This is a genomic window from Nonomuraea roseola, from assembly GCF_039535395.1.
Classification (GTDB): domain Bacteria; phylum Actinomycetota; class Actinomycetes; order Streptosporangiales; family Streptosporangiaceae; genus Nonomuraea; species Nonomuraea roseola.
This window is the reverse complement of record NZ_BAAAXC010000015.1, coordinates 2,685,921-2,741,331: the sequence shown is the minus strand read 5'-3', so window position 1 is coordinate 2,741,331 and position 55,411 is coordinate 2,685,921. Positions and strand designations below refer to the sequence as shown.

Annotated in this window: 55 protein-coding genes, 1 tRNA gene and 1 riboswitch (1 of these 57 running past the window's edge); of the genes, 25 read left to right on the top strand and 31 right to left on the bottom strand. The window is 69.4% G+C overall.

Annotated features, from left to right (window positions below):
* Positions 1-439: 439 nt before the first annotated feature.
* The 5 genes from ABFX55_RS36270 to ABFX55_RS36250 form a co-directional block, all read right to left on the bottom strand.
* Entirely contained in the window at positions 440-1,057 is a 618-nt protein-coding gene (locus ABFX55_RS36270; RefSeq protein ID WP_346127401.1) for a hypothetical protein, read from the bottom strand.
* A 125-nt stretch (positions 1,058-1,182) separates the two neighbouring features.
* Positions 1,183-2,079, bottom strand: a complete 897-nt coding sequence (gene sigJ / locus ABFX55_RS36265) for an RNA polymerase sigma factor SigJ (RefSeq protein WP_346127399.1) — start codon at positions 2,077-2,079, stop codon at positions 1,183-1,185.
* A 106-nt stretch (positions 2,080-2,185) separates the two neighbouring features.
* On the bottom strand, positions 2,186-2,734 hold the full coding sequence (locus tag ABFX55_RS36260) for a hypothetical protein (RefSeq protein WP_346127397.1): 549 nt from the start codon (positions 2,732-2,734) through the stop codon (positions 2,186-2,188).
* A 204-nt stretch (positions 2,735-2,938) separates the two neighbouring features.
* Positions 2,939-3,481, bottom strand: a complete 543-nt coding sequence (locus ABFX55_RS36255) for a dihydrofolate reductase family protein (protein WP_346127395.1) — start codon at positions 3,479-3,481, stop codon at positions 2,939-2,941.
* Positions 3,478-4,263, bottom strand: a complete 786-nt coding sequence (locus tag ABFX55_RS36250; protein ID WP_346127393.1) for an alpha/beta fold hydrolase — start codon at positions 4,261-4,263, stop codon at positions 3,478-3,480. The genes ABFX55_RS36255 and ABFX55_RS36250 overlap by 4 nt, the downstream gene beginning before the upstream one ends.
* Before the next feature lie 136 nt (positions 4,264-4,399).
* On the opposite strand from ABFX55_RS36250, the gene ABFX55_RS36245 reads away from it, so the two are divergent.
* The 3 genes from ABFX55_RS36245 (at position 4,400) to ABFX55_RS36235 (ending at position 11,034) form a co-directional block, all read left to right on the top strand.
* A complete protein-coding gene (locus ABFX55_RS36245; RefSeq protein ID WP_346127391.1) occupies positions 4,400-7,126 on the top strand; it encodes an ATP-binding protein in 2,727 nt (908 codons plus the stop codon).
* 290 nt (positions 7,127-7,416) lie between these two features.
* Complete coding sequence (gene fusA, locus ABFX55_RS36240) at positions 7,417-9,480, top strand: elongation factor G (RefSeq protein WP_346127389.1); 2,064 nt, start codon at positions 7,417-7,419, stop codon at positions 9,478-9,480.
* Between the two features lie 390 nt (positions 9,481-9,870).
* A complete protein-coding gene (locus ABFX55_RS36235; protein ID WP_346127387.1) occupies positions 9,871-11,034 on the top strand; it encodes a pentapeptide repeat-containing protein in 1,164 nt (387 codons plus the stop codon).
* A 21-nt stretch (positions 11,035-11,055) separates the two neighbouring features.
* Here ABFX55_RS36235 and ABFX55_RS36230 read toward each other — a convergent pair whose 3' ends face one another.
* Together ABFX55_RS36230 and ABFX55_RS36225 are read right to left on the bottom strand one after the other, a co-directional pair.
* Positions 11,056-11,535, bottom strand: a complete 480-nt coding sequence (locus ABFX55_RS36230; protein ID WP_346127385.1) for a YcxB family protein — start codon at positions 11,533-11,535, stop codon at positions 11,056-11,058.
* A 93-nt stretch (positions 11,536-11,628) separates the two neighbouring features.
* Entirely contained in the window at positions 11,629-12,603 is a 975-nt protein-coding gene (locus tag ABFX55_RS36225; RefSeq protein WP_346127383.1) for a DUF3800 domain-containing protein, read from the bottom strand.
* A 104-nt stretch (positions 12,604-12,707) separates the two neighbouring features.
* Between ABFX55_RS36225 and ABFX55_RS36220 the strand changes: the two genes are divergently transcribed.
* On the top strand, positions 12,708-13,484 hold the full coding sequence (locus ABFX55_RS36220; protein ID WP_346127381.1) for an MBL fold metallo-hydrolase: 777 nt from the start codon (positions 12,708-12,710) through the stop codon (positions 13,482-13,484).
* A gap of 157 nt (positions 13,485-13,641) precedes the next feature.
* On the opposite strand, the gene ABFX55_RS36215 is transcribed toward ABFX55_RS36220, so the two are convergent.
* From ABFX55_RS36215 to ABFX55_RS36205, 3 genes are read right to left on the bottom strand one after another with little or no spacing between them, the layout of a single operon-like run.
* Positions 13,642-14,016 (bottom strand): QcrA and Rieske domain-containing protein, encoded by a 375-nt coding sequence (locus tag ABFX55_RS36215; RefSeq protein WP_346127380.1) that lies wholly within the window; start codon positions 14,014-14,016, stop codon positions 13,642-13,644.
* A gap of 10 nt (positions 14,017-14,026) precedes the next feature.
* A complete protein-coding gene (locus tag ABFX55_RS36210; RefSeq protein ID WP_346127379.1) occupies positions 14,027-15,265 on the bottom strand; it encodes a sensor histidine kinase in 1,239 nt (412 codons plus the stop codon).
* Entirely contained in the window at positions 15,262-15,933 is a 672-nt protein-coding gene (locus ABFX55_RS36205; protein WP_183652961.1) for a response regulator transcription factor, read from the bottom strand. Before ABFX55_RS36205 ends, ABFX55_RS36210 begins: the two co-directional genes overlap by 4 nt.
* A gap of 122 nt (positions 15,934-16,055) precedes the next feature.
* On the opposite strand from ABFX55_RS36205, the gene ABFX55_RS36200 reads away from it, so the two are divergent.
* Positions 16,056-16,493 (top strand): hypothetical protein, encoded by a 438-nt coding sequence (locus ABFX55_RS36200; protein ID WP_346127377.1) that lies wholly within the window; start codon positions 16,056-16,058, stop codon positions 16,491-16,493.
* 34 nt (positions 16,494-16,527) lie between these two features.
* On the opposite strand, the gene ABFX55_RS36195 is transcribed toward ABFX55_RS36200, so the two are convergent.
* Complete coding sequence (locus ABFX55_RS36195; RefSeq protein WP_346127375.1) at positions 16,528-17,580, bottom strand: Rv3169 family protein; 1,053 nt, start codon at positions 17,578-17,580, stop codon at positions 16,528-16,530.
* 70 nt (positions 17,581-17,650) lie between these two features.
* Complete coding sequence (locus ABFX55_RS36190; protein WP_346127373.1) at positions 17,651-18,121, bottom strand: hypothetical protein; 471 nt, start codon at positions 18,119-18,121, stop codon at positions 17,651-17,653.
* Between the two features lie 189 nt (positions 18,122-18,310).
* Here ABFX55_RS36190 and ABFX55_RS36185 point away from each other — a divergent pair, with 189 nt between their 5' ends.
* A complete protein-coding gene (locus ABFX55_RS36185) occupies positions 18,311-18,847 on the top strand; it encodes a peptidylprolyl isomerase (protein ID WP_425567468.1) in 537 nt (178 codons plus the stop codon).
* 247 nt (positions 18,848-19,094) lie between these two features.
* Positions 19,095-19,820, top strand: a complete 726-nt coding sequence (locus ABFX55_RS36180) for a rhomboid family intramembrane serine protease (protein ID WP_346127371.1) — start codon at positions 19,095-19,097, stop codon at positions 19,818-19,820.
* Between the two features lie 34 nt (positions 19,821-19,854).
* Here ABFX55_RS36180 and ABFX55_RS36175 read toward each other — a convergent pair whose 3' ends face one another.
* A complete protein-coding gene (locus tag ABFX55_RS36175; RefSeq protein WP_183652946.1) occupies positions 19,855-20,100 on the bottom strand; it encodes a cell division protein CrgA in 246 nt (81 codons plus the stop codon).
* 131 nt (positions 20,101-20,231) lie between these two features.
* Between ABFX55_RS36175 and ABFX55_RS36170 the strand changes: the two genes are divergently transcribed.
* Both ABFX55_RS36170 and ABFX55_RS36165 read left to right on the top strand, forming a co-directional pair.
* Positions 20,232-20,852 carry a class E sortase gene (locus tag ABFX55_RS36170; RefSeq protein WP_346127369.1) on the top strand — a complete coding sequence of 207 codons (621 nt, stop codon included), beginning with the start codon at positions 20,232-20,234 and terminating at the stop codon, positions 20,850-20,852.
* 156 nt (positions 20,853-21,008) lie between these two features.
* A complete protein-coding gene (locus tag ABFX55_RS36165; protein WP_183652940.1) occupies positions 21,009-21,575 on the top strand; it encodes an anthranilate synthase component II in 567 nt (188 codons plus the stop codon).
* Between the two features lie 385 nt (positions 21,576-21,960).
* On the opposite strand, the gene pknB is transcribed toward ABFX55_RS36165, so the two are convergent.
* The 7 genes from pknB to ABFX55_RS36130 form a co-directional block, all read right to left on the bottom strand.
* Complete coding sequence (gene pknB, locus ABFX55_RS36160) at positions 21,961-23,811, bottom strand: Stk1 family PASTA domain-containing Ser/Thr kinase (protein ID WP_346127367.1); 1,851 nt, start codon at positions 23,809-23,811, stop codon at positions 21,961-21,963.
* A gap of 82 nt (positions 23,812-23,893) precedes the next feature.
* On the bottom strand, positions 23,894-25,363 hold the full coding sequence (locus ABFX55_RS36155; RefSeq protein ID WP_346127365.1) for a serine/threonine-protein kinase: 1,470 nt from the start codon (positions 25,361-25,363) through the stop codon (positions 23,894-23,896).
* Positions 25,360-26,817, bottom strand: a complete 1,458-nt coding sequence (locus ABFX55_RS36150; protein WP_346127363.1) for a peptidoglycan D,D-transpeptidase FtsI family protein — start codon at positions 26,815-26,817, stop codon at positions 25,360-25,362. The genes ABFX55_RS36155 and ABFX55_RS36150 overlap by 4 nt, the downstream gene beginning before the upstream one ends.
* Positions 26,814-28,163, bottom strand: coding sequence for an FtsW/RodA/SpoVE family cell cycle protein (locus tag ABFX55_RS36145; RefSeq protein ID WP_346131361.1), 1,350 nt, complete (start codon positions 28,161-28,163; stop codon positions 26,814-26,816). Before ABFX55_RS36145 ends, ABFX55_RS36150 begins: the two co-directional genes overlap by 4 nt.
* A 30-nt stretch (positions 28,164-28,193) precedes the next feature.
* On the bottom strand, positions 28,194-29,471 hold the full coding sequence (locus ABFX55_RS36140; RefSeq protein WP_346127361.1) for a Stp1/IreP family PP2C-type Ser/Thr phosphatase: 1,278 nt from the start codon (positions 29,469-29,471) through the stop codon (positions 28,194-28,196).
* Entirely contained in the window at positions 29,468-29,938 is a 471-nt protein-coding gene (locus tag ABFX55_RS36135; protein ID WP_183652930.1) for an FHA domain-containing protein FhaB/FipA, read from the bottom strand. Before ABFX55_RS36135 ends, ABFX55_RS36140 begins: the two co-directional genes overlap by 4 nt.
* A gap of 17 nt (positions 29,939-29,955) precedes the next feature.
* Positions 29,956-30,696 (bottom strand): FHA domain-containing protein, encoded by a 741-nt coding sequence (locus tag ABFX55_RS36130; protein ID WP_183652927.1) that lies wholly within the window; start codon positions 30,694-30,696, stop codon positions 29,956-29,958.
* Positions 30,697-30,858: 162 nt separating this feature from the next.
* Here ABFX55_RS36130 and ABFX55_RS36125 point away from each other — a divergent pair.
* From ABFX55_RS36125 to ABFX55_RS36115, 3 genes are all read left to right on the top strand, one after another.
* Positions 30,859-30,941, top strand: a tRNA-Leu gene (locus tag ABFX55_RS36125).
* A gap of 378 nt (positions 30,942-31,319) precedes the next feature.
* Entirely contained in the window at positions 31,320-34,073 is a 2,754-nt protein-coding gene (locus tag ABFX55_RS36120) for a hypothetical protein (protein WP_346127359.1), read from the top strand.
* Positions 34,070-35,989, top strand: coding sequence for a hypothetical protein (locus ABFX55_RS36115; RefSeq protein ID WP_346127358.1), 1,920 nt, complete (start codon positions 34,070-34,072; stop codon positions 35,987-35,989). Before ABFX55_RS36120 ends, ABFX55_RS36115 begins: the two co-directional genes overlap by 4 nt.
* Before the next feature lie 31 nt (positions 35,990-36,020).
* Here the strand turns inward: ABFX55_RS36115 and ABFX55_RS36110 are convergent, their stop codons facing one another.
* Both ABFX55_RS36110 and ABFX55_RS36105 read right to left on the bottom strand, forming a co-directional pair.
* Positions 36,021-37,040, bottom strand: coding sequence for a hemolysin family protein (locus ABFX55_RS36110; protein ID WP_346127356.1), 1,020 nt, complete (start codon positions 37,038-37,040; stop codon positions 36,021-36,023).
* Positions 37,037-38,368, bottom strand: a complete 1,332-nt coding sequence (locus ABFX55_RS36105) for a hemolysin family protein (protein WP_379479028.1) — start codon at positions 38,366-38,368, stop codon at positions 37,037-37,039. Before ABFX55_RS36105 ends, ABFX55_RS36110 begins: the two co-directional genes overlap by 4 nt.
* Before the next feature lie 241 nt (positions 38,369-38,609).
* Here ABFX55_RS36105 and ABFX55_RS36100 point away from each other — a divergent pair, with 241 nt between their 5' ends.
* On the top strand, positions 38,610-39,833 hold the full coding sequence (locus ABFX55_RS36100; RefSeq protein WP_346127352.1) for an LCP family protein: 1,224 nt from the start codon (positions 38,610-38,612) through the stop codon (positions 39,831-39,833).
* Positions 39,834-39,886: 53 nt separating this feature from the next.
* Here the strand turns inward: ABFX55_RS36100 and ABFX55_RS36095 are convergent, their stop codons facing one another.
* Positions 39,887-40,555 carry a GOLPH3/VPS74 family protein gene (locus ABFX55_RS36095; protein WP_346127350.1) on the bottom strand — a complete coding sequence of 223 codons (669 nt, stop codon included), beginning with the start codon at positions 40,553-40,555 and terminating at the stop codon, positions 39,887-39,889.
* Positions 40,556-40,621: 66 nt separating this feature from the next.
* Between ABFX55_RS36095 and ABFX55_RS36090 the strand changes: the two genes are divergently transcribed.
* Genes ABFX55_RS36090 through ABFX55_RS36080 form a run of 3 tightly spaced genes read left to right on the top strand, consistent with a single transcriptional unit; the run spans position 40,622 to position 42,708 of the window.
* Positions 40,622-41,170, top strand: a complete 549-nt coding sequence (locus ABFX55_RS36090; protein ID WP_346127348.1) for a DM13 domain-containing protein — start codon at positions 40,622-40,624, stop codon at positions 41,168-41,170.
* A gap of 10 nt (positions 41,171-41,180) precedes the next feature.
* The gene (locus tag ABFX55_RS36085) at positions 41,181-41,786 is read left to right on the top strand and encodes a TenA family protein (protein ID WP_346127346.1); all 606 of its coding nucleotides are present in this window, start codon (positions 41,181-41,183) and stop codon (positions 41,784-41,786) included.
* Positions 41,787-41,829: 43 nt separating this feature from the next.
* A complete protein-coding gene (locus tag ABFX55_RS36080) occupies positions 41,830-42,708 on the top strand; it encodes an Fpg/Nei family DNA glycosylase (RefSeq protein ID WP_346127344.1) in 879 nt (292 codons plus the stop codon).
* 8 nt (positions 42,709-42,716) lie between these two features.
* On the opposite strand, the gene ABFX55_RS36075 is transcribed toward ABFX55_RS36080, so the two are convergent.
* Positions 42,717-43,040, bottom strand: coding sequence for a rhodanese-like domain-containing protein (locus ABFX55_RS36075; RefSeq protein ID WP_346127342.1), 324 nt, complete (start codon positions 43,038-43,040; stop codon positions 42,717-42,719).
* A 113-nt stretch (positions 43,041-43,153) separates the two neighbouring features.
* Positions 43,154-43,268: riboswitch (TPP riboswitch) on the top strand.
* Here ABFX55_RS36075 and ABFX55_RS36070 point away from each other — a divergent pair.
* Entirely contained in the window at positions 43,258-44,604 is a 1,347-nt protein-coding gene (locus ABFX55_RS36070; RefSeq protein WP_346127341.1) for a purine-cytosine permease family protein, read from the top strand. Its footprint overlaps the riboswitch before it by 11 nt.
* On the opposite strand, the gene ABFX55_RS36065 is transcribed toward ABFX55_RS36070, so the two are convergent.
* Entirely contained in the window at positions 44,601-45,143 is a 543-nt protein-coding gene (locus tag ABFX55_RS36065; protein ID WP_346127340.1) for a methylated-DNA--[protein]-cysteine S-methyltransferase, read from the bottom strand. The two genes, ABFX55_RS36070 and ABFX55_RS36065, sit on opposite strands and share 4 nt — an antisense overlap.
* 54 nt (positions 45,144-45,197) lie before the next feature.
* On the opposite strand from ABFX55_RS36065, the gene ABFX55_RS36060 reads away from it, so the two are divergent.
* Complete coding sequence (locus tag ABFX55_RS36060; RefSeq protein WP_346127339.1) at positions 45,198-47,045, top strand: PAS domain S-box protein; 1,848 nt, start codon at positions 45,198-45,200, stop codon at positions 47,043-47,045.
* A 208-nt stretch (positions 47,046-47,253) separates the two neighbouring features.
* Positions 47,254-47,613 carry an ATP-binding protein gene (locus ABFX55_RS36055; RefSeq protein ID WP_346131359.1) on the top strand — a complete coding sequence of 120 codons (360 nt, stop codon included), beginning with the start codon at positions 47,254-47,256 and terminating at the stop codon, positions 47,611-47,613.
* On the opposite strand, the gene ABFX55_RS36050 is transcribed toward ABFX55_RS36055, so the two are convergent.
* The 3 genes from ABFX55_RS36050 to ABFX55_RS36040 are packed head-to-tail and all read right to left on the bottom strand — an operon-like array spanning position 47,583 to position 48,613.
* Positions 47,583-48,197 carry a YidC/Oxa1 family membrane protein insertase gene (locus ABFX55_RS36050; protein WP_346127338.1) on the bottom strand — a complete coding sequence of 205 codons (615 nt, stop codon included), beginning with the start codon at positions 48,195-48,197 and terminating at the stop codon, positions 47,583-47,585. The two genes, ABFX55_RS36055 and ABFX55_RS36050, sit on opposite strands and share 31 nt — an antisense overlap.
* Before the next feature lie 29 nt (positions 48,198-48,226).
* Positions 48,227-48,448, bottom strand: a complete 222-nt coding sequence (locus ABFX55_RS36045) for a DUF6412 domain-containing protein (protein WP_346127337.1) — start codon at positions 48,446-48,448, stop codon at positions 48,227-48,229.
* Positions 48,449-48,613 (bottom strand): hypothetical protein, encoded by a 165-nt coding sequence (locus ABFX55_RS36040; protein WP_346127336.1) that lies wholly within the window; start codon positions 48,611-48,613, stop codon positions 48,449-48,451.
* A 59-nt stretch (positions 48,614-48,672) separates the two neighbouring features.
* Here ABFX55_RS36040 and ABFX55_RS36035 point away from each other — a divergent pair, with 59 nt between their 5' ends.
* The 3 genes from ABFX55_RS36035 to ABFX55_RS36025 are packed head-to-tail and all read left to right on the top strand — an operon-like array spanning position 48,673 to position 50,814.
* Complete coding sequence (locus tag ABFX55_RS36035) at positions 48,673-49,362, top strand: response regulator transcription factor (RefSeq protein ID WP_346127335.1); 690 nt, start codon at positions 48,673-48,675, stop codon at positions 49,360-49,362.
* Positions 49,359-50,429: a sensor histidine kinase gene (locus tag ABFX55_RS36030; protein WP_346127334.1), complete on the top strand. Its 1,071-nt coding sequence runs from the start codon at positions 49,359-49,361 to the stop codon at positions 50,427-50,429. The genes ABFX55_RS36035 and ABFX55_RS36030 overlap by 4 nt, the downstream gene beginning before the upstream one ends.
* 37 nt (positions 50,430-50,466) lie before the next feature.
* A complete protein-coding gene (locus tag ABFX55_RS36025) occupies positions 50,467-50,814 on the top strand; it encodes a hypothetical protein (protein WP_346127333.1) in 348 nt (115 codons plus the stop codon).
* Positions 50,815-50,824: 10 nt separating this feature from the next.
* Here ABFX55_RS36025 and ABFX55_RS36020 read toward each other — a convergent pair whose 3' ends face one another.
* Complete coding sequence (locus tag ABFX55_RS36020; protein ID WP_346127332.1) at positions 50,825-51,760, bottom strand: DUF4328 domain-containing protein; 936 nt, start codon at positions 51,758-51,760, stop codon at positions 50,825-50,827.
* Between the two features lie 81 nt (positions 51,761-51,841).
* Here ABFX55_RS36020 and ABFX55_RS36015 point away from each other — a divergent pair, with 81 nt between their 5' ends.
* Genes ABFX55_RS36015 through ABFX55_RS36005 form a run of 3 tightly spaced genes read left to right on the top strand, consistent with a single transcriptional unit; the run spans position 51,842 to position 54,410 of the window.
* Positions 51,842-52,735: an NUDIX hydrolase gene (locus ABFX55_RS36015; protein WP_346127331.1), complete on the top strand. Its 894-nt coding sequence runs from the start codon at positions 51,842-51,844 to the stop codon at positions 52,733-52,735.
* A gap of 17 nt (positions 52,736-52,752) precedes the next feature.
* Positions 52,753-53,733: a permease gene (locus ABFX55_RS36010; RefSeq protein ID WP_346127329.1), complete on the top strand. Its 981-nt coding sequence runs from the start codon at positions 52,753-52,755 to the stop codon at positions 53,731-53,733.
* Positions 53,734-53,738: 5 nt separating this feature from the next.
* Positions 53,739-54,410 (top strand): TIGR03943 family putative permease subunit, encoded by a 672-nt coding sequence (locus ABFX55_RS36005; protein ID WP_346131358.1) that lies wholly within the window; start codon positions 53,739-53,741, stop codon positions 54,408-54,410.
* Here the strand turns inward: ABFX55_RS36005 and ABFX55_RS36000 are convergent.
* Together ABFX55_RS36000 and ABFX55_RS35995 are read right to left on the bottom strand one after the other, a co-directional pair.
* Positions 54,393-55,205: a BtrH N-terminal domain-containing protein gene (locus ABFX55_RS36000; RefSeq protein ID WP_346127328.1), complete on the bottom strand. Its 813-nt coding sequence runs from the start codon at positions 55,203-55,205 to the stop codon at positions 54,393-54,395. The two genes, ABFX55_RS36005 and ABFX55_RS36000, sit on opposite strands and share 18 nt — an antisense overlap.
* A gap of 14 nt (positions 55,206-55,219) precedes the next feature.
* Positions 55,220-55,411: the 3' portion of an STAS domain-containing protein gene (locus tag ABFX55_RS35995; protein ID WP_346127327.1), read on the bottom strand. It continues 114 nt past the right edge of the window; 192 of the gene's 306 nt are visible here — the last part of the coding sequence; its start codon lies off the right edge, out of view — the gene reads right to left on this strand; its stop codon occupies positions 55,220-55,222.

The window sequence follows — 55,411 nt, the reverse complement described above, 5'->3', positions numbered from 1 at the left end:
GGCACGTACCCGGGGCGGTCGCAGGCAATAGCAAAGACACATCTAAAGCGCGGCCTACCGGTTCGGCGCCCGAGGTCGACGGCGGTGCCAAGCGATAGAGCCTGCCGGCAAGGCGAGTCCGAGAGCAGCGGTGGGCGTGGGTGGAGTATTTCGGCCCGGTGCGGTAAGTACAGGTGACCGCATACGCCGAGAAACGAGCTGCGCGGCGGGCCGACGCGGGTACCGCTGTCACGCGCGGCGGCCGACACCGAGACGGGACGCCGTTTGTGGGAGGTGCCGGGACGCCTGACCGACGTGCGTTCACGTTCCCGACCCCGGCTTGAGACGATGGGACGAGCCGGGTGAGGGGAGACTGTCGTACCAGGCCCGCCCACAGGAAACCCACGTCGTTCGCCTAGGTTCGGTCTCTATGGCGGAGGCCGCCGTCGTCGGGTGTGATTCAGGCTTTCGATTCGCTGGCCCCGCCCGGGACGATGCCCGACGATGCCGTTCGAGGATCTCCCGCGTACATGGCATCCCACCATCGAATTCCGCCACGGATGAAGTCGGCCAAGGCCATTTCTTCATCGTTCGGATCGAAGATACGGAGTTCGTCGAACCAGAACCGCACATCGAGGTGGTGCAGTTGCCCCTGGCGGGTCTCCTGGAACAACTCCAGTACGTGAGCCCCGGGTGCAGGAGAAAGTTCGATGTCCAGGCTGAGCCGGTGACGCCAGTCGCTCCAGTTCTCTTCGGGCGGGTCGAGGAACTCCCACCCATAGACCGGACAGGCACCGCAATCATGAATGACGACTTCGAGTTCCCGTACAGTCAGGGGCAGGACATCGGCGTCAGGGTCGCTCCACAACCCGCGTCGGTATGAGCCGACTAGGCGACTCAGTCCGCGAAGCTCCAAAGTCACGGTCGAATCGGTGGGCGCGGGGCCGTCTGCAGGAAGCGTGAGAACGTCCATCAACAGAGTCGCCCGTCGGCTACCCTCATCGATCTTCATCTCCAACCAACTCGCCTCGTTCAGGGCGGTGTTGAGGCCGGCTTTCTCCTCGGTGGTGGGCTCCATCTCGCGAGCCTATGGCCGTATAACGATCACGACGATCCTCGGAGGCAGTCGTTCGAGCGGTGCCGACAAACACGTGCTGAGCCGTGGCGTTGCCGCCCCCGGCTTCCTGGGGGCGGCGCGTCGGGTCAGGCGTCGAGGTCGTCGAGAGGGCCGAGGTCGAACTGGTTGAGGCGGTCCGGGTCGGCGATCACGTCGATGGCGGTGACCTTGCCGTCTGTGACGATGAAGCCCATGACGGACAGCGGCCGTCCGCCCGCGGCGACGACCACTCCGGCGGCTCCGTTGATCAGCGCGGGACGCGCGAACGGCGAGAGCCGTCCGAACGTGACCGCCTGTGCGGCCACCGTACGCGCGCCGTGGAAGGTGACGGTGTGGCGGGCGCGCGCCGTACCCCCGTCGGACCGGAGGACGACGTCGGGGTCGAGTACGGCGACGAGCGCGTCGAAGTCGCCGTCGCGGGCGGCGGCGAAGAAGGCGTTGACGACGTCACGCTGGCGGGTGAGGTCGGGGTCGGGAACCGGGGCCTGGCCCTGGACCCTGCGGCGGGCGCGGCTCGCGAGTTGCCTGGTCGCGGCCGGGGTCCGCTCGATCAGCGGGGCGATCTCGTCGAACGGCACGGCGAACATGTCGTGCAGCACGAACGCGAGCCGTTCGGCCGGCGCCAGGGTCTCGAGCACCACGAGCAGCGCCAGCCCGACCGAGTCGGCCAGCAGCGCCTCGTGCTCGGGGTCGACAGCCCCGCCGTCCACGCTGATGATCGGGTCGGGCATGTGGACCTCGAGGGGATCCTCGCGCCGGTTGTCGCGCGAGCGCAACGCGTTCAGGCACAGCCGTCCCACCACGGTGGTCAGCCAGGCGCCGAGGTTCTCCACGTCGCTGGTGTCGGCGCGGCTGAGGCGTAGCCAGGCCTCCTGGACGGCGTCATCGGCCTCGCTCACCGAGCCGAGCATCCGGTAGGCCACCGCTCGCAGGCGGGGCCGATGCTCCTCGAAACGCCTGGCCAGCAACTCGCCGTCGTCCACCGTGTCACATTCCTTCCTCGCGGGTGTCGTAACAGTAGACCCGCGAGAAGCCGTGGATCCGACCGGGGGACCGGCTCCCCTCCTCGTGCGAGCAGACCCGTCGCGATCAGAGGCCGTCCACGAAGCGCCCGGCCCAGCCCGTGAACCCGGCTCCCAGCTCCCTCTGCGCCGCCTCGACCAGATCGTTGGGATCCTCCGCAGGGGTCAGGCCGACGTGCTGATCCAGCCATGCGAGGTACGTCTCGCGAGCCTGGCCGCGCCCGTCGCCCTCCCGGTGATACCCCTCGTACTCGCCGAAGCCGGCCCCTGCCCAGTCGACCCACAGCGGTCGGTCGCAGGCGAGTTGCCGGAACAACTCCCGCAGGCCGCGGGCGGTGACGTGGACGCCGCCCTCGTCCCCGAACACCACGACCGGCAAGGCTGCCAGGTCCGCGCGGTCGTCGACGCGCCAGAGGGCGTAGAGCGAACCGGAGCTGTTGGCGTAGGCGAACGGGAGGAAGGCGTCGAGGAACTCCGGATCGTCCGACCAGCCGTCATGCCGGGGCTCCCCGAATTCGATCAGCTCGAACCCGTCGGCGATGAACTCTCCCCCGAGCCGTTCCTGCAGCTCTGCGAGCTGGTTCAGCTCTGGCACGGGGGAGTGGGAGTCATGCATGGGGCGCTCCATGGGGATCGGGGAACCTCAGGATCACCCGCGAAGGGTACAGATCCCGGGGTGCGAGGAGGAGCCCGAAACCGGCCGCGCGTCCTGCCTGAGCCGACGGTGGGGGTCTTCTCGGCGGCGTGATGGCGATCCCCCTGTTGTGCGCCGCACCTCCTGGGGCCCGATGAAGCCGAGGCCCCAGGAGGACGGGTTCGGTCAGGTCGGCCTGTAGGTCAGGTGCAGGACACCGGTGGGGAAGGTGGTGGAGCGGACGAGCTGGAGGGGTTTCCGCTCGCCGTCATCCTCGAAGAGCCGGTCCCCTGCGCCGAGCACGATGGGGTGGACCAGCAACTCGAGTTCGTCGAGAAGGTCGTGGCGCATCAGTGACCGCACCAGAGTGAGGCTGCCGCTGACCGTGATGTGCTGGCCCGGCTCGGCTTTGAGCGAGGCCAGCTCAACGGGCACCTCGCCGCGGATCAGGGTCGAGTTGTGCCAGTCCAGCGAGGTCAGGGTGGTCGAGGCGACCAACTTGGGCATGGAGTTGATCCGGTCGGCGAACGGCACCTCGCTGCCCCTGGCGGGCCAGGAGGCGGCGAACACCTCGTAGGTCCTGCGTCCCAGCAGGAGGATGTCGGCCTTGTCCAGCTGTCCGGAGACTGCGGTCGCCATCTGCTCGTCGTAGTAGGGGAAGTGCCACTGCTCGGGGGCCTCGACGACGCCGTCCACCGACACGAACAGCTGGGCGACGATCTTGCTCAAGGCGTGGCCTCGGTGAAGAAGGCGGCCAGCACGGGAGCGATGGCCTCGGGGGAGACGTTGTGGGGCTGGCCGGTCAGGCTGGCCCGCCGTGCGTCGGGCAGAGCCTCGGCGACGGCCTGCGCCGCGCTGCTGATCCAGGGGATCGTCTCGCCTTCGATGACGAGGGTGGGCACCGCGACGCCTGCCAGCCGGTCGGCGGGCAGAGAGAAGTCACCGGTGATGGTGGCGTCGTAGATGAGCGTGTGCGCCACAGCCTCCATCGACGACCAGCCGGGGAAGTCGCGCATCGGGGTGACGAACTCGGGCGGCATGCCGACCGCGGCGGTCAGGAACAGCTCGCACATGTCGCCCCTGCGCCCCTCGGCGAGCAGGTCGACGAGCTGCTCGCGGTAGTCGGCGGGCACCGGGGGACGGGTGCCGGGCAGGATGTAGGGCACCTCCCACACCGCCAGCCTGCCGACGGCGAGCCCGCGAGCGGCGGCTTCCAGCGCGATGATGCCGCCGCCGGAGGTGCCGTACAGGTGGGCCACTCCGCCGGCCTCGTTGATGATCGCCTCGATGTCCTCGAACTCGCGGTCCACCGCGTAGGGAGCGGTGTCGCCGCTGTCACCGCGCCCGCGCCGGTCGTAGTTGTAGACGGTGAGATCCTTGGCCAGCAGCTCGGCCAGGGGTGCGTTCGCCGACCGGTCGTTCGGGCCGCCGCCGATGAGGATCACCGCCGGCCCCTGCCCGATCCTGTCGAAGGCGATCGCGGTGCCGTCCTGCGAGATGACCTTGTCCATGAGATTCCCTTCGGGGCTGGTGCCTTTCGGCTGTTGTGATCAGAATGCGCCTGACGGGGTCCTTCCGGCATCCGTGCTCACCACGGATTCACCACTGAGGGGTTCACGGACGCCGCCTCTCGGTGATGATGTCGTGGTGATCGCAAAAGTGTCAGGACGTGAGGCCGAGGTGCTGGCGGCGGTCGGGGCGCGGCTGTCGAACGCGCAGATCGCGAGCAGGCTGCACATCTCCGTCCGCACCGTCGAGAGTCATGTCTCCTCGCTGCTGCGCAAGTACGGCGTGCGCGACCGGCAGGCGCTTGCCGCGCTGGCCGTGCAGGAGGGCAGCCAGGAAGGGCAGCCCCTGGGGCTGCCGGTGGCACTGACCTCGTTCGTCGGGCGCGAGCGGGAGCGTGAGGCCGTTTTGGAGGCGTTCGGCGCCTCCCGGCTGGTGACCCTGCTGGGTCCCGGCGGGGTCGGCAAGACCCGCCTCGCGACGGTCATCCTCTCCTCGCACCCGACGGGCGGGGCGTTCGTGGACCTGGTCCCCGCGCGCGACGACTTCGTCACGCAGGCGGCGGCCATGGTGCTCGGCGTGACGGAGCGCGCAGGACAGCCCTTGGAGGACGCCGTGGTCGAGCGGCTGGGCCACCATCGGACGCTGCTGGTCCTCGACAACTGCGAGCACGTGCTCGACGCGGCGGCCGGGTTCGCCGGTCGGCTCCTGGCCGCCTGCCCCGGCACCCGGATCCTGGTGACCAGCCGCGAACGCCTCGGCGTGCAGGGGGAGCGAACCGTGCCGCTGGCCCCGCTTCCCCTGGACTCCGACGCCGAAGCGCTCTTCCTCGACCGGGCCACCGCGGCCGACCCCGAGTTCGGCGCCGACAGGGCCCTCCTGACGGAGATCTGCTCCCGCCTCGACGGCGTGCCTCTCGCCATCGAACTCGCCGCCGCGCGCAGCGCCTCACTGGGAGCGTCCGGACTGCTGGCCGCCCTCGACGACACACTGCGGCTGCTCACCGGCGGGCGGGTGGCCGACGAGCGGCACCGGTCGCTGCGCGCGGTGATCGGCTGGAGCTACGAACTGCTCGACGAGGAGGAGAAGGCGCTCCTTCGGCGGCTGTCGATGTTCTGCGGCGCCTTCGACCTGGCCGCCGCGACGGCGCTCACCTCCGACGGCCGTCCCGGCGCGGTAACCGACGTGCTCGGACGCCTGGTCGACAAGAGTCTCGTCGTCCACAGGCACGGGAGGGAAAGCAGATGGCAACTCCTGCGGATCGTCAGAGCCTTCGCAGGCGAGCGGTTACGGTCGGACGACGACCACGGTGACGTCAGGCTCCGTCACCTGCGCTGGGCCGCGGACACCGCGAGCGCCATGGAGGAGCGGCTGAGCGCCGCCCGGCGCACCGGAGCCGAGACGGTGAGCGACTGGCGGCGGGAGTTCGACGCGGTCGCCGACGACCTGCGCGCGGCCCTGGCCGCCGCCCCCACAGGGCCGGGAGGACCAGCCCATCGACTGGCCCGTAGTCTCGGCCACCTCGCCTACGGCCGCCGCTTTCTTGCCGAGGCCCAGAGCCACTATCGGCAGGCGGCCGAGCGGGCGCCCACTCCGAGTGAGGCGGCCAGAGACCTGCGCAGCGCGGCGGACTGCTCCCTCGACACCATCTCAGGGCAGCACGTGTTCGACCTGCTCCTGGCCTCCGCCGAGCAGGCACATCGCGCGGGCGAGGGCGACACACGGGCTGTCGCGCTGGCCCGTGCGGTGGAGACGGCCGGCAGGTTCCTCGCCTCCTTCCCCGACGGCATCGCCGCCGAGCGGCTACGCGACCTGCTCGCCGAAGCCGTCAGGGCCGGTGACCCCGGCGACCCCGTCGTGGCGGCGGCGCTCGCCGCGGCCGCCGCCTGGATCGAGCGCCCCGCCGCCTTCGACCCGGACCCGGCCATGGCGGCCACAGCGCTCGCGACCGCGCGGGCGACGGGCGATCCCGTCCTGATCAGCGCGGGCCTGGACGCGGTGGCCACCGCCGCCGTGCGAGCCGGCCGGTACCGCGACGCCCATCGGCTCACGGGGGAACGGCTGGCCCTGCTGTCGGAGATGGACCGCGACGATCCCCGCGCGGCCATCGAGATCGTCGACACCCTGCACGTGGCGTGCACCGACGCGATCGTCGCGGGGGACCTGCCCGCCGCGATCGCCGCCGGCCGACTCATGCTGGCCGACGACCTGGCCGGCGATCACCCTTACATCTCGGCCAGCAGGCTGATCCCCGCCCTCGTTCTCAGCGGCGACCTCGTCGAGGCCGTGGAGTACGGCGGGCGGATGTGGGACGGCTGGGAGCGCGCAGGCCGTCCCGCCGCGGGATGGCTGCTGCCTTCGGTGTCGGCCGTCGCGCTCGCCTACGGCCTGCTCGACGACCGGCGCAGCTACCGTCTCTGGCGGTCCCGAGCCGGTGTGGTGGTCGGCTCGGCGCGGGCAGGGCAGAGCCGTCTGTCCTCCTTCGGCGCTTTCGTCGATGCCAGGGCCGCTGTGCACTCAGGCGACCTGAGCGACGCGGCCGGTCTGGTCGAGCGGGCGTTCGCCGACTTCCCGATGGGACGCTACGAGGCGTACGCGCGGGCGGCGGGGGCCGAGCTCGCCGTGGTCGCCGGCCTGACGGACGCGCGAGAACGGCTGGCGGCCGCCGCCTCGGCGGCAGGCGAGAACGGCTGGGCCACCGCCTGCCTCGCCCGTGCCACCGGCAGACTGCACGCCGACCCCGAGGCGCTCGCGGCGTCGGTCATGGGATGGGAGCGCATCGGCGCCCGGCTGGAACGAGCCCACACCCTGCTGCTCCTGCCGCACCGCGCGGAAGAGGGGCGAGCGGCATCCGCCCAGGAAGGGTGAGCGGCGAAAAATCGATTCTCCGTTCGCACCCGTTCTCGTACACTCGCCACGAACGGCGCGCCGCCACCACACCGCGGCGCGCGATCTGACGATGGAGGGGAGCCGGCCGTGCGCTACAGCACCGTTTCGGTCATTCCCGCTTCTCGTCACGAGGTGATCATGGTGTCTTCGTCGGCCCGGTCTCGGCTGCGCGGCCGTTACCGGATGCTCCCCTGACGACCACCTGATTCCTGTCAAGGCCGTCGGGAATCGCGCTGTCCTTTTCGGATCCTCATGAAGGGCCCAAGGCTGTGCGTGCCAACCCGCACCCCCACCACACCGACCAGCTGAACGACGTCCGCAACCTGGGCATCCTCGCCCATGTCGACGCCGGCAAGACCACCATCACCGAACGGATCCTCTACGTCACCGGCGCCACCTACAAGAGGGGCGAGGTGCACGAGGGGACGACCGTCACCGACTTCGACTCCCAGGAGCGCGACCGTGGGATCACCATCTTCGCCGCGGCCGTGAGCTGCGCCTGGGACGGTCACCGGATCAACCTCATCGACACCCCCGGCCACGTCGACTTCTCCGACGAGGTGGAGCGCTCGCTACGGGTGCTCGACGGCGCGGTCGCGGTCTTCGACGGTGTCGCCGGGGTCGAACCGCAGAGCGAGTCGGTATGGAGGCGGGCCGATCGGTACGGCGTGCCGCGCATCGCCTTCGTCAACAAGCTCGACCGAGCGGGCGCCGACCTCGACACGGCGGTCGAGTCGATCCGCGAGCGGTTGCACGGTTCCCCGCTGGTGGTCCAGCTGCCGATCGGGCGGGAGGACGGGTTCGTCGGCGTGGTGGATCTGCTGCGCATGCGGGCGCTGGTCTGGGCCGAGGGCCAGGACCGGGCCGAGGAGGTTCCGGTACCCGACGACCTGCGCGATGAGGCACGGCGTCGCCGCCGCGTGCTGGAGGAGGCCGTCGCCGAGCTGCATCCGGTCGCGTTCGAGGAGTTCTTCGCGCAGTCGGCGATCTCCGCGGCGACTCTCACGACCGCGCTGCGCGACCTGACCCGTACTGGCGAGGCAGTGGTGGTCCTGTGCGGATCGGCCTACCGCAACCGCGGGATCGAGCCGCTGCTGGACGCTGTCGTGTCCTACCTGCCGTCGCCGTTGGACGTGCCGACGATCATCGGCACCCAGGACGGCGCGGTATTCGAGCGGACCGCCGATCCGGCGACGCCACTGGCCGCGCTGGTGTTCAAGGTGAGCTCGACCGCCACCGGGCGGCTGGCCTACCTGCGGATCTACTCGGGAACGATGCGGAAGGGGGACACGGTGCTGGACGTCGGCGCGGGGCGCACCGAGCGCGTCGGCCGGATCCTGCGTGTGCAGGCCGACCGGCACGCCGAGGTGGACAGGGCGGTGGCAGGGGACATCGTCGCGGTGATCGGCTTGAAGTCGGCCCGCACCGGGGCCACCCTGTCCGCGCCTGAGGCTCCGCTGCTCCTCGAACCGCCGACCACCGCCGACCCTGTGGTCTCCGTGGCGGTCGAGGCTCGCAGGAGCGCCGGTTCCGACCGGTTGGCGACGGCGCTGGCGCGGCTGGTGGAAGAGGATCCTTCGCTGGCCGTACGGACCGATGCCGAGACCGGGCAGACGCTGCTGTCAGGGATGGGCGAGCTGCACCTGGAGGTGGCGGTGGAGAAGATCCGTCGCGACCACGGCCTCGACGTCGCCGTGGGGCGACCGCAGGTCGCCCTGCGGGAGACGGTCGTCCGCGGCGTGTCGGGCCTGCTGTACCGGCACGTCAAGCAGGACGGCGGCGCGGGCCAGTTCGCCCATGTCGTCCTCGACGTGGAGCCGTTGGACGTCGCCACCGGCTTCGCGTTCCGCTCGGCCGTCGTCGGCGGAAGGGTCCCGCGCGAGTACGTCAGGGCGGTGGAGGCCGGCTGCAGGGACGCCCTGGCCGAGGGCCCCCTCGGCGGTCACCCTGTGACCGGCCTGCGCGTCACGCTGACCGACGGAGCCACCCACTCCAAGGACTCCTCGGAGCCGGCGTTCCGTACGGCGGGCCGCCTCGCGCTGCGTGAGGCCCTGCGCGCCTGCCGGATGGCGCTGCTGGAGCCGGTGGTCGAGGTCGAGGTCACCGTGCCGGAGGACGCCGCGGGCGGGGTGCTCGGCGACCTGGCCGCACGACGCGGGCGGATCTCGGACACGACGGCGAGGGCCGGCGCGGTAGTGATCACCGCGACCGTGCCGCTGGCCGAGGTGTTCGGTTACGCGACCCGGCTGCGCAGCAGGACGCAGGGCCGCGGAACCTTCACCACCCGCCCCGCCGGCTACGCCCTTGCGCCGGACGAGCAGCTGTCCCGGTAGAACCCGAGGACGGCCCCGCCCCACCGGGCGGGGCCGTCCTTCCCCTCGGATTCCTCCTGAGCGTGAAGAAGGTGCGGGACCACATCGAGAAGGGCGCCGGGTACATGTCCCTGACCCACATCCCACCCATACGTATGCCGTACCTGCTTCTCCGTGAAGAAGGGCCAGCTCCTCGGCTGGGGCAGCCTGCTCAAAGCCACAGTCGTCGACAAACCCGGCGCCCGCTCCTAAGGCGATGAACAATGCGCCCAAGCACTGACGGAGATATGTCATCCGATTTATCATCGGCATGACGCTCGTTTTTTTCTTGTCGGCCTGACTTCCCGAGGGAGTGGCGTGAGGGCTAGCAGGCGAATGGGTCAAGTCGGTCAACTGCGCCGCAATGTTCTCTTGATCGCGATTGCGAGTGTCGCTCTTGTCGTCGTGGTCGCACTCTTCGGTCCCCAACTGGTATTGGGTGCGGTATCCGGCCTCAGCAGTGCCGAACAGGCCAAATTCCAGAACGAGGTGCGTGGCACGCTGGTCTCGGCGACCGCGGCCACGCTCTTCCTGCTCACCGCGTTCTTCGGCTACCTTCAGGTCCGGCTCGCTCAGGCCAGCCAATCAATCGACCTGCACGCGAAGGCCGTCGCGCAGTTCAACAGTGAACTCGCCGACACCAGGGTGGCAGGACTCCTCTGGCTGAGGAAGGCGTGGGAGCAGAACGCGATAGATCCAGAAGAGTTAGGACCTCTGCTGGAGGCGTTCATCGGTAGGCAGACCGCTGCTGCCGGCGGTGCCGGTGCCCTCGACGGCACCGCTCTGCCCTTGGCGGTGCGGAGCCGGGACGTACACGAAGCCCTGGCCCTCTTCGCGGCCATCCGGCCCCTACGGAACTGGTCTGCCATCACCAAGATTGTCGAACATGAAATAATGGTCGAACCGCAACGGCGGCCGGTGTTTCAGAACACCGATCTTCGAGGTGTGGACCTGCGCCAGGCGAACGTCCAACTGTGGGATCTCCAGCAGAGCAATCTCGCGTCGGGAAACCTGGCTCGAGCCAATTTGATGGCCGCGAACCTCAGCGGCGCCGATCTCAGCTTCGCCCAGGTGGCGTTCGGGCATTTCGGCCAGAGCTTTCTGATTCTCGCCAAGCTCGACGGCGTCAACCTGATGAACACCAACTTCACGATGGCGGTCCTGTCCGGGGCGTCCCTTCGCAAGGCAGATCTGCGTGGAGCCGGCTTCGCCGGGGCGTACCTGGAAAGGCTCACGCTGACACCTGACTGGACCGACGAGCAACTCCTCGACCTCGACCCTCGGTCCATCGAGTACTCCCGGCGTCAGGTCAACCAGACCATCAGTTTGCTCGCCCATCACGGATTCTTCTCCTCGTCACTGATCGCACGTGGCCCGACGTACCCTCCTTGCGATCTGCGTGGCGCGGATCTGAGGGACGCGGACCTGTCAGGGGCAGCGCTCCTGGAGGCGAATCTCCTGGGGGCCAAGGCCAACGGAGGGACCTTGTGGCCGGCGGATTACGATCCGGAGGCTGCGGGCGTGATCTTCGAGTGAGGCAGCGGCGGAGTCCGTGACTCAGGGCGCCTCGGCGTGGTGCCGGGAGGCGATGAAGGCGTCGAACTCGGCCTGCCGGCCGCTGTCGAAGGCGCGCCTCGGGAGGAAGCCCATGCACTGCTTCTTCGCGTAGAACAGCCAGAACTCGGGGCCTGTCACGATGTCCCCGAACAGGGACCACTTCATCGAGGTGCTCGACTGCTCGGTTCGGCATTCGTATCCGTCGGTGGTCATCCTGATGACGGTCGGGACGCAGAGATGGGCCAACTGCCGTCTGGCGCTCCTGCGGATCGACCAGGTCAGCAGCAGGGGGAAGACGACCGCCCCTGCGAGCATGCCCACACCGAGGCCGGTGCTGCCGACCGCGAAGCAGACGAGGCCCGACAGGGCCAGCACCGACGGCAGTACCAGGGAGGTGAGTCTGAGCTGCCGTTTGAGGACCTGGGCGAGCGCTCGCGCCACCTCGTCGGGAGTGGGTTCGTATGTGACCGTGAAGTCCACTGTGCCGCCTTCGTCTGATGGGGGTGTCCATCATCGCGCCGTACGCGGGCGGAGGTGGCATGGAAGCCGCGTCGCAGCGTGGGGCGACCTGCCTCACGGGCGGGCGGACGGCACAGGGCCCAGCGAAGCCCAGCTGCGCTCGTCTCCCCAGATGGAGGACGCGTCCACATAGGGACGCAGCAGCGCGATGAGCTCCTCGTCGCCCCGTCCGTTGAGCTCGTCCTCCGCTATCTGCCGCGCCGCCCCCGCGAGCAGGTCGGCGACCTGGACCCGGGCGTCCAGACGGGAGTCGACGAGCCTGATCCCGCTCAGCCGGGCCGCGGGCGTGGCGGAGAGGATCTCCTTCAGCTGGGCGATGCGGGTGTCGGTCAGCAGGGTCTGCCGGTCGTGGACGACGGAGACGGGCCGCACGCCTTCACCCCAGTGGACGACGGCCTGGACGATGGCGGGGACCAGCAGGTCGAGCGCGGGGACCATCGCCGGGTCGTCCACGAGGCGCGTCCTGTAGGACTCCATCCTCGGCCTGGCCTGCGAGAGCAGCTCCATGATCTGTCCGGCTCGCCCGCCCGCGCCGGGCAGGCGCAGGGCGTCGACCAGCCCGAAGGCCGTGTCGACGGACACGCTCGAACCGCGGCCGTTCCTGGCGCGCAGCAGCTCGTTGAACGCCTCGAGAAAGGCCGTCCACCGCTCGGGTCCGAACGCCTGCTCGCCGTCGCGATAGAGAGCGACAGCCATGGACGTGCCGTCCCCGGTGAGCAGGTCGACGATCCTCCCGACGACGTGGAAGGTCTTGTCGATGAGGAACACGTGCGCCTCGCCGTGAAGCGGGCTCGACGAACCGAGCAGCCACTTGAGAGCGTGCCGATGCTTGCTGCGGCGGATGATGCTGGACTTGTACTCCAGAGTCGGAGAAGGCGCCCTGTTCCGGATCTCCTGGATGCACTCCGCCGCCGATTCCTCTGTCAGCCTCAGGCTGGCGTGCGCGAAGACGGTGGTGTTACCGCCGATGAGCTTCTCGCCCTCGGAGCCGGACTCGTCGCAGGCGATCTCGGTCGGTGCTCGAGCCACAGTGCAATTCCCTCGGGAGGGGAGCAGTCGGCTGACAAGTGTCGCAAAGCGCAGCAAGGCCCTCAAGCGGATTACCTGGCGCGGGGGTCCGTCAAAATGGGGGCATGAGCGAACAGTGGCACGAGGTGGGGGATCGGGTCTTCGTCAGGCGGCACGAGTCCTACGACCTGAACGTCGGGCTGGTCGTGGGCGACGGTCACTGCCTGGTCCTCGACACCAGGGAGACGGCGCGGAGGGCGAGCGACCTGGTCGCGGCGATCAGGAGGATCACGCCCGACCCCTGGACGGTCGTCAACAGCCACGCCCACTTCGACCACTACTTCGGCAACGCGATGTTCGTCCCCGCCGAGATCTGGGCCCACGCGAGGGCCGCCGAGGAGATCGAGAAGGACGGCGAGGCGGTGCGCGACAGGGTGGCGGCAGGCAGGGAGCCTGAGGCCGCCGACGTGGAGATCGTGGCGCCCGACCACACCTTCACCGACAGGGCGACCCTCGACATCGGCGGCAGGCCCGTGCACCTGCGCTACTTCGGCAGGGGGCACACCGACAACGACATCGTCGTGCACGTCCCCGACGCTGGAGTGATCTTCGCGGGCGACCTGGTGGAGGAGGGCGCGCCGCCCGCGTTCGACGACGGCTATCCCCTCGACTGGCCTGGCACGCTGACGGCCATGCTGGCCGACCTGCCCGAGCCGGTGATCGTGCCGGGGCACGGGGCGGTGGTGGACCGCGCCTTCGTGACCGCGCAGCTGGGCGAGCTGGCCACGACCGCCGACCTGGCGCGACGCGCGCACGTCGAGGGCCTGCGCGACCTGATCTCGCAGATCCCCTACCCGCAGGCGCTCGAACGGGCCTTCCTCCAGCTCGACGACGTCGACTGACGCGGTTGCCATGAGGGTCGGCGAGCGTCGCCCAGGCGCGCGGTCCCTACCGGCCCTCGTGCAGGACGGTCGCGGCGCTGGGCCGTTCCGCTGGCCAACAGATAGGCGACCAGGGAGGCCTTCCACAGGGGACTGGCCTCCCTTCGCCTGCCGCCCTCTACGCCAGCCTGATCACGCCCTTCGAGACCCTGATCCTCCTGCGGGCCAGCGCCCGCTTGGCGGGCCCGTTGACCACCGCGCCCGTCGCGATGCTGAACTTGCTGCCGTGGCAGGGACAGTTGATCGTGCCGCCGCTGACGCTCGCCACCGTGCACCCCTGATGCGTGCAGACGGCGCTGAACGCCCTGAACGTGCCCTTGGTCGGCTGGGTCACCACGTACTTGCCCCTCAGGATCTTCCCGCCTCCGACGGGGATGGTCCTGGTCTTGCTCAGGACCGGTCCCGCCGCCGCCTCCGCGGGACTGGCCCACAGGAACAAAGCTCCCGCCCCCGTGACGCCACCTCTGATGATCAGTGCCCGACGTGTGATCATGCTGGCCTCCTCACAGTGGCTTCACGTATGCGCGAGCCGTCCGGTTCATCGGGAACCTCGCGACGAGCCCCCCGCCCTGTACGGCCAGCGTCCCGCCGTGCAGGGTCGCGATGTCCCTGGCGATCGGCAGGCCGAGGCCGACGCCGCCGCCGTCCCTCGCCCTCGCCTCGTCCAGCCTGGTGAAGCGGTCGAAGACCGCCTCCCTGTGCTCGTGAGGGATCCCTGGCCCGTCGTCGAGCACCTCGAGGACGGCCTCGCCGTCCTTCTCATACACGCGGACCTCGACGATGGTGGCGGCGTGCCGTACGGCGTTGTCCACGAGGTTGACGACCAGGCGGGAGAGGTGACCGCGCGAGCCGTTGATCACCACGTCGGGGCTGATGTCCATCACAACGGACTTGCCCGGCCGCGCCGACTCCTCGGCCGCGACCTGGCCGAGGTCGAGTTCCTCTGTCCTGAGCGGCTCGCCCGCGTCGAGCCTGGCCAGCAGGAGCAGATCGCCCGCGAGCGCCTGGAGGCGCGCGAGGTCGGCGAGCGCCTCCGTGGTGTCCTCCGTGGGAGGGGCCAGCTCCAGCCTCGCCCTGAGCGTCGCGATCGGGCTGCGCAGCTCGTGCGCGGCGTCGGCGACGAACCTCTTGTGCCGCTCGACCGCCGTCTCCAGCCGGTCGAGCGTGCCGTTCACGGTGGTGGCCAGCCTGGCGATCTCGTCGCCCGAGTCGGGGACGGGCACGCGCTGATGCAGGTCACGGGCGGTGATGTCGGCCACCTTGGTCCTGATGGCCGCCACGGGGGCCAGCGCCCTGCCGACGGAGAACCACGTCATCCCCGCCACCACCGCGAGCAGGAGGGGCACGCCCGGCAACAGGAGGCCGTTCAACGTGGCGAGCGCCTCCTCGGCCCCCACCAGCGAGGCACGACCCCACACGGTGACCGTGCCCGCCTTCGTGGAGACGTCCATGGTGGCCACCGCGAAGTCATCGGTCGCCTGCCAGGGGATCGCGGCGCGCGTGGTGGCCGCGTTGACGAGCTGCACGTCGGGGTCCGTGGTGAGCGAGGGGAGCGTGGCCTGCTGCGCGGGCACCGCCTCGACGGCCATCGGCACCGCCGAGACCACCTTCCTGGCCGCCTCCGCGTTCGCGCTGCGTTCCAGGCTGCCCTTGAGCGACGAGACCAGGACCGCCGCCGCGATGCCGAGCGCGACGGCCACGACGATCGTGGCAGCGATCGTGGCGCGAAGCCGTACGTTCATGCCGCCTCCAGCCGGTAGCCCGCGCCGCGTACGGTCACCAGCGTCGTCCTGCCGAACGGCAGGTCGATCTTGCGACGCAGCGCGCTGATGTACACCTCGACGATGTTGGGGTCGCCCTCGTAGCTGAAGTCCCATGCCTGCGCGAGCAGCTCGCTCTTGGAGACCACCTCGCCGGGCCTGCGGGCCAGGCCGTGCAGGACCGCGAACTCCTTGGGGGTCAGCGCGATCTCCGTCTCGCCCCTGCGGCAGCGCAGTCCGGCCGGGTCGATCGTGAGGTCGCCGACCGTGAGTGACACGGGGCGCTCCTTGCCCCCTCGCCTGACCAGCGCGCGCAGCCTGGCCAGCAGCACGACGTAGGAGAACGGCTTGGCCAGGTAGTCGTCGGCGCCGTTGTCGAGAGCCTCCGCCTCGTCGTAGACGCCGTCCTTGGCGGTCAGCATCATGATGGGCGTCCAGTTGCCCGCCTCGCGGAGCTTCGAGCAGATCGCGTAGCCGTTCAGCCTGGGCAGCATGACGTCGAGGACGATCACGTCGTAGTCGTTCTCCTTGGCCATCCACAGCCCGTCACGGCCGTCGTAGGCGACGTCGACGGCGAAGCCCTCGCCGGTCAGGCCGCCCTTGACCAGGTCGGCCAGCCTCTTCTCGTCTTCGACCAGTAGCACTCGCACGTCCATCAGGGTGCCTCACGCCACCTAAAGCCAACCTGAAGATCGTTTCGGGTGCGTTCAGGGTGCCTTCAGGTTCGGAGGGCCAGGCTGCGAGCGTTCCTTCCCGAACAAAGGAGATGACATTGTTCAAGCGACGTATCGCCGCTCTGGGCGCCGTGACCGCCCTTCTGCTCGCCGGTGGCCTCGTGGGCTCGGCCAACGCCTCCGACGAGCCGCCCGCCAAGGCGGGCACCTGCGTGACCAGCGACGGCAAGACCTTCGACTTCACCCAGGCGGTGCCCGCGCACAAGATCGAGGGCAGCATGGTCGCGATCAAGGTGGACGACGACGGGATCGAGGTGACCAAGCCCGAGGGCGTCGAGAGCGTGGAGCGCTGGAGCGAGACCACCGGCGCCGTCGCCGCCACGCCGGCGCAGCCCGCCAAGCCGAACGCCGATGGCGGCGGCGAGGACATCCCGACCGTCATCAGCGTGGCTCCCGTCACCGGCGAGCCCTCCGCCGACGGCCCCGGCGACAAGGAGCTCGCCACGGCCGTCACCATCACCTGCACCGCCAAGTAGCCGCACAGGGCACGGGGGTCCAGTACGGCAGACTTCAGGTGAAGGACGGGTGCGGGCCGAGCGCCCAGTACTCGAAGAGCCCGTGGCCGACCTGCCCGTCATACTCGAAGCGCCCGACCGCGTCCACCATGCCCCACATGCGGCCGGCGTCCTCGGGCAAGGTGTAGGTCACCCCCTCGACCACGGGCTCGCTCCCCTGGTACATCCCGTGCTTCCAGCCGGGCTCCAGGCCGTACCCGGTGCCGACCATCAGGTGGACGGGCAGGATCGGCGTGCAGCGCACCTCGATCTTCCCGATGGTGATGGTGGCCTCGACGACGTCGCGGGTGCCGGGGGCGTAGACGGGGTGGTACTCAGGACGGCCGAGATACTCCTCCTCCCTGCCGTCCGACCACACCCTGACAGCCTCCTCCAGCACCCTGCGCCCCTTCTCGTCCTCCTGGACGATGCAGAGGATGGCGTGGTCCTCGAACTGCATGGGGGCGTAGAGCCAGTAGAAGGTGCCGGGGTTCTTCGCCTGGATGCCGGGGGGTTCGGGCTCGCCGACCGGCCGGATGCCCCATGAGCGATCCCTGGTTCCCATCCAGGTGTCGACGGGGATGGTCCGGGAGTCGAGGACGATGCTGCCCGACCAGTGGCCCGTCTGGGCCATCCGTACGGAGTCGAAGATCACGCGCTCCTGCCAGCGGACGAAGTGCCGAGGCTCGAGCGTCGCGGGGATAGCGCCCGTCCAGGTCAGGTCGAAGGAGAGGCCATGCTCGTTCGGCTCGAGCACGACCCTGAGCCGCTTGAGCCCTTCGAGGACCTCGATCCTGAACGGGCCGACCCCGGTGTCCATACGGTCGAGTCCGAGCTCGCGCGAAGCTCGGACGACCCGGTGCAGGTGGGCGTGCCGTACGACGGCGAAGGCGTCGGTGACGCCCAGATTGGGGTACTGCCCCATGCCGACGATGAGCATGAGCTCGTCGGAGCCAGGGTGGCAGTTGAAGTAGTAGCGATCGTAGAAGTTGCGATCTGACGTAGCGACATGCCGCATGACCTCGGGGGCCTGGTGGATCGGTAGGTCGTCCAGCGGTGACAGGGTCATGCGCTGGTTGTAGCAAGCGCTTGGTTAAAGGTCAACGCGGCCGTGCCTCGGGCACGGCCGCGTTGAACCGTCAGGACATCTTCTTGGCGGCCTGGTCGACCTTTTCGGCCGCCTGCTCCGCGTTCGACGAGACCTTGTCCGTTGTCTGGTCGGCTCGTTCACTGACCCAACGAGAGGCGTCAGAGGCGGAGTCCTTCATGTGGTCGGTCCACTGCTGGGCATTGCGCCGATAGAACATGTATCCGGCCGCGCCCAGCGCGAGGCCGGTGACAAGGACGAGCGTCGGCCACCGGCGGGACTTCGCCGGTGTCGGGTCGATCCTGCCCGCGGCCTGGGTCAGCAACGCGCTGACCGCCGGGGCGATCTGATCCTCGACCCTGTGTGCGGCGCCCTCCAGTTTGGGAGCCGCCCAGTAACGAGCGTCCTCGATCCGGTGCGCGGCCGCCACCTTGGCCTGGTCCGCCACCGGGACGAGCCGATCTCCGGCTCGCATAGCCTGGGCCTTCATTCGGCCCATCCACGTCGCGGGCATCTCGACCACGACGCGGTGCTTTCTGAGTGTCAGGGACACGACAACCTCCCCAGTCGTTTGGGGCCCCGCAGCGTGACCTTCCCGGTACAAGGCGGCTCAATCATGACGAGCCGTGGGAGGATGCTTGAACGGCCCCATCGGCCGTGACATCCAAACCATCACAGAACAACCCTGTGCACAGAGGGGGGCAGCTGTCTCGTGGCTGAGAAGCTGATCGCGAACATGCAGACCAACTATGGTCTGATCAAGATCGAACTCTTCCCGAACAAGGCGCCGAAGACGGTCCGTAACTTCGTGGAGCTCGCCGAGGGCACCAAGGAGTGGACGCACCCGGGCACCGGTGAGAAGAGCACCGATCGCTACTACGACGGCACCATCTTCCACCGCGTCATCTCCGGATTCATGATCCAGGGAGGCGACCCGCTCGGCCAGGGCATCGGCGGCCCCGGCTACGAGTTCGACGACGAGATCCACCCCGAGCTCGTCTTCAACAAGCCCTACCTGCTCGCCATGGCCAACGCGGGCATCCGCTTCGGCAAGGGCACCAACGGCTCGCAGTTCTTCATCACCGTGGGCCCGCAGCCGCACCTCAACCGCAAGCACTCGATCTTCGGTGAGGTCATCGAGGGCCAGGACGTCGTCGACACCATCGCCAGGGTGGAGACCGGTCGCAACGACCGCCCCGCCAAGGACGTCGTCATCGAGTCGCTGACGATCGACCGCGTCGAGGCCTGACGCGCGGGCGGGCCCGCTCGCCGCAGGAGAAACGTGCCCGACGGACCACCAGCACGATTCGGGTCCAGCGGGCACGTTTCTCATGAGTAGGCTGGCGGTCAGTGGACGAGAAAGGCTCCTCATGACCAGCCAGCCGCCCAGCCCTCCTTCGCAGCCCGCGGAGCAGGTCCCGACGTGCTACCGCCATCCGGGCCGTGAGACGTGGGTCCGCTGCCAACGCTGCGACCGGCCCATCTGCCCCGACTGCATGCGCGACGCCGCGGTGGGCTTCCAGTGCCCCGAGTGCGTGGCCGAGGGCAACAAGACGGTGCGGCACGCCCAGTCGGTCTTCGGCGGCGCCGTGGTCAGCACGCCCTACGTGACGTGGGCCGTTCTCGGCATCAACCTGCTCGCCTTCGCCCTGCAGTGGCTCACGGGACAGCAGATCACCACCGACTTCGGCATGTGGGTCGCCGGCGTGGCGATCAACGACCAGTACTACCGGATGATCACAGCGGCGTTCCTGCACGGCAGCGTCTTCCACATCCTGTTCAACAGCTACGCGCTCTACCTGGTGGGACCGCAGCTCGAACGCGCCTTCGGGCACGTCAAGTTCACCGCCCTCTACCTGCTCAGCGCGCTGGGCGGCTCGGTGCTCGGCTACTGGTTCGACGACCCGCGCACGCTGACGGTGGGCGCGTCCGGCGCCATCTTCGGCCTCTTCGCCGCGATCTTCGTCGTGGGCCGGCGGCTCAGGTTCGACGTGCGCGGCGTGGCCGTCCTCATCGTCATCAACCTGGTGATCACGTTCGTCTTCCCCGGGATCAGCTGGACCGGTCACATCGGCGGCCTGATCACCGGCGCGGTGCTCGCCGCGGCGATGGCTTACGCCCCCAGAAGCCACCGCGTCCTGTTCCAGACACTGGCGCTCCTGGGGGTCTTTCTGGCGCTCGTCGCCCTGGTCGTGATCAGGACAGGAGTGCTGCTCTCCTGATTTTCCCCAGGCTGTGGAAAACCTGTGGAAAGAACTAACGCCAGCGGGTGGAAAGCACCACACCGAAGATGATGAAAACGAACCCGATGAGCAGGTTCCAGTTGGCGAGCGTCCCGAACAGGGGCGCTTGTGGGGCCACATAGTAGATCGCGATCCACAGGATCCCGATGATCCACGACACGACCATGGTCGGTGCCAGCCACCTCGGGCTGAGCTTGACCTCTTGCGACTTCTGCGGCGGTGTGTAAACCGCCTTCTTGCGTGTCTTCGGCTTGGGCACTGGATAACTCCTGCTGGCGGCCTGGGCCATCCGGACAGTCCCCAGGCTCTATCGTGTGGCCCAGGATAGTCGCCACGCGCGGAACATGGCGATCCCCGACATCCGCGAGCCCCCTGAATACGCTGACCAGCGTGAGGGCGCTGCTGAGGACGGCCGGTGAGCTGAGCATCACCGCGGGTCTGGTCATGCTCCTGTTCTGCGGCTACCTGCTCTGGGGCACCGGCGCCTACACCCAGCGCCAGCAGCTCCTGCTGCAGCGCCAACTCGACGAGGAGCGGGGCGACACGCAGGCCGAGTTGGGCAAGATCGCGCTCGGCAGGGCCGTCGCGCTGCTGCGGATCCCCAGGTTGGGCAAGGACTGGCAGTACGCCGTGGTCGAGGGCGTCGACGCCGAGCACCTGAAGAAGGGGCCTGGCCACTACCCGGGCTCGGCCGCGGCCGGAAGGGTCGGCAACTTCGTCCTGTCGGGTCACCGCACCACCTATGCGGCGCCGTTCAACCGCATCGACGAGCTGAGGCGCGACGACGAGATCGTCGTGGACGCCCGCGAGGCGCGCTACACCTACCGCGTCACCTCGCAGGACATCGTGCAACCCGAGGACGTCGAGGTCCTCGCCGCGGTGCCGGGCAAGCCCGACATCACCCCCGTCAGAGCGATGATCACGCTCATCAGCTGCCATCCCGAGTACTCGGCCGCCCAGCGGCTCATCGTGTACGGCGTGCTCAAGGACACCGAGCCGAGAAAGGTCTGACGTGTACGGCTGGATCTGGCGTCATCTGCCCGGCTCTTTCGGGGTGCGGCTCCTCACGGCCCTCGTCCTGGTGGCCGGGGCGGGAACCGTACTCTGGTATGCGGTGTTTCCACTACTAGAGCCCGCTGTGACGCTGGATGAGGTGACTGTCCGCAAATGATCCTTGTGGTGGACAACCACGACAGCTTCGTCCACAACATCGTGCAGTACCTGCGCGAGCTGGGCGCGCTGTGCGACGTCCTGCCGCGAGACGTGGTGGCGGTGGAGGACGTCGACCGCTACGACGGCGTGCTGGTGAGCCCCGGCCCCGGCACGCCCGAGGCCGCGGGCGTCAGCGTCCCCCTGGTGCGGTACGCGGCCGAGCGCGGCACACCGCTGCTCGGCGTCTGCCTCGGGCACCAGGCGATCGCCGTTGCGTACGGCGCGGCGGTCTCCAGGGCGCCCGAGCTCATGCACGGTCGCACCAGCGCGGTCACGCACGACGGCAGAGGCGTCTTCGAGGGGCTGCCGTCGCCTGTGACGATGACGCGCTACCACTCGCTCGCCGTACGGCCTGAGACGGTGCCTGAGGAGCTCGAGGTGAGCGCTCGGACGGCGGAGGGGGTCATCATGGGCCTCAGACACCGCTCCGCGCCGATCGAGGGGGTCCAGTTCCATCCGGAGTCGGTGCTGTCGGAGCACGGGCACTGGCTGCTGGGCAACTGGCTCAAGTCGATCCTGTAACACCGCGGGGCCCCGGAACGACTACTCAATGAACGTCCCCGCCATCGCCCCCGAGTGGCGGGGACGTTTCCACGCGACGTGCCGGGGTGAATGTCCCCGACGTCCGATCCGCCCCCGAGTGGCGGGGACGTTTCCGTGCGACGTGCCGGGGTGAACGTCCCCGACGTCCGATCCGCCCCCGAGTGGCGGGGACGAGTCTCGGCGCGAGGTCTGCCCCGGAGTGGTGGGGGAGCCGGTTCGGCTTCCCGGGTGAACGCTTCCGGCGACCGACCTGCTCCCGAGTGGCGGGCGGTTCCTGGGTGGCTGGCCGGGTGAGCGCGGGAGTCTTCGGGGACAAGGCAGCGGCCCTCTCCCGGGATGGGAGAGGGCCGCTGTCAGGTCAGGGTCACGGGCCGAGGTCTGGGGGCTCGCCCGTGTCGTCCCCAGGATCCTCCGTCGCGTCGTCGGTCGGGATGTCCGTCGGCTCCTCGGTCGGCGTGAACGTCGGCTCCTCGGTCGGCTGCACCTCAGGACCCGTGGAGACCACGATCGTGACCGTCGTCCTCTGGTTCTGGTTCGTCCCCGCCTCGGGGCTCTGGGTGATGACCGTGCCAGGCGCCTGCTCGTTGGCCTGCGGGACGACCTTCACCTTGAAGCCCTCGGCCTTGAGGGTCCGCTCGGCGTCCTCCTGCGTCTGGCCGACCACGCTGGGCACCGGCACCTGCGCCTTGGGCACGTAGAGCTTGACCGAGGTGCCCTCCGGCACCGACTCGCCCGACTTGGGCTTGGTGTCGAAGACCTTGTCCTGCTCCCTGGAGGAGACCGCAGGGGTGACCACACCCTCGAGCCCTTCCGCCTCCAGCGCCCTTCGCGCGTCCTCAGGAGACATGCCGATCAGGCCGTCGGGCACCTTGACCTTCGCGACGCCCAGAGAGATCTTGAGCGTGACCGTGGCGCCCTCGTCCACCTTGGTCCCCGCCAGCGGGTCGGAGCTGATGACCACGCCCTTCTCGACCTCGGCGCTGTGCTCCTCGGTGATCGCCGGCTTCAGCTTGAGGCTGACGAGCTTGGCCTCGGCGTCCTTCTGGGTCTGCGTCGCCAGCGGCGGCACCGTGATCTGCGACGCGGTCGGCGTGCCCTCCGAGGCGAGGAACTGGTAGCCCACGAAGATGAACGCGCCGATGATCAGCAGCGGGATCAGGACCCAGGCCGCGGTCTTCAGCGCGGTGTTCCCGCCGCCGCCACCGGCTGCCGCGCGCCGCCTGCCCGCACGGGTGGGCGGCTCGCCCTCGCCGTACTCGTAGGGCGGGATCGCGCTGGTGCGCTGCGTGGCGTGGCCCGCGCCCTGGGTGGCGGCCATGGTGCGGGTGCCCGAGCCGTAGTTGTTGGACAGCGTCATCGTCTGCGCTTCGACCGGCACGCCGGACATCGCACGCTGTATGTCGGCGCGCATCTCGCCCGCGCCCTGGTAGCGGTGCGCGGGGTCCTTGGCCATCGCCTTCAGCACGATGGCGTCGGCCCACTTGGGGATCTCGGGGTCGATCTGCGACGGCGGGATGGGCTCCTCGCGCACGTGCTGGTAGGCGATCGCGACGGGAGAGTCGCCGGTGAACGGCGGCTGCCCCGTCAGCAGCTCGTACAGCACGCAGCCGGTGGAGTAGATGTCGCTGCGGGCGTCGACCCGCTCGCCCCGAGCCTGCTCAGGGGAGAGGTACTGCGCTGTCCCTATCACCTGCGCGGTCTGCGTCATCGTGGCGGCGGAGTCGGCCATCGCGCGGGCGATTCCGAAGTCCATGACCTTGACGTCGCCGTTGCGGGTGATCATCACGTTGGCCGGCTTGATGTCGCGGTGCACGATGCCGCCGCGGTGGCTGTAGTCGAGCGCCCTCAGGATGCCGTCGACCAGCTCGACCGCGCGCTCGGGCAGCAGCCGTCTGTCGGCCCTGAGCAGATCGCGCAGCGTGCGTCCGTCGACGTACTCCATCACGATGTACGGCACGGGCGCGCCTTCGGAGTTGTCCTCGCCCGTGTCGTAGACCGCGACGACCGCAGGGTGGTTCAGCGACGCCGCGGACTGGGCCTCGCGGCGGAAACGGGCCTGGAAGGTGTGGTCGCGCGCGAGATCGGCCCGGAGCGTCTTGATCGCCACGATGCGGTCCAGCCGGATGTCTCGGGCGCGATACACCTCGGCCATGCCGCCACGCCCGACGACGCCGTCGAGCTCGTAGCGACCTCCGAGTCGCCGAGGCTGAGTCATTTCCTGCACTGTCCCTTACCGTTCATCTTGGGTACCGGCCGGCTCGCAGGCCGCCAGTGTCCATCATCGACCCCGCGACGCATCACGTCTCCTCGTTCGGCGGGATGGTTTCACCCGGGTCTGGGGAGCCAGTTGGTGTCACTGTTGGCGTCGGGGTGGGGGTTGGCGTTGGTGTGGGCGTCGGGGTCGGGGTCGGCTTCGGCGTCTTCGTCGGCCGCTGCGTGGGAGTGGCCGACGTGCTTACCGTAGCTGACCGTGAGGGTACCGGCCGTGACGTCTTAGGTGGAACCGTCGCGGGCCGTCGGGGTGGCGTCTTGGTCCTGCTCGGCTTCACGGTAGGACGCGTTTCCGCCGTTTTTGTGGGCTGTATCACGTTGGGCGTTTCGTTGGTGCTGAAATTGGCGATAGTGAACGTCCCAAGCCCCACGGCCGCCGCGGCTCCCGCCGTCGCGACCATCACGATGGTGCGCCTTCGCCGGGGGCGCGGCGTCTCGGCGGCGGTCTCGGCCGCCCACGGCTCCGGATCGGTCGGCACCGGCCTGGGGTCGGTGGCGGCTCCGCCGTACGGTGGCTCGGTGGGCGGGCCGTACGGCGGGTCGGCGCCTGCGCCGTCAGGGGGGTTGGTGCCGGGGCCGTACGGGGGGTTGGTGCCCGCGCCGCCGTACGGAGGGTTGACCCGGAATCCCGCGGGGTCGGTGAGCAGCGACAGTTCGGTGCCGAGGTCGTCGGCGCCCAGCACCGACTGGCGCAGCACGAACGCCCTGTCGGCCAGCTCGCGCGCGCTCGCGGGCCGCATGGAGGGCTCCTTGGCGAGCAGCGCCATGACCAGCCCGCGCACCGGCGCGGGGATCGACTCGGGCAGCGGCGGCGGCGGCGCGTTGAGGTGCTGGAGCGCGATCGCCACCTGGCTGTCGGCGTGGAACGGCGTGGTGCCCGTCAGGCACTCGTAGGCCACCACGCCCAGGGAGTAGAGGTCGGTGGAGGGCGTCAGCGCCAGGCCCTGCGCCTGCTCGGGGCTGACGTACTGGGCGGTGCCGAGCACGGTACCCGTCTGTGTGACGGGCGCGGCCTCCATGGAGCGGGCGATGCCGAAGTCCGTCACCTTGATCGTGCCCTCGCGGGTGACGAGCAGGTTGCCCGGCTTGATGTCGCGGTGGATGATGCCCGCGGAGTGCGCGGCCTGCAGCGCCTTGGCGGTCTGGTGGATCACGTCGAGCGCCACCTCGGGGCCCAGCGCGCCGTTGCGGGCGAGAATCGCCGACAGCGGCTCGCCGGGGACCAGCTCCATCACCAGGTAGGCCAGGTCGCTCTGCTCGCCGTAGTCGAAGACCTGGGCGATGCCGGGGTCGGACAGCCCCGCGGTGATGCGCGCCTCGTTGCGGAAGCGGGCGAGGAAGCTCGGATCGGCGGCCACGCCGCCCCGCATGATCTTGACGGCGACCTCGCGACCGAGCAGTTCGTCCCTGGCCCGCCAGACCTCGCCCATGCCGCCGGCGGCGATGCGCGACACCAGGAGGTAGCGCTCGCCGAGCCTGCGGCTGGGAGAGGTCACTTGTTGAGCACCGCCTCCATCACGGCCTTCGCGATCGGGGCCGCGGTCTGGCCACCGGAGGCGTCGGTGCCCGCGCTGCCCGACTCGACGATGACCGCGACGGCCACCTCGGGGTTCTTGGCGTCTGCGAAGGAGATGAACCAGGCGTGCGGCGCCTTGCCCTGGACGGTCTGCGCGGTGCCCGTCTTGCCGCCGACCTCGACGCCGGAGATCTGGGCGCGGCTTGCGGTGCCGTTGTTGACGACGCTGACCATCATCTGCCTGAGCTTGGCCGCGGTCTCGGAGCTGACGGCCTCGGAGAGCTCCTCGGGCTCGGCCTCCTCGATGGTGTCGTTCTTGGCGTCGGTGATCTTCTGCACCAGATAGGGCTTCATGACCTTGCCGTCGTTGGCGATGCCGGCGGCGATCATGGCCATCTGGAGCGGCGTCATCTGGTTGCTGCGCTGGCCGATGGAGGCCTGCGCGAGCGCCGCCTGGTCCTCCTTGGGGCCGACGTCGCTCTTGGACACGCCCATGGGAATGGTCAGCGGCTGGCCGACGCCGAACTTCGCCGCCTGCTCTGCCATCTGGTCGTAGCCGAGGTCCATGCCGATCTTGCCGAACGGCGTGTTGCAGGAGCGCTCGAGCGCGTAGACCAGCGGCACCTGGCCGCCACCGCAGGCCGCGCCGCCCGAGTTGGGCAGGTCGGCGGTGGTGTTGGGCAGGTCGAGCACCTGGGGCGCTGGGACGATCGTCTGCCCGTCGCGGCTGGAGTCGTCCTCGAGGAAGGCCGCCGCGGTCAGCACCTTGTAGGTGGAGCCGGGCGGATAGGTGCGGTTGATCGCCCTGTTGACCAGCGGACCGTTGGTCTTGTCCTTGTCGAGCTTGTTGTAGGCCCCGAACACCGTCGGCTTGTCGGTGCCCGACAGCACGTTCGGGTCGTAGGTGGGCAGCGAGACCAGGGTCAGGATCGCGCCGGTCTTCGGGTTGAGCGCGACGACCGCGCCCCTCTTGCCGCTGGCCGACAGCGCCTCGTGGGCGGCCTTCTGCGCCTTCGGGTTGATCGTGACCTCGACGTTGGCGCCGCGCGTGGGCTCGCCGGTGAACAGGTCGATGCTCCTGCGCAGCAGCAGGTCGGGGTGGGTGGAGTCGAGGTAGCGGTTCTCGCTGTTCTCGATCGCCGACTCGCTCTCCGGCGAGAAGAACCCTGTGACGTGCGCGAAGACCTTGCCGTCGGGATAGTTCCGTACGAAACGGAAGTCGCCCTTCTTCTTCTCCACCGACTGGGCCAGGATCGTGCCACCGGCCGTGATACGTCCGCGCTGCACGTCGTAGCGATCGAAGTAGTTGCGGATGTTTCTGGCGTCGGAGCGCAGCTCCTCGGCCTTCAGGGCCTGCAGGTAGTTCACATTCAGCATGAGAAGGCCGAACATGACGAGACAGGCCACCGCCGCGCGCTTGAGAGTGCCGTTCATCGCTGGAACACCTGCGTCAGTCCTTCGTCCTGGATCGCCTGGGGCGGGGGGCGTCGGGCGGCATCAGACATGCGTACCAGCAGGGCGATAAGGATCCAGTTAGCAAGCAGCGCCGAACCACCCTGTGACATGAACGGCGTGACCAGGCCGGTCAACGGGATCAGATTCGTCACGCCGCCGACGATGATGAAGAGCTGCCAGGCGAGCACGAACGACAGGCCACCCGCCAGGAGCTTGGAGAACGGGTCGCGGGCCGCGATCGAGGTGCGCAGCCCGCGCTCCACGATCAGCGCGTAGATCAGCAGCAGCGCCATCAGGCCGGTGAGGCCCAGTTCCTCGCCGACCGCGGCGAAGATGAAGTCGGAGTAGGCCAGCGGGATCTTCTGGGGGTAACCCTGACCGAGCCCGGTGCCCAGGATGCCACCCGCGCCCATGCCGAACATCCCCTGCATGAGCTGGTAGCTGCCGCCCACCTCGCGGTCGTAGAACTCGGGGGCGCTCGGATTGAGCCACACCTCGAAGCGGTCACCGACGTGGTCGAAGAGCTGCCCCGCGATGAATGCGCCACCGACGAACAGCAGGATCCCGATCAGCACCCATGAGGTCCGCTGGGTGGCGATGTAGAGCATCACGATGAAGCCGCCGAACAGCAGCAGCGAGGAGCCCAGGTCGCGCTGGAGCACCAGAACGCCGATGGCGACCACCCAGGTGATGATCACCGGACCGAGGTCTCTGGCGCGTGGCAGGTCGATGAAGAGCAGCCGCCGCCCGGCCAGTGCCAGGACGTCGCGCTTGGCCACCAGGTAACCGGCGAAGAAGACGACGAGAGCGATCTTGGCGAACTCTGACGGCTGGATGGAGAAGCCGAAGATGCTGATCCAGATCCGCGCGCCGAAGAACTCGCGGCCGAGACCGGGGATGAGCGGGGACAGCAGCAGGATCAGGCCGATGAAGCCCGCGGTGTAGGTGAGGCGTTGCAGGGCGCGGTGGTCGCGCAGCACGATCAGCGTCACCGTGAAGAGCACCACGCCGACACCGGTCATGACGATCTGATTGGTGGCCGACGCCTCCTCCTGGCCCCCTACCTCCAGGCGGTAGATCATCACCAGGCCAAGCCCGTTGACCAGCGTCACCAGCGGCAGGATGAGCGGGTCCGCCCAAGGGGCGAACTTGGCCAGCACCAGGTAGGCGATCAGCATGAGGCCGCCCAGGCTCAGGCCGTACGTCAGCATGCCCGAAGGGATGGCGCCGTCGACGGCCAGACCGACGTTGGCGTAGGCCAACATGACGATCGCCACGGCGCCGGCCAGCATGAACAGCTGCGCCGCGCGACGCTTGGCCGGCATGGGGACGGGGGTCGCGACCACTTCGCTCACCTACTGAGACCTCGTCTTGCTCGGGGACGGGGAAGGGGAGGGGGTGGCCGAGGCGTCCGTCTCGGTGGCGTCGAACTTCAAGCTGTTGATCTTCGTGATGCCCTCGGTCTCGTCGGCCACCTTGATGCCGTCCTTGACCATGGCCTGGTCGGGCGCCGACAGGTCGGCGACCTTGCGACCGGTCTGCTTGGCGACCTCGAAGAACTGGACCGGCCCCACCTCCTGCTGCAAGCCCCTGAAAACGACCACTTCGCCGTCCCTAGCTCCGACGAAGTACTGGTCCTGAACCCATTGCCAGCCGAAGTAGCCGCCGATTCCGGCAGCCACCCCCGCCACTGCCAGCACGGAGACCAGCACGGGCCACACGCGACGACGCTTGCTGCGACGGCCTGACGCCTCGGCGTCCTGGTAGTCGTCATCGTCGTCGGCGAACACCGGCTGGGGAGCGGTCACCGCGCTTACTCGCCCCGCCGGCTCACCCGGGGAGCTGGAACGCGAGCGGCTCATTCCCGCCGCGCCGACCACGGCGGCCTCGGCGGGGACCGGGAGACCGTCGGTGACGTCGACCACGTCGGCGAGCACGCACGTGATGTTGTCAGGCCCGCCGCCCCTGTTGGCCAGGTCGATGAGCTGGCGGACGACCTCTTCGGGGTCGTCGACGTTGGTGAGCGTCGCGTGCAGTGTCTCGGCGCTCACCACCCCCGACAACCCGTCGGAGCAGAGGAGGTAGCGGTCGCCGAGCTGGGCCTCGCGCAGCGTGAGGTCGGGGTCGACCTCGCCGCTGCCGTCGAGCGCTCGCAGGAGGATCGACCGCTGGGGATGCGTCGCCGCTTCCTCCGGGGTGATCCGCCCGTCGTCCACGAGCTGCTGGACGAGCGTGTGGTCGTGGGTGATCTGGTAGAGCTCCCCGCGTCTGAGCAGGTAGGCGCGCGAGTCGCCGACGTGCACCAGTGCGACCTGGGTGCCGTTCCAGAGCATGGCGGTGAGAGTGGTGCCCATGCCCTTGAGGCTGGGATCCCGCCCGACCATCTCGTGCAGTTTGCGGTTGGCGTCGCGCACTGCCGCCTCGATGGCGTTGAGCAGGTCACCCCCCTGTTGGCTCTCTTCGAGAGAGGCCATTGCGGCGATGGCGACGGAGCTCGCCACCTCGCCGTGTGCGTGCCCGCCCATGCCGTCGGCGACGGCGAGCAGGCGCCCGCTAGCGTACGCCGAGTCCTCGTTTCCTTCGCGGAGGAGGCCGACGTCCGAGCGGGCGGCGTAGCGGAGTGCGATGGTCATTTGCGCAATTCAATGACTGTCTTGCCGACGCGGATCGGAACACCGAGCGGCACCGGGGTCGGGCGGGTGACTTTTGAGCGGTCGAGGTATGTGCCGTTGGTGGAGCCAAGATCTTCCACGATCCACTGACCGTCCTGGGGGAAGAGTCGGGCATGCCGGCTGGAAGCGTAGTCGTCGGTCACGACCAGCGTGGCGTCGTTCGCCCTGCCGATGGTGATGGGCGTCTCCGAGAGATTGATGATGGTGCCCTGCAGGGGGCCGCCCGTGACGACCAGCTGGCGCGGCTCCCCCTTCTTACTCTTGGGTTTTGCCGCTGGTTTCGCGGGCTTTGCCGGCTTGCCTCTGGTCGCCGGAGAAGTGCGCGAACCGAACAGGTCGGTCCGGATCACCCCGACTGCGGCAATGACAAAGAACCACAGCACCGCCAGGAAGGCGAGCCGGATCAGCAGCAGCGTGAGCTCGGACATGGACCGTTTGTCTACCCCTAATCGCGCCGGAACACCAGAGTCGTGCGCCCCAGGGTGACACGAGTGCCGTTCTGGAGCTCGATCCTGCGTACCGGCTGGCCGTTGACGAAGGTGCCGTTCGTGGAGCCCAGGTCGACGAGCACGACCTGAGGGCCCTCGACCCGCAGCTCCGCATGGTGTCGGGAAACGCCTGGATCGACAAGACGAAGATCGCAGTCGGTGCCCCTCCCGAGCAAGGTCACCGGAGTGGTGAGCTCGTAGGAGCGGTCGCCCTGCGGGTCGTCCTGTGTGGAGACGAGCAGCCTGGGCCTGCCGCCGAACGCGCCAGGCCTGGAGGCAGGCAGGTCGCTCTTGGGCTGGCGGATCTCGTCCTGCTCGACCGTCGCACCCCTGATGACGCCCGAACGGATGCGGAACAGGCCCACCGCCAGGTCGGTGGCCGTCTCGAAGCGGACCCGGACCGGTCCCACGAAGGAGTAGCCCTGCTCCTTGGCGTACTCCCTGGCGAGGTTGGCCAGCTCGTGGCTGATGCTGTCGGCGTAGACCTCGAGCCGCTCGGCGTCGGTCGTCGACAGCTCCACCACGAAGTCGTTGGGTACGAGCGTCCGGCCCTGAGCCACGATGGCGGCCCGCTCGTCCATCTCTCGCTGCACCGCGCTGGCGACCTCGACCGGCTGAAGGTCAGATTTGAACGCCCGCGCAAAGGCCCCCTCAACCAAGCCTTCGAGCCTTCGCTCGAAGCGCTGAAGGACTCCCACCGGGTACCTCCCTTCCTCCGTGCATATCGTCGCGGCCGCTGGGGTGCCCGTGGCTCCTGAGTCGCTCTCTTGCACCCAGCTCTTCTCTCCGCGTCTTGATGCGATCGTATCCGGGTTCGGTACCAGCGTCTGATCCGTGCTACTGTTTCTCCGCACCCAAAAGGGCGGGTGGCGGAACGGCAGACGCGCACGGTTCAGGTCCGTGTGTCCGAAAGGACGTGAGGGTTCAAATCCCTCCTCGCCCACTCCGGTCGCCGATGAAATCGGCAGACCCACAGTGACGAAACAGAGCCCCGGTTCGCAAGAGCCGGGGCTTCTTCATTTGATACGGGCTGCACCTGCGTGGGGAACGTTACCTGAGATCACTTGCAGACCGCTTTCCAGCCGCTAACAACGTTTCCGCGGATTGCGGGGTTTCGCTGAGAGCTGAGCGATTGGTGCCCCGAGCGCCCGGCCGGGCCTCAATCAGCACTTTTCTGGCCAACGTCACATAGTCGACACTCTGCGTTGACGGGTCATACCTGTGCGTATAGCGTCACGGCTGCGTCGGCCTGGCGCCCGGTGTGACGGGGAGGCCGGCGAGATCGGCGCACACCCCTTCCGCACCGGTGAGGAGTCCCGTCGTGCCTGAGGTCCCCCTCCATCTCGGTTACTCGATCCTTCCCGACACCACGCTCGCTCCTGGAACGTTCCGCATCTCGGTGAGCGCGGCGCGGGGCGAGCGCCGGGCGTTCACCGTCTCCCTCCACGACGAGAGCGGCGAGCCCGTCGCCGAGCTGGCCTCGGACGGCGGCGCGGGCGACTCGGCCCCCTACCCGCTCGACGCCCTCGGCCGTGGAAGGCTGAGCGCCAGGCTCCACTCCGCCGACGGCGCGAATGTGACGATGACCACCCTCCTCGAGGACACCGCGACGCTGGACCGGCGCAGGATCCACTTCACGTGGGCCGGTGCGGGAGCCGTACAGGACGGTCCGGGCAGGCCGCTGGCCGAGCTCGACCCGAACGGCTCGCCCGTCGTGCTGAGCTACGACATCCCCGAACCGACCAGCTACCGCGGCCGCCAGATCATCGAGCTCGACATCCCTTCCTCCTACTTCGTCAAGCCCAGTTCGACCCGCACGCCGCCGCTGTACGTCAGTCACTCCATCGCCGCGGACGCCGCGCTCGCCGCGGGCTCCTTCCGCGTCTCGCTGACGCCGCCGGTCGGCGACCCCCGCCAGTACACCTGCAACGTGTTCAACGAAACGGGCACACAGGTCTGGAGTGTCAGCGCGATCGGCGGCACGACCGAGTCGTCGCCGCTGGCCTTCGACCTGTTCACCGGCACCACGATGACGGCCAGGGTGAACCACCAGGGCGGCAACCAGCCGGACGTCGTGATCCCGCTGGTCTTCCCCGAGGGGCCCGCCGTGATGCTGAACCAGCGCAGGATCCTGCTGACCTGCTCGGCGGCCACCGTCACAGGCCCCTTCCAGCGGGACAGCACGGCGCCGAGCACGGCGACGGGCGGGGAGGTCCAGGCGGCCTCGATGTACATCGGTCACTCCGTCACCCCCGACGACACCCTGCCGACGGGCACGTTCGGGTTCTCCATGACCGTCCCTCCCGAGGAGCAGCGGGAGTACTACTGCTGGCTGGTCAACGAGGCGGGCGCGGTGGTGTGGGGGATGCGCTCGGTCGCCGAGGTGACCGACTCCACCCCCTGCGCCTTCGGTCCCGTCCCGGGGAGCACGCTCACCGCCAGGCTGAACTACCAGGGCAGCGAGCTGCCCGACGTGGTCATCCCTCTGGCGCTCCCCGGCAGCCTCGCCTCGGCGCTGAACCAGCAGCGCCTCCACTTCGTCTGGTCGCGCCAGCCGGTCGCGCTCGACCCGGGCAGCTTCGAGCCGCGCGGGGACGAGCTGGTCGGCGAGGCGAACCCTGGCAGGAGGGCCAGCGAGCTGACGGCCCAGGAGATCGCCGACAAGTTCAGGCTGGCGCAGGACACCGCCTACTTCGACCCCGCGGTGTTCCCCAACGTCCAGGGCGGCGACGACGCCACCAGCAGGGGGCTCATCATCGAGGAGCTGAAGAAGCTCGACGAGAAGACCGTGGTCGTCCAGCTCATGGCGGGAAACAGGCTGGCCGTCTACAGGGACGCCAGCGGGCGCTACACCCACCGCTTCATCCCCGCGCCGCGCGGGGGAGCGCCCGCGCTCATGCTGGTGGAGTACTACCGGCTCTCCTCCTTCCCCGCCAGGTACGGCGCGGGCCGCACGATCAAGACGTTCTCGCTGCTCCCAGGCGAGCGCACGGAGATCCAGGTGCGCAGCTACAAGCGCACGGAGAAGGCGATCAGCCAGGCCTCCTCCATCCTCGACTCGACCAGCGACGAGGTGGAGAGCGACTTCGAGCAGAGCGTCCAGGCCGAGCACGCCACTCAGGACAACACCGGCAGGGCGTTCGAGTATCACGCGGAGGCCAGGGCCGAGGTCACGGCCACCTGGGGATGGGGCAAGGCCAACGCCTCGGTGAGCGGAGGGGTGAAGGGCTCGTCGAACGCCACCCGCGAGGAGCTGGCCAAGAACGTCTCCACCGCGGTGGCGCACAACGCCGCGCGAGCCTCGTCCCGGCGTGACGTGACGGTCGACACCAGCCTCGACATGAAGCAGGAGGAGATCGAGGAGCAGGCCATCACCCGCACGCTCGAGAACGTGAACGTCAGCAGGACGCTGAACTTCGTCTTCAGGCAGATGAACCAGGAGTTCGTCACCCTGCTCCACCTGGTGGACGTCAGGGTCGCCTTCTTCAACGGCTTCACCGAGTCGCGCAACGAGGTGGCGCTGCCGAAGCTCGGCAGGCTCCTCGACCTCTACATCGTCGAGGAGCACAGGCAGGAGGTGCTGGCGGGCATCGTCGAGGAGCTGCGCAGCATCGTCGACCACACGGGCAGGCCCCAGACGGACTTCGTCGAGGAGGTCAGCGCCGAGGACACCAGCCCGTACCTGCGGGTCAACCCCGCGACCACGTCGGCCTACCGCCCCGCGCCCGACGCGCACGAGATCACCGTTCCCGGCGTCATCGTCTCGGCAGACTCCCACGTCATGCGCACCGACGGCATCGTGGTCGACACCTTCCTCGGCAGGGGCAACGGCCTGGACGAGTACTCCACGGGCCTGCAGCGGCAGGCCGTCCGCGCACGCCAGCTCGAGAACGACACCAGGCAGGCGGAGCTGGACAGGCTCCAACTGGCCGTCCAGCTGGTGCGCGAGCGCGACGGCGCCGGCGTGGAGCTCTACCAGCGCCTGTTTCCCGTGCTGCCTGTGGTCAACCACATCGGGCACGCGTCGATCACCGGCGGGCCCGGCGGACAGCCCGCCGAGCCGGTCGAGGCATGAGCCACACGGGCACGTCGCAGGCCGTACCGCCCGAGAGCGCTGTGCTCCCCGAGAGCGCGGTGCTCCCCGAAGAGGAGGTGACGCCAGAGGACGAGGTGCGGCCGGAGGACAGGGTGCTGCCCCTGACAGTGGTCGCCCCGCAGGTGGAGAGGGAGAGCGTGCTCACTGAGGCGGCCACCGCCCCCGCGCCAGGCCTGCCGACCGAACAGGCCAAGGAGGAGGCGCTCCGCCGGTTCGAGGACCTGCCCAAGGGCGGGCAGCCGCTCAGCCAGGCCGCTCTCGAGTATCTCGCCGACCTCGGCAACCTGTTCAGGACAAGGGGGAAGGGGGTGAACTGGAAGTCGACCGCGCTGCGGCCCGTGTCCGGCCGCGTGGCGGAGCTGATCAAGCGGGTCAGGGTCATGATCGGTGAGATGGCACAGCTCGAAGAGAGCGGCGCGGCCCTCCACCGGTACTTCGTGGACACGCTGGTGGACGACCTGAACGCGCTCTACGCCCTGATCGTGCACTTCGCCAGGCCGGACCGGCACGGCACGTGGAGTGACGAGCCGACCGAGGACGAGCTGATCCTCCACCTGTTCTTGAGGAAGTCGGGCACCCGCCACCTCTCGGCCGACGGGGACCTCGGCCCCACTCCCCCCACGAGCACGGTCACCCAGTGCACGATGGACGGCAAGACCTTCCACCACAGGGGCCTGCCGATCCTCGTCATTGAGCTCGAGCACCTGCCGCCCGCGATCGTGATGACCATCCTGGAGATCCGCAACAGGCGAGGCGTCTCGGGCGTGGTCTACAAGGGGAAGAGCAGGGACACCGAGCCGAAGGCCGCAGGGGGCCTGCGGTCGTGGCACCAGAACGAGCTCGGGCTGCTGCCGCCGCTGCCGAAGGCGGCACCGGAGAAGTGGTCCGAGCCGCGAGGCCAGACCTATCACGCATTCTGGACGGCCGACTCCGTCGAAGGCCTCGCGGGCAGGCAGAAGGACAAGAACCTGAAGAGAGGGGAGAGCGGGCTGTACGAGGTGACGGTCGCCGGCACGCGATCGACCGACATCAGGCTGCTGTACGACTACGCGCGTGACCGCTTCTTCCTCACCTTCCACTACAAGATCATCCTGGCCCCTGGCGACGCGACGACCAGGCCGAAGGTCAAGCAGCTCGGCGTGGCGGCGGCGGAGCTCAAGTCGCCGACGAAGGGCGAGGGGTGGACCAGCGGCCTCTTCCTCGTCGACCTTCCCCTTGACTCGCCCTGCGTCGTCACACCGTTCGAGCAGGTGAAGGGCTCGTGCTCCAAGCCGTTCCCCCGCATGCCCGTCGAGCTCAAGCTCCCGCAGGACGGCGTCTCGCTCCAGGTGCCGAGAGGCCTCTGGAACGAAGTGATCGCCGCGTTCAACGGCTTCCAGAGAGAGCAGGACCCCCCGAGGCCGGAGCTCGAACTCGGCAGCGAGGGCAGCGAGATGATCGTCTACAACTATGTGACGAAGACGTCCTTCGACTTCCATCTCACCTGCATCTGTGACAAGCAGCGCCTGAACATCAGGAGGATCCATCTCGCCGTGCGCCTCACCGGCTGTCACACCTCGGTGATCTACTGGTGGTACGCCCTGTCGTGGCGGGAGGTCCCGGCGGCGGTGACGAAGATCATGGAGGCGTTGAAGCAGAAGAAGCGGCCCGCAAAGGGGACGCGGATCACGCTCGCCGACGCCGCCTGGCATCTCGACGGGCCGGCGAACGGCCACGGGGCCGACGAGATGGAGAGCTTCTGGGCGCGGATCGAGCCCTACGAGTCCCTGCTCGACGGCGCGGCCCTTCTCGAAGGGCTCCTCAAGGAGCTGCTGCTCAGGGCGCGGGGCGTCGAGGTCACGACCTCGCAGTCGGAAGAGGACAAGGGCGAGGTGTTCTTCCGCCTGCACCAGTGAGTCCCCCGGCCCGTGGGGGCCGGGGGACAGGTCAGGCGGCCCTGGTGTCGAGGAGTTCGCCCAGCAGGTCGCTCAGGCTCACCATGCCGATGACCGACAGGTCGGCCGCGGTGACCAGGCCCAGGTGCGCGCGAGCGTCCTGGAGCGCGGCCACGGCCTCGGGGACCTGGGTGACGCAGGAGAGCCTGGGCAGCGGCCTGGCCAGCTCACCGGCCGTGGCCTCGGGCATCAGCAGGGCGTCGCGCGCGTGCAGCACACCCCTGACGTCGCCGGGCGTGCCGATCAGCAGCCTGAGGTGGCCGCTGTGGCCGGCCGCCCGCTTGATCCGGTCGGCGTTCGCGTCGGCGGGCACCATCACGACCTGGTCGATGGGGACCATGAGCCGTTCGATGCCCTGCGCCTCGAGGCGAAGGGCGCGGGTGAGCAGGTCGTGCTCCTCGCGGTCGAGCAGGCCCATCCGGCCCGATTCGCCGACCAGCATGGCGAGCTGGCGCGGTGTCCTGGTGGTGGCCAGCTCGTCGCGGGCGTGCACACCGAACAGGCGCAGGATCAGGTTGGTGAAGCCGTTCAGCGTCGACAGCAGCGGACGCACCAGCCACGTGAAGGCCCTGAAAGGCACGGTCAGCAGCATCGCGGCCGACTCGGGGTGGGTCAGCGCCCACGACTTGGGTGCCATCTCGCCGATGACCATGTGGAGGAAGGTCACCAGGGCGAGCGCGATCGTCAGCGCGATCGGCACCCGCAGGCCCTCGGGCAGGCCGACGAGGGCGAAGACCGGCTCAAGGTAGTGCTCGATCGCGGGCTCGGTCACCATGCCGAGGCCGAGCGTGCACAGCGTGATGCCGAGCTGCGCGCCTGCCAGCATGAGGGACAGCTGCTTGCCGCCCTCCACCGCGGACTTGGCGACGAACCTGGTCAGCTTGGTGCCGCCCGAGGCCATCTCCTCCAGGCGGTGCCTGCGAGAGGAGACGAAGGCGAACTCGGCGGCCACGAACAGCGCGTTGAAGGCCAGCAGCGCGAGGCTGAGCGCGATCAGGGCGAGCGGGTTCACTTGGCCACCTCGGCGGGATGCTGGACGGGCGCGAGTCGTACCCACTCGGGGACGCGACGCTGCAGGGACAGCACCGTGAGGACCGCCTGCGACTCCTGGGAGTCTTCAGCGAACGGGTCGGACTCGGGGATGAGCTCCACCGTGATGATGTCGCCGGGCTCCGCCATCCTGCCGAGCCTGGCCAGGACCAGGCCCGCCACGGTGTCGTAGTCGTCGCTCTCGGGGAGCGAGATGCCGGTGGCCCGCTCGACCTCGTCGAGCCTGAGGGTGCCCGGCACGTCCCAGACGCCGCCAGGGCGCTCGACGGCGCCGACGGGCTCGGGGTCGTTCTCGTCGACGAGCTCGCCGACCAGCTCCTCCGCCAGATCCTCGACGGTCACCACGCCGGCCAGGCCGCCGTACTCGTCGATGACGCAGACGAGGTCGGCCCTGGCGGCGCGCATCTGCGCCAGGACGAGCGGCAGGGGCAGCGAGTCGGGGACCAGCACGGCAGGCTGGGTGACGTCGCCGATGAGGCCCTCCTCCACGCCCGCGGCCAGCAGCTCGCGCACGCCTGTCACGCCGATGACGTCGCCGTCGGGGCCGAGGACCGGGTAGCGGGAGTGGCCGCACTCGCGCATCGTCGCGATGAGGTCGGAGATGGGCCTGTCGACGCGCAGCACGACCACGCGCGGCCTCGGGACCATGGCCTCCTCCGCGATGCGGTCGCCGAACTCCAGCGCCCGCTCCAGCAGCTCCGACAGCCGCGGCGGCAGCTCGCCCGCCCTGGTGGACTCGGCGATGATCCTCGAAAGCTCTTCGGGGGTCGCGCCGTGCTCCACCTCCTCCACGGGCTCGACGCCGACACGGCGGAGCAGGCCGGTGGCGGCCGAGTCGAACAGCTTGATGAGGGGTCCGGCGATCGTCAGATACACCAGCGTCGAGCGGGCCAGGAACTTGGCCACGGGCTCGGGCTTGGCGATGCCGAGGTTCTTGGGGGCGAGCTCACCGAGCACCATCTGGATGACGGTGGCCACGAAGACGCCGATCGCCACGGAGAAGGCCGAAGGAAGATCTCCCAGCAGGGGCCTGACCAGCGTCGCGATGGCGGGTTCGGCGAGGAAGCCGACGAGCAGGGCGGTGACGGTGATGCCGAGCTGCGCGCCGGAGAGCATGAACGACAGGCGTGAGGTGACTCGCAGCGCTCGCTCCGCCCCAGCGTCGCCCGCGTTGGCCTGCTCCCGCAGGTTTCCCCTGTCGACGGCGACGAAGGCGAACTCCTGGGCGACGAAGTAACCGGTCGCCGCGGTGAGGAGGAAGAGGGCAAGAATGCCGAGATAGGCGCTCATTTCGAGCTCGCAGGGGGTCCCGTGCAGATGCACGGGCTAGTACTCCATGGGTCCGGAGCGGACACGATCTTCCCTTCGATAGAGGTCGTCCACAACCGTAACGACCGCGCGGACGTCAAATGTTTCCCGAGTGACTCATGCTCTGGTCTGCGTACTTTTTCATGGGAATTCCTTGACGAGACGTCTGCACTGGTGAAGGCCACGAAGTACGGTCGAAAGCAACCGAGGGGGAGTAAACGACGTGTCCGAGGACGACCGCACGCGAGCCATGCGCTCACCGGGCGACGGACGCCCGCTGCCGCGCAGGGACGAAGGACCGCCCCGCTCAGGCGGGGCGCCCGCTCATCCGATCCCCGGCAGCGCGCCCACCAGGGCGCACGAGCAGCCCAAGGCTCCTGACGAGCCCCGCTCCAGCGCTCGGGTGTACGGCAAGGCCCGCTCGGGCAACAGCCCCGTACGCCCCCTCAAGAAGCCGCCTCGGGAGCCGCGTGAGCCCCGGCTGCGGGGCCGGATCAAGGGCGCGACGATCCTGAAGATCATCGCCGGGGCGCTCGCCGTCCTGCTGGTGCTGGCCGTGGTCGGCTTCTTCTGGATCAACTCGCGGATCCAGGCCATCGACGGCGTGCTCGACGAGTACGAGGGCCGCCCCGCCGACACCCCCGGCACCAACTGGCTGCTCGTCGGCTCCGACAGCCGTGAGGGCCTGTCGGCCGCCGAGCGCAAGAAGCTGGCCACCGGCAGGGCCGTCGGCCGGCGCACCGACTCGATGATGCTGCTGCACATCCCCGAGGGCGGCGACAGGCCCACACTGGTCAGCCTGCCCCGCGACTCCGCGGTCAGCATCCCTGGACAGGGTCGCAACAAGCTCAACGCCGCCTTCGCCATCGGCGGCCCGCAGTTGCTGACCCGCACGATCGAGAACGTCACGGGCATCAGGATCGACAACTACATGGAGGTCGGCTTCGCCGGGTTCGTCGACATCGTCGACGCGGTGGGCGGCGTCGAGATCTGCGTGAAGAGCCCGATCAACGACCCGAAGGCGGGGCTCAAGCTCAAGAAGGGCTGCCAGGAGATGGACGGAGGCACCGCCCTCGGCTATGTCCGCACGCGCAAGGGCGGCGCGCTGCCCGACTTCGAGCGCACCAAGCGGCAGCGGCAGTTCCTCAGCGCGGTCGTGAAGAAGGCGGCGAGCCCTCTGGTGCTGATCAACCCGTTCACCTCGATCCCGCTGGCGATGGGCGCCACGGACGCTGTGCGGGTCGACACAGGGACCGGCGCCTTCGACCTGCTCTCGCTGGGGCTGGCGATGGGCGGCAGCCCTGTGACGACGGTGGTGCCGTTCGGCGGCAACGAGAGCGTCGCCGGCGGGCAGGCGGTCAAGTGGGAAACCACACGGGCGATCCAGCTCTTCGACGCGCTCAAGGAGGACAAGCCGGTGCCCAAGGACGTGCTGGACAAGGGCTGAGCCGCGTGGCGCGGGCCGCCTCCCTTTTTCGAGAGGACGGCCCGCGGCGGTGGTCAGCCCGTGGAGGCGCTCGTCGCGGCGCCGATGGCGGCGCTGGTCGCGGCGATCATGATGACGGCGTTGATCTCGGCGATCGTCTTGGCCACGGCCTCACCGGCCCACGCGCCCTCGGTGATCTCCTTGATCCGCTCCTTGCTCGCCCCGGGGAAGGCCTTGCGGTCGAGCTTGGCGGCGTGCAGGACGGCGATCAGCACGGCCGTGCGCTCGTCGGGCTCGGAGCCGCCGAGCACGCTCGCCACCCTGGCGCGGATCTCCGCCTCCACCCTGCCGTCGGCCTCGGGCCAGCGCGTGGTGGGGAAGATGCCGAGGATCTTGCCGCGCTCCTGCGTGAGCACGCCCGTGTCGGCGAGCCTGGTCAGCAGTCGGGTCCTGAGCTTGCTGTTGCCGATCTTGGCGACCCACCAGGCGGGCTTGCGCTCCTTGCCGTCCTCGACGATGCGGGTCATGGTCGTCAAGAGCTCCGCGTCGAGCTCCGTGCCGCCTCCGGCGGCGTCCTTGACGATCACTCTCTTCTCCGACAGCGCGATCCTGCCGTCGACCGCCAGCTCGGCGAGTACGGCGCCGCCGAGCGCCGCGTCGAGTTCGGTGGAGCCGATCAGCTGCTTGCCGTCCTGCTCGCTGTGCGCCAGGAGGAGGACTTCTTCGGCGATGGTGACGCTCATGTCCAGACAGTACGTCGTAAGCGCTCCGTAAGCGTTGGGGAGCGGTTCGCGTGGTGGTGTGGAGGCATGAGAGTACTGCGTCATCCCGCGACCTGGATCGCTGTGGCGGTGGTCTTCGGGGTCGCGATGTACCTGTTCCAGCCGTGGCGGCTGTTCACCACCGTGGAGGTGAACGAGCCCCTTCCCGAGGTGGCCGTCGCCTCCTCGACGGGCGCCACGCCCGCGCCAGCGACCGTTCCGCGGGCGGTCAGCCCTGCTCCCGCACCGGAGGTGCTGCGGTCAGGCAGGTTCGTGACCCACGAGCACAGGACCTCGGGCGTCGCCAGGGTGCTCAGGCTCGCCGACGGCAGGCGCGTCCTGCGCATCGAGGGCCTGGCCACCTCCGACGGCCCCGACCTGCGCGTGTGGCTGAGCGACCAGCCCGTCACCGACTCCTGGCGCAACTTCGACGACGGCAGGTACCTGGAGCTCGGCGACCTCAAGGGCAACAAGGGCGACGCCAACTACCCGATTCCGGCCGACGCGGACCTCGACAGCCTCACCAGCGTGTCCATCTGGTGCAAGCGGTTCAGCGTCTCCTTCGGCGCCGCCGCTCTCACCGCCGGGACGCGTTAACTTGCTCCGTATGTCGATTTCATCGGAACTGCACGCCATCGGCCGCCCGCTGCTCGAGGCACAGCTCGCGCACCCGACCGTGGCGGGCATCGGCAGGGGCGACCTCGAGGAGAAGGTCTTCAGATCGTGGCTGGAACAGGACTGGCTGTTCCTGCACGACTACGTGAGGGTGTTCGCCAGGCTGGCCTGGCAGGCTCCGGCCGCGCACCTCGGAGACCTCGTCGACCTGGCGCACACGACCTTCCACGACGAGCTGTCGCTGCACAGGTCCCTGTCGGCCGAGTTCGGCGCCGACCTCGACGGCGCGGTGAAGGGCCCGGCGTGCCAGGCGTACACCGCCTTCCTGCTGGAGTCGGCGGCCACCTACGCCGAGGGCCTGGCCGCCCTCTATCCGTGCATGTGGGGATACTCCACGCTCGGCCGGATCCTCGCGGAGAACAGGCCCGCCGAGCCGCGCTACCGCGCATGGGTCGACACCTACGCCGATCCCGGTTTCGCCGCCCTGACCGGGCGCATCGCCGAGATGATCGACGAGGCGGCGCCCGATCTCTCGAGGGCGAAGGAGCTGTTCGCCGAGGGAATGCGACACGAGCTGGCCTTCTGGGACGTCCCGTAGGGCGGAGCTGCTTTCCACAGGCTGTGGACCATATTCTGGACGCATGCCGGAACTTCCCGAAGTGGAGTCGCTCGCCGAGTTCCTGCGCGAGCGGGCGGTGGGGCGCACCATGCTGGCCGTCGACGTCGTCGCCTTCCAGGCGCTCAAGACCTTCGACCCGCCCGTCACCGCGCTCGGCGGGCTGACGGTCACGGGCGTGGCGAGGCACGGCAAGTTCCTCGACCTCGACTGCGACGGCCTCCACCTGGTCTTCCACCTGTCGCGAGCGGGATGGCTGCGCTGGCGCGACGACCTGTCGGGCGCGAAACCCGTCCGCCCAGGCAAGGGGCCGCTGGCGGCGAGGGTACGGCTGGCGCCCGACGACGACGGCGTGGCGCCGGGCTTCGAGCTGACCGAGGCGGGCACGCAGAAACGCCTGGCCGTCTACGTCGTCAAGGACCCCGAGGAGGTTCCGGGCGTCGCCTCGCTCGGCCCCGACCCTCTCGCGCCCGAGTTCACGCCCAGCGCGCTCAAGCAGATCGTGGGCGGCAACCGCACCCAGATCAAGGGCCTGCTGAGAGACCAGAAGATCATCGCCGGCATCGGCAACGCCTACTCCGACGAGGTGCTGCACGCGGCCAGGATGTCGCCCTTCAAGATCTCGGCCACGCTGACCGACACGCAGATCGCCGACCTGCACGAGGCGATCGTGACCACGCTGCGCGACGCGGTCGAAAGGGCCCACGGCCTGGCCGCCAAGGATCTCAAGGCGGAGAAGAAGTCGGGGTTGCGCGTGCACAACAGGGCGGGGCAGACGTGCGACGTGTGCGGTGACACGATCCGCGAGGTGTCGTTCGCCGACTCCTCGCTGCAGTACTGCCCCACCTGCCAGACCGAGGGCAAGATCCTCGCCGACCGGCGGATGTCCAAGCTGCTGAAGTAGGGCCCCGCTCAGGCGACGAAGGGAGGCTGACCCGTCTCGCTCACCATGGGCTTGCGGGCCGTCTCCCACGACTGCATGCCGCCGCCGACGTTGACGGCGTCGCGCCCGATGTGGTTCAGCCATGCGGCGGCGTGGGCCGAGCGGCCGCCGACCCTGCACACGACGTACACCTGCTGGTCGGCAGGCACCTCCTCGACCCGCGCCTGCAACTCGGCGAGCGGGATGTGCACCGCCTCGGGGGCGTGGCCCGCGACCCATTCGTCCTGCTCGCGGACGTCGAGCAGGTAGGCGCCCGCGGGCACGTCGGTCACTTCGATCTCAGGAACGCTCATACCTCCATTCTCGGGGAGCCGGACCCCTGACCACGCCCGGAAGGGGCGGTGCGTGAGGCTTCGAGGGGCGGCCTCTTGCCAGGAAGTCGGTAAGTGACATAATTCGGTCGAAAATTACAAACCGCGGGAGCTCGGGCGATGACCGGGCTGAGAGGGCGGCTCCTGCGCCGCCGACCGCATGAACCTGTCCGGGTAATGCCGGCGTAGGGAGCGTGTGATGACGCATGTCATCGACCCCAAGCATGCAGAAGTCCCCCTGACCCTCGACGAGGCTCCCCCCAAGACTCTCGGCATCCTCGACCAGGGCGCGTTCTGGGCCAACCTGGGCGTCAGCCTCCTCGGCTTCTCCTTCGCGCTCTTCCTCATCAACCCCCTCCTCGACGACAACCCGCTGTCCATGACGGCCGCGGTCACCGCGACCGTCGTCGGCAGCCTCATCGGCACCGCCATGGTGGGCCTGGCCGCCATCCCCGGCGCGCAGACGGGCCAGCCCGCGATGGTCCTGCTCAGAGGGCTGTTCGGGGCCAAGCTCTCCTACGTCCCGACCGTGCTCAACATCATCCAGATGCTCGGGTGGGGCGCCTTCGAGCTGTGGGTCATCTCGATGGGCGCGCAGGCCATCTTCGGCGACGCCGTGCCGTACGCGGTCTGGGTGCTCCTCGCGGGGGCGATCACCACCGGGCTGACGATCTACCCGCTCGGCGCCATCAGGCTGATCAGGCGCGTCGTCACGATCGGCGTGATCATCTCGACCGTCTGGTTCGCTGTCGTCTTCCTGCGCTCGGCCCCCACCCCGGCCGGCGGCAGCTGGGACGCCTTCGCCCCCGCCGTCGACTTCGTGATCGCGCTGTCGGTGTCGTGGGTGCCGGTGGCCGCCGACTACGCCAGGCACTCGCGCAGCAGCCGCGCCGCCTTCACCGGCGTCGTCGGCGGCTACACGGTCGCGCAGGTCGCCTGCCTGGCCATCGGCGTCTACGCGGTCGCTATCGCCGGGCACGACGCCGTGCTGAACGACCCGACCACGGTGTTCGGCCCGTTCGTGGCCGCCCCGCTGGGCGCGCTGTTCTTCGGCATCCTGGTGCTGCGCGAGACCGACCAGTCCTTCGCCAACGTCTACTCCACCGCCATGTCGCTGCAGAACCTCATGCCCCGCGTGGACAGGCGCATCTTCTCCATCGCGATCGGCGTGCTGACCATCGGCGTGGCGCTGCTCGTGGACGTCAACTCCTACAGCGCCTTCCTCAGCATCATCGGCGCCGTCTTCGTCCCGATGCTGGGCGTCCTCGTGGTCGACTACTTCCTGCTCGGCCGGGCCAGCACGTGGGACACCAGCGAGGACGCCCCCTCGCGCTGGCCGATGGTCGCGCCGTGGGCGCTGGGCTTCGTCACCTGGTGGCTGCTGGCCGCGCCTTCGACGATCAGCTGGTGGGCGGCGATCTGGGACGGCGCGCGCACGGCGCTGGGCTTCACCAGGCAGCCGTGGATGAGCGCGGCCGTGGGCGCGTTCCTGGTGGCGGGCCTGGTCACCCTGGCCATCGGCCTCGTACGGCGAAGCAGGCGCTAACCCTCGATCCTCAGCAGGCGCTCAAGGGCGGTCGCCCCGCCCGGATAGCTCTCGCGGTCGCGGACCCGGTGGCACGGCACGATCACGCACACCGGGTTCGCGTTCAGCGCGTTGCCCACCGCGCGCAGCGCCTGTGGCCGTCCGATGCGCGCCCCGAGGTCGGCGGTGGTGGTGCTGGTGCCGTACGGCACAGCCATGGTCATCTGCAGCAACGTGCGCGCGAACGGCGTGGCCAGCTGCAGGTCGACGGGGGTGGTGAAGGCGCGCAGGCGCCTGGAGAAGTAGGCGTCGAGCTCGCGGCGCACCGGGTCGAGACGGCGCGCGTCGGGGCCGACGAGGCCGCCCACGACCCGCGTCAGCCGCTCGAAGATCGTGTGCTCGTCCTCGAAGCTGCAGGCGACCACGCCCTTGGCGGTGACCGCGAGCACCAGCCTGCCGAGGGCGCCTTCGTAGGTGCCGACGGCCACGTCAGGCGGCCGTCCAGCACGGTAGGTGGCTGAGGTGACCCTCAGCAGGGCTTCGAGGTCGCCGGCCGACATAACCCGCAGCGTATCGGACGGATCGGCCTACGGAGCGGGCGCGCCACCGGCAGTATGGAAGGCGTGGGTGACGAGGAGATCGCCGCTGCCGTCCTCTCCAGCGCCCCCAACGCGGTCGTCGTGCTCGACAGGGACCAGACCGTGCTGGTCTGGAACCCAGCGGCGGAGCGGTTGTTCGGATGGAGCACCGAGGAGATGGTCGGCAGGCGCGCGCCGATCGTCCCTGGCGAGCTGACCGCCGAGCACCACGCGGTTCTCGAAAGGGTGCGCACCGGCGGCCAGGTCTCCCTGCGCACCAAGCGTTTCCGCAGAGACGGCACCGTCCTCGACGTGCGGGTCGACACCAGCGCGCTGCTCCACGGCACGGCCGTCGTCGGCTACGTGCACGTCCACCACCTGCCGGAGGACGACGTCGTCGCCAGGGACAGAGGGGCGCACAGGGCCAGGCTCGTGCGCAGGCTCACCGACGTCGTCGGCGACATCAACGCCGAGCTGGAGCTGCCCGCCGTGCTCGACCGCATCGCGGCCAGCCTCACGGAGCTCACAGGGGCCGACGCGGGCGGGTTCGTCCTCATCGAGAACGAGCGGCTCAGGCTGGTCAGCGCCTACCAGCTGCCCGAGTCGCTGAGGAACGCCACCGCCGACCTGCGCAGCAGCCTGGTCGGCAAGCTGATGCGCACGGGCAAGACCGTGATGCTCGAGTCGGAGGGCCTCGACGACCTGGTCTGGGCCGAGCTGCCCGGCCTGCACACGATCGCGCTGGGCCTGGCCGCGGTGGGCGGCCGTCCCTACGGCGCGCTCTACGCGCTGTTCGCCAAGCGCAAGCCGGGCCATGTGGAGCTCGAGCTGCTCGAGCTGCTGGCGGGCCACGCGGGCATCGCGGTGGGCAACGCCATGGCCTACCAGGAGGCGCTGCGGCAGCGCGCGCACGAGCGGGCCGTCTTCGACGCCAGCGCCGACGGCATCGCGGTGCTCGACGAGCCGGGCAGGGTGGTCCAGTGGAACCCCGCGGCCGGTGAGCTGACCGGCATCCCCGTCGAGAAGGTCATCGGCGAGCCACCGCCCTTCCCCCTGCCGGAGCCGGGAGAGAAGCTCACCTTCCAGCTGGCCAACGGTCGCTGGCTCGACGTGGTCAGCGCCAAGATCGAGGAGACAGGGGAGATCGTCGTCGACTTCCGCGACATCACCACCGCCAAGGAGCTGGAGGAGGCCAAGGATCTGTTCCTGGCCACCACCAGCCACGAACTGCGCACCCCGATCACGATCGTGCGCGGGTTCGCCAGCACGCTCGACGCCCGATGGGACAAGATGACCGATCCCGAGCGCCGCTCGGCCGTCCACACCATCGCCGAGCGGGCCAGGTCGCTCGGGCAGCTCATGGACCACCTGCTGCTCGGCGCCAGGGCGGGAGCCGAGGAGCTCGCGGTCCGCGTCGAGACCTTCAACCTGGCGGAGCGGGTGCGCGCGGCCACGCTGGGCCTGCCCGTCCTGTCCGACAGGCACAGGGTCGAGGTGGTCATCCCCGAGGAGCTGCCCGACGTGAGGGGTGACGCGCTGGCCACGGACATCGTGCTCGGGCAGCTGCTGGAGAACGCCTTCAAGTACTCACCCGACGGCGGTCTGATCAGTGTCGAGGTGTGGGCGGAGAGGCGACACGTGGTCGTGGTGGTGGACGACGAGGGCGTCGGCATCGCCCCTGATGACCGTGACCGAATATTCGAGCGGTTCGTCCAGGTCGACAGCGGTGACCGGCGCAGATTCGGCGGTGTGGGCCTCGGGCTCTACATCGTGCGGAGCCTGGTCAAGGCGCAGGGCGGCGAGGTCACGGCCCATCCCCGCCCAGGTGGCGGCACTCGCATGCGGTTTGCTCTCACTATCGTGGCCGACACGCCGAGCCGGTAACGAGCCGGTCACGGATGCGCTGATCTATCGTCCAATGTGTACAAGCTGTGATCGAGACACGGTTTCTGGGACTGAGTAACGGGGCATTTCGGTCGTATCCGGGGGCGTTCCCTGGGGGGACATGGGAGCGGGGAGGTGGGTGTGTCGAGCGTCGTGATGTTGCCGTACGCACTGTCCAGCGTCGCCGTCGCGCGCCAGCGTCTCTGCACTGACCTGCAGGAGTGGGGGGGTCTACGCCACCGCGATCGATGATGCGGTCCTGGTGGTGAGCGAGCTGCTGAGCAACGCGCTACGGCATGCGCGACCGTTGACCTCTGGCATGGTCAGGGTGGCGTGGCTGTGGACTGACGATCACGTCGAGGTGGCTGTGAGTGACGGAGGCGCGGCGACCGAGCCGCGCGCGGGCCGTCCCACGATGTCCTCACTCGGCGGGCGCGGCCTCGGCATTGTCGAATATGTCGCGGAGAGCTGGGGCGTCCGGCACGACGGGGAGACGACCACGGTATGGGCCGTGCTCCCCGCCCCGCACGCCAACGGTCAGGTCGCCGCGCTCAAGGAAGCCGGGTAGAGCACCCGGCGCTCGCCGGCCGTCCATGCGGTCGAGACCAGCAGGTAGATCCCCGCCGCCAGCGGCAGCACGGCAGCGGCGATCACCGTGCCGTAGGGCAGCAGTTTGAGGATCTTGAACTGCCCTGCCTCCATCCTGCGGGAGGTGTACCAGGCGATCAGCGCGATCGCGACGATGACGCCGGCGAAAGCCAGCACGGGCCAGCTGATGAGGCCGTACTTCGCCACCACCACCGCCAGGTGCTGACCGAGCAGGTCCGTACCGATCAGGGGGTGGGTGGCGACCTGATACATCAGCCAGAGGAACGGCATCTGCGCCAGCGCGGGACCGAATCCCGCGAAGGGCGAGGTGCCTTCCTTGGCGTAGAGGGCCGACATCTCCTTGCTGAGCCGCTCGGGATCGCGGCTGTGGCGTTTCTGCAGCTCCTGCATGCGCGGCGCGAGCCGCATCCGGATCTTGGCGGCGCGCGCCTGCTTGATGCTGAGAGGCAGCAGCAGCAGCCGTACGGCCAGCGTGAACAGCACGATCACCAGCGCGGTGTTACCGCCGAAGCCGGTGATGAGCATGACAAAAGAATCGATCATCGCAACTCCTCATAGAAAGGTCTCGGTTTCTAGAAGGAGCGCGATGACGGAGCTCGTGGACGCGGTCTGCCCGCCGCGTCAGGATCGCACTGGCGAGGAAAGGCCGACTTCCTGGCGTAGGCCATGGGGAAGGTCGGCGTGCCGCCCTGCTGGGCGACGAGCACGCTGCTCGCCCAGACGGCGAGCAGGACCAGCACCAGCCCGGCGATCAGCACCAGGCCGGCGGGATCCGCCAGCGCGAAATGGAACACCTACCTGGACCTGCCCACCAGGGTGACGGCGACGAAGACGATCACGCCGATGACGCCGACGATCAGCGCGAGCTGCAGCAAGCCCATGAGCATGGGCAGGATGAACGTGAAAAGCACCCAAAGCGCCAGAAGCGCGCCCACGACGAGCATGACCATTCGACCCATAGGGCCACCGTACGTCCTGGACCATGCGTGCGCGAGGCAGTTAGCCGTACCGTGACTGGGTGAGCACCCGCATCCTGGTCGTCGATGACGATCCGACCGTCGCCGAGGTGGTGGCGCGTTACCTCGAGCGCGACGGTCACCAGGTCGAGTGCGTGGGCGACGGAGCCGAGGCGCTGCGCAGGGCGCTGGCCGATCCGCCCGACCTGATGGTGCTCGACCTCATGCTCCCGAAGCTCGACGGCCTTCAGGTCTGCAAGAAGCTCAGGGAGCGCTGGCCGGTGCCGGTGATCATGCTCACCGCGCTCGGCGAGGAGATCGACCGCGTGGTCGGCCTCGAGACTGGCGCCGACGACTACGTGACCAAGCCGTTCAGCCCGCGCGAGCTGGCGCTGCGCGTGCAGTCGGTGCTGCGCAGGGCGCGCGGCGCCTCTGTCACCGGCGGCAGCGGGGTGCTGCGCGACGCCGACCTGGTCGTGGACGTGGGCGCCCACGAGGTACGGCTCGGCGAGAAGGAGATCCTCCTGACCGCGCGCGAGTTCGACCTGCTGGCCTACCTCATGCGCAACCCGCGCCAGGCCTTCAGCAGGGCGGCCCTGCTCGACCAGGTGTGGGGGTGGTCGTTCGGCGACTCCTCCACGGTGACCGTCCATGTGCGGCGGCTGCGCGAGAAGGTCGAGCCCGACCCCACGGTGCCGCGCAGGATCGTCACCGTCTGGGGCGTCGGCTACAGGTACGAGCCGCTGTCATGACCCTCCTGGAGATCGTGGCCGTCACCGCCGGGCTCGGCGTGGTCGTGGCGGCGGCCGGTCTCGCGCTGATGTGGCGGCTGCGCACCCGCTCCATCGGCGTCATGCTCGCCGTCGTCGTGGCCGTCGCGGTGCTGGCCACGGTGGTGGGCGTCGCGGCGATCACGATGCGGATGGCCATCGACGCCGCAGCGAGGGACCTGGTGCTCAGCGTGGTGGCTGTGGGCGGCCTCGTGGGCCTCGCCGTGGCCTTCGTGGTGGCCAGGCAGATCGTGGCGGCGAGCAGGCGGCTGGCGGCCGCGGTGCGCGAACCCTCCTTCGTCGCCCCGCCGGGGCTGCCCGCAGAACTGCGGGCCATCGCCAGCACCCTGGAGGAGTCGTACGCGCGCGAACGCGCCCTCGAGGGGGCGCGCAGGGAGCTGGTCGCCTGGGTGAGCCACGACCTGCGCACCCCGCTGGCCGGGATGAGAGCCATGGCCGAGGCGCTGGAGGACGGGGTCGGCGACGCCCGCAGGTACCCCACCCAGATCAGGCTGGAGGTCGAGCGGCTCTCGGCGATGGTGGACGACCTGTTCGAGCTCTCCCGCATCCACGCCGGGTCGCTGCGCCTGAACAGGACCAGGACAGGACTGGGCGATCTGGTGGCCGACGTCGTGGCGGGAGTGGAGGCTCTGGCCCTGGCCAAGGGGGTACGGCTGTGCGCCACGCCCGCCGTCGCCCCCGTGTCGGCCGACGCGGGAGCTCTGGGAAGAGCGCTGCGCAACCTGGTGGTGAACGCGATCAGGCACACCCCCGAAGGGGGAACGGTCGCTGTGCGCGTCTCCGTGGAGGACGGCCTGGCCTGCCTGGCGGTGACCGACGCCTGTGGCGGGATCCCCGAAGAGGACCTGCCGAGGGTGTTCGACGTCGCCTTCATCGGGGAGAGGGCCCGCACGCCGACGAGGGACGGGGGAGCGGGCCTGGGGTTGGCGATCACCCACGGCCTGGTCGCCGCTCACGGAGGCAGCGTCTCCGTCGCCAACCAGGCCCCGGGATGCCGCTTCGAGATCCGCCTGCCCCTCGCCCCCTAGTAGCCGGCGCGCGTGCGGGATCTGGTTGGGTGGCCGCATGACAGTGAACGCGAACCCCCCGCGCCAGGCCCGGTGGGACGGCTGGCGCAGGTGCGCGGTGATCGGTACCGTCACGCTGGTCCCCACCAGCGTGCTGGCCTGGGTCTACGTCCTGAGCACCTACGCGTTCTCCCGATGCCTCACCTACGGGGAGCAGTGCGATCTCGGCTCGAGCGGGCTGCTGTCGTTGGCCTGGTGGGCCTTCTGTGGCAGCGCCGCCGCCGGCCTGCTCGCGATCGTGCTGCCTGCCAGGTGGCAGGCGATGACGTGGCTACGCCCTGCACTCGCCGTCACCCAGCTTCTCCTGCAACTGGTCACCTTCACCGCCGTGGTCGCCGCCGCGTGACGAGCACGGCTCAGCGGGCGGGAGAGGACAGGAGGTCCCAGCGGTTGCCGTCGGGGTCGGTGAAGGGCGCGACCGTGCCGTAGAACTCCCTGCGGGGAGCGGCGTCGAAGGTGACGCCCGCCGACAGCATCCTTCCATGGTCGAGGTCGAAGTCGTCGGTGTGGAGGACCAGCCGGCCCTCTCTCGCGGGAGCGTCGCCGCGGGTCAGCAGCAGCGCGGTCTCCCTCGCGTGGCGCGGGCGCACGGTCACCCACCGCTCGCCGTCGCCGCCCTGCCTGTCCTCCCACAGGTCGAAGCCGAGTGTCCCGACGTAGAAGGCGAGAGCCTCGTCGTGGTCGCGCACGACGAGAGGGACGAGGCCGAGCCGCTGGGCGGGCACGAACCCGCCACTGGTGCGCGCCTCCTCCTGCCGGCGTGTGATCGTCCATACGATCCGGATCGCGAGGGAGCCCGCGGCGAGCGACAGCGCGATCGTGAGCACCGACACGACCGGGCCTGGGACCGCCCGCACCGAGTACGCGTGGACGGCGAGCATCCCCAGCCAGCTCAGCCACCAGGCCCAGACCAGCCGGGAGCGGCGGACTCTGAACAGGTCCGTGCCCGGGGCCTGGCCGCCGGGTCGCGAGGTGGCTCGGATGTCGTCGACGATCCCCTTCGGGACGAACAGGTTGACGACGGGCAGGATCCAGCCGAGGACCATGAACGGCGCGGCGTAGGTGTGGACGACCCCTGGAGAGAGCGCGTGCGCGTTGGCGCGGGCGCGAGCCAGCCAGCACACGTAGGCGAACCCGGCGGGGATGAGGATCAGCTGGTACCTGAGCCGCCAGCTCTCCCCGTGGAGCAGGTGGGCGATCGACATCGCCGTGGACGCGGCGACGACCAGGACGATCATCACGACCGCGAGTACGGCTAACGGCCGGACGGGGCGCAGGAAGGGAGGGGGCACCACGGATCCTTCGACGGCGGCAAGATGATCGCCAGTATGGCGGTTCATGAGCAGGAAAACAGATGATCTTCGCGTCGGACCATGGTCATATGGCTGCCATCGGGAAGACTGGAGGTCGGCGACGGGGAGGCGAGGGTGGCGACCAAGGACGGCGACGGGTGGACGATCTGTCGGCAGGGTCACAGGCACTGGGGCACGTACGGCGCGGCGGGGCTGCTGGCCGTCCACCGCGATGAGGAGGGCGTCGCCCACGTCCTGATGCAGAAGCGGTCCCTCTGGAGTCACCACGGCGGCACCTGGGGCCTGCTCGGAGGGGCGTGCGACAGCCACGAGGACCCCGTCGACGCCGCGCTGCGCGAGGCGGGCGAGGAGGCCGTGCTCAAGCTCGACGAGCTGCACGTGCGCGGCGTCTACCACGACGACCACGGCGGATGGGCGTTCGACACCGTGATCGCCGAGGCAGAGACGCTGCTGCACGCCGTACCCGGCAACAGTGAGAGCGCCGACCTGCGCTGGCTCACCCCTCCGGAGATCGAGAAGAAGCGGCTGCACCCTGGCTTCGCCCACACGTGGCCGACGGTCCAGGCCGCGCTCGAGCCGGGGCTGGTGGTGCTCGACGTCGCCAACATCGTCGGAGCGAGAGCAGAGCACGGCTGGTGGAAGGACCGCAGGGGAGCGGCCTCCAGGTTGCTGACCGACGCGGCGGGCAAGAGCCTGCCGCACGAGGTGCTGACCCGGTGGTTCCCTCGCGTGGTCGCGGTCGTGGAGGGCGCGGCGCGCGGCGCGGACAAGGTGGAGGGCATCTCCGTCGTCCACGCGCCGGGCAGCGGCGACGACACGATCGTCGAGGTCGTACGGCAGGCGAAGCCGTGGGAGCGCGTGCTCGTCATCACCGCGGACAAGGCGCTGAGGGAGCTGGTGACAGGGCTCGGCGCGCTGGTCGCCGGTCCGAAGTGGCTGCTCGACCGGCTCTGAGCTGGCAGCATGTGTCCATGTCTGTCCCCCGGACACTCGAGATCCCGCCCGACGAATGGGGCAGGCCGCGCTCCGCCGCCCAGGTTCCCTGGCTGTTCCTCGCGATCATCGCGGCACTGCTCGCGGGCAGGTTCCTGCTCGCACCGCACCTGACCGCGCCCGCGCTGCAGACGTGGGCCACGATCTTCGTGGCGATCTGCGTGCAGGCCCTGCCGTTCCTCGTGTTCGGCGTGGCGCTGTCGGCGGCCATCGCGGCGTTCGTGCCTCCCGCCTTCTGGACCAGGGCGCTGCCGAAGCGGCCCGCGGTGGCGGTGCCCGTGGCGGGCCTGGCCGGAGCGGTGCTGCCGGGGTGTGAGTGCGCCTCGGTCCCCGTGGCCTCGGGGCTGATCAAGCGGGGCGTCACGCCGGCGGCGGCGCTGGCGTTCCTGCTGTCCTCGCCCGCGATCAACCCGGTCGTGCTGGTCGCCACCGCCGTGGCCTTTCCCAACGAGCCGCTGATGGTGCTCGCGCGCTTCGCCGCTTCGCTGGTGGCGGCCGTGGGGGTGGGCTGGCTGTGGCTGCGGTTCGGAAAGACCGAGTGGATCCGCAACCGCGCCCATCACCACGGCTCGTTCCTCGAGGCGATGCGGCACGACCTCCTGCATGCCGGCGGCTTCCTGATCGTGGGCGGGCTGGCCGCCGCCACGCTCAACGTCGTGGTGCCGCGCGAGTGGCTGACGGCGGTGGCGGAGGTGCCGTGGCTGGCGGTGCTGGTGCTCGCGGCGCTCGCCGTGCTGCTGTCGATCTGCTCGGAGGCGGACGCGTTCGTGGCGGCCTCGATGTCGGCCTTCTCTCCCACGGCGAAGCTGACGTTCATGGTGGTCGGGCCGATGGTCGACCTCAAGCTGATCGCGCTCCAGACCGGGACGTTCGGCAAGGCGTTCGCGGTCAGGTTCGTCCCGGTCACCCTGGTGTTCGCCGTGGTGGCGAGCGTCGTCGTCGGATGGATCCTGCTGTGAACCGCATGTCGCAGAACCTGGTGCTGATGCTGCTCGGCGGCGCGCTCCTGAGGATCTCGGCCTTCTCCACCACCTACGTCAACTACGTCAAGCCTGGCTTTCGGCCCTTCCTCGTCGCGGCCGGGCTGGTGATCTTCGCGATCGGGCTGCTGGGGCTGGTCCGCCGATCCGCCGAGCACCATCACGGGCCGAGGGTGGCCTGGCTGCTGTGCCTGCCGGTGTTCGCGGTCTTCCTGATCGCGCCGCCCGCGCTCGGGTCGTTCGCCGCCGCCAGGTCAGAGGCGCCGCCTCCGCCGCAGGTCCTCGACGCCTACGCGCCGCTGCAGGCCGCGGGGGCGACCGAGATGAAGATGAGCGAGTTCATCGGCAGGGTCTTCAGCGACTCCAACCAGACGCTCAAGGACAGGACGGTCAAGCTGACCGGGTTCGTCACGCCGTCCAAGAAGAAGGGGCAGTGGTTCGTCACCAGGATGCAGCTGGCCTGCTGCGCCGCCGACGCCTACGCGCTGAAGGTGATCGTGCGCGGCGTGCCGCAGCCCACGCCCGACTCCTGGGTCATGGTCACGGGCACCTGGGTGCCCACCGAGGTGGACGACAACGCCACCGGCATCGTCTACGCCGAGCTCGACGCCACAGCGGTGGAGAGGGTCGACGCCCCGTCAGAACCTTACGAGTAGGTCGGCGGCCTCCTCCTCGACCTCCGCGGCCCGTAGCACCAGCTCCGGAGAGGGATCGCGAGCCACCTGCGACCACAGCTCGCCTGCCGTCCGGTAGAGAGGGGCGGCCGGATGGCCGCCCGCCTCGTCGAGGAAGTCGGCGTAGAGCGGCCTGGTGGCGCCGGGAGCGGTGTACTCCGTCTCCAGGCACTCGGGCAGCCGTCGCCTCGCGCTCTCCAGCACCTCTGGGTCGGCCAGGTGCTCGGCGAGCCTCCGCATGCCGGACAGCCCGAAGTTGACGTCGAAGGCGTTGCCCAGCACGGAGCCCGTCAGCTTGGCCGCGGTGTCCTTGATCGCCGCCTTGAGGTCGGGCTCGGCGGAGGGCGGGCCGGTGATCTCCGTCAGGTGGTGCCTGTTCTTCTTCGAGGCCGACCACTCGCTCATGAACGCGGCCACCGGCATCTGCCCGTCGAGGAGCACGACCGTGTCACCCTCGAAGCCGAGCACGGCCACGTCGTAGGGGTCCTGCCCGATCCTGCAGATCACCTGGACGCCGGTGTCCCGCGCGGCCCGCAGGTTCCGCTCGGCCACCCTGGGCGAGCCGGTCTGCCTGACCTCGTGCGGCACCCCCGTACGGGCGAGCGCCTTGCCGATCATCGGCTCGGGGTGCGCCTGGGCGACGACGGTCAGCATCGGCGGACGGCCCTTGTACCTGAAGACGAAGCACATGAACCCGATGCCGCCGCCGAGGCCGAGCCACATCGCCTCGGAATGGGTGCCGAGCAGGGCGCGGAGCAGGTGGGACTCGCGGTGCATGCGGGGAGATCTCCTCAGATGAAGGCGGCGTTGAGCCCTGTCACGTCGAGCACCCTGCGCAGCACGCCGTGCACGCCGGTGAGCCGCAGACTGCCGCCGTGCTCGCGCACCAGGCGCTGGTGCTCGATCAGCACCCACAGCCCGCTGGAGTCGCAGAAGGCCAGGCCCGCCGCGTCGATGACGATCGTGTGGACCCTCTCGTCGTG

Excerpts from the sequence above, each read along its gene's own strand:
- ABFX55_RS36270 (WP_346127401.1), bottom strand. The coding sequence starts at position 1,057 with ATGGAGCCCACCACCGAGGAGAAAGCCGGCCTCAACACCGCCCTGAAC.
- ABFX55_RS36260 (WP_346127397.1), bottom strand. The coding sequence starts at position 2,734 with ATGCATGACTCCCACTCCCCCGTGCCAGAGCTGAACCAGCTCGCAGAG.
- ABFX55_RS36250 (WP_346127393.1), bottom strand. The coding sequence starts at position 4,263 with ATGGACAAGGTCATCTCGCAGGACGGCACCGCGATCGCCTTCGACAGG.
- ABFX55_RS36220 (WP_346127381.1), top strand. The coding sequence starts at position 12,708 with ATGAGCGAACAGTGGCACGAGGTGGGGGATCGGGTCTTCGTCAGGCGG.
- ABFX55_RS36215 (WP_346127380.1), bottom strand. The coding sequence starts at position 14,016 with ATGATCACACGTCGGGCACTGATCATCAGAGGTGGCGTCACGGGGGCG.
- ABFX55_RS36210 (WP_346127379.1), bottom strand. The coding sequence starts at position 15,265 with ATGAACGTACGGCTTCGCGCCACGATCGCTGCCACGATCGTCGTGGCC.
- ABFX55_RS36195 (WP_346127375.1), bottom strand. The coding sequence starts at position 17,580 with ATGACCCTGTCACCGCTGGACGACCTACCGATCCACCAGGCCCCCGAG.
- ABFX55_RS36180 (WP_346127371.1), top strand. The coding sequence starts at position 19,095 with ATGCGCGACGCCGCGGTGGGCTTCCAGTGCCCCGAGTGCGTGGCCGAG.
- ABFX55_RS36165 (WP_183652940.1), top strand. The coding sequence starts at position 21,009 with ATGATCCTTGTGGTGGACAACCACGACAGCTTCGTCCACAACATCGTG.
- pknB (WP_346127367.1), bottom strand. The coding sequence starts at position 23,811 with ATGACTCAGCCTCGGCGACTCGGAGGTCGCTACGAGCTCGACGGCGTC.
- ABFX55_RS36150 (WP_346127363.1), bottom strand. The coding sequence starts at position 26,817 with ATGAACGGCACTCTCAAGCGCGCGGCGGTGGCCTGTCTCGTCATGTTC.
- ABFX55_RS36145 (WP_346131361.1), bottom strand. The coding sequence starts at position 28,163 with ATGCCGGCCAAGCGTCGCGCGGCGCAGCTGTTCATGCTGGCCGGCGCC.
- ABFX55_RS36140 (WP_346127361.1), bottom strand. The coding sequence starts at position 29,471 with ATGACCATCGCACTCCGCTACGCCGCCCGCTCGGACGTCGGCCTCCTC.
- ABFX55_RS36135 (WP_183652930.1), bottom strand. The coding sequence starts at position 29,938 with ATGTCCGAGCTCACGCTGCTGCTGATCCGGCTCGCCTTCCTGGCGGTG.
- ABFX55_RS36115 (WP_346127358.1), top strand. The coding sequence starts at position 34,070 with ATGAGCCACACGGGCACGTCGCAGGCCGTACCGCCCGAGAGCGCTGTG.
- ABFX55_RS36105 (WP_379479028.1), bottom strand. The coding sequence starts at position 38,368 with ATGAGCGCCTATCTCGGCATTCTTGCCCTCTTCCTCCTCACCGCGGCG.
- ABFX55_RS36095 (WP_346127350.1), bottom strand. The coding sequence starts at position 40,555 with ATGAGCGTCACCATCGCCGAAGAAGTCCTCCTCCTGGCGCACAGCGAG.
- ABFX55_RS36090 (WP_346127348.1), top strand. The coding sequence starts at position 40,622 with ATGAGAGTACTGCGTCATCCCGCGACCTGGATCGCTGTGGCGGTGGTC.
- ABFX55_RS36085 (WP_346127346.1), top strand. The coding sequence starts at position 41,181 with ATGTCGATTTCATCGGAACTGCACGCCATCGGCCGCCCGCTGCTCGAG.
- ABFX55_RS36080 (WP_346127344.1), top strand. The coding sequence starts at position 41,830 with ATGCCGGAACTTCCCGAAGTGGAGTCGCTCGCCGAGTTCCTGCGCGAG.
- ABFX55_RS36075 (WP_346127342.1), bottom strand. The coding sequence starts at position 43,040 with ATGAGCGTTCCTGAGATCGAAGTGACCGACGTGCCCGCGGGCGCCTAC.
- ABFX55_RS36070 (WP_346127341.1), top strand. The coding sequence starts at position 43,258 with ATGACGCATGTCATCGACCCCAAGCATGCAGAAGTCCCCCTGACCCTC.
- ABFX55_RS36065 (WP_346127340.1), bottom strand. The coding sequence starts at position 45,143 with ATGTCGGCCGGCGACCTCGAAGCCCTGCTGAGGGTCACCTCAGCCACC.
- ABFX55_RS36060 (WP_346127339.1), top strand. The coding sequence starts at position 45,198 with ATGGAAGGCGTGGGTGACGAGGAGATCGCCGCTGCCGTCCTCTCCAGC.
- ABFX55_RS36050 (WP_346127338.1), bottom strand. The coding sequence starts at position 48,197 with ATGATCGATTCTTTTGTCATGCTCATCACCGGCTTCGGCGGTAACACC.
- ABFX55_RS36040 (WP_346127336.1), bottom strand. The coding sequence starts at position 48,613 with ATGGGTCGAATGGTCATGCTCGTCGTGGGCGCGCTTCTGGCGCTTTGG.
- ABFX55_RS36030 (WP_346127334.1), top strand. The coding sequence starts at position 49,359 with ATGACCCTCCTGGAGATCGTGGCCGTCACCGCCGGGCTCGGCGTGGTC.
- ABFX55_RS36025 (WP_346127333.1), top strand. The coding sequence starts at position 50,467 with ATGACAGTGAACGCGAACCCCCCGCGCCAGGCCCGGTGGGACGGCTGG.
- ABFX55_RS36015 (WP_346127331.1), top strand. The coding sequence starts at position 51,842 with ATGGTCATATGGCTGCCATCGGGAAGACTGGAGGTCGGCGACGGGGAG.
- ABFX55_RS36010 (WP_346127329.1), top strand. The coding sequence starts at position 52,753 with ATGTCTGTCCCCCGGACACTCGAGATCCCGCCCGACGAATGGGGCAGG.
- ABFX55_RS36005 (WP_346131358.1), top strand. The coding sequence starts at position 53,739 with ATGTCGCAGAACCTGGTGCTGATGCTGCTCGGCGGCGCGCTCCTGAGG.
- ABFX55_RS36000 (WP_346127328.1), bottom strand. The coding sequence starts at position 55,205 with ATGCACCGCGAGTCCCACCTGCTCCGCGCCCTGCTCGGCACCCATTCC.